This is a genomic window from Streptomyces sp. NPDC058092, from assembly GCF_042884935.1.
GTDB lineage: Bacteria > Actinomycetota > Actinomycetes > Streptomycetales > Streptomycetaceae > Streptomyces.
In genome coordinates this window covers 111894-156379 of sequence record NZ_JBHVSY010000021.1, presented here as the reverse complement: position 1 = coordinate 156379, position 44486 = coordinate 111894, and the positions used below count along the sequence as shown (strand labels likewise).

Sequence of the window (44486 nt, the reverse complement as noted above, 5' to 3'; positions counted from 1 at the left end):
CCGACGAACGCGAAACCCTCGACCACGCCCTGCGCACCCTGCTCCAGGCGATCGAGTAGGGCCGAGCGCCCCCTGCGCCGACACTGTCGCCGAACGCGCCTCGGAGAGGGGAGAGGGACTGTAAATCGTTCGGCTCTGACAAGATTTTCGTAGCCGCTTGATCGTGCCTCGGTGTGGATCAGTTGAGGAGGATGCGGTGGCGGAGGAGGCGGAAGCCGGCGCGTCCGTACATCTGTCTCTTGATCAGTTTCGTCTTGGTGTTGACGCCTTCGGTCTAGTGGAGGAGAGCCAGGGGCAGCAGGACTGAGAGAACGCGAGAACGAGGAGTACGCAGGGACGGCCGGCGGTCGCGGAATGGTACGCCTACGGCGGGGGCCCGGCCGTTTCCCGGTCGTACGGGGACGGTGCGCGGCTTCCCTTCCCGTACGGCGCCGATGGGGGAAGAACCCCGCGACAGGTGGCCCCTCAGCGTGCGGGCCCGTCCTGGCACCGGACGAGCCGCTCCCCGGCGACACCTTCCCGTGGGACGCCCCGGGCCTCCTCGTTCCCAGGGCTTCAGCTCATTCCCTTCCCGCTCCGCCCGCTCCCGCCGGACGCCATCCCCGAGCGCGGGCCCGGGAAAGGGCGAAAGCCGCCCAGAGGACGGCGAGGACGGCGGCGGATCCGAGGAGGACGAAGAGGGTGGCGCGGCTGGTGGCGCGGTCGGCGGCCGAGGTGTCGCGGACGGTCACGGGATCCAGGGCGCGCTCGGCGCCGGCGGACGCGGCGGAATCGCCGAGGACCGTGGTAACGGCGGCGTAGGGGTCCAGCTGGGGGATGTCGGCGGGGTAGGCGGTGGCGGTCAGACGGCGAGTGACGGTGTCGGGCGAGTCCTCGGGGTGGGCGGCGCGGACCACCGCTGCGGCCCCCGCGGCATAGGCGGTGGCCACCGGGGCGCCGCCGCCGAGGTAGTGGCCGTCGCCGCGCGGACCACCGGAGACCACCCCGGCGCCGGGGGCGGCCAGGTCGATGCCGGCAGTGGGCAGGGAGCGGTCCGGGCGGGCGCCGCCGGGAAGCATGTCGGCGACCGAGAGGACGCCGGGCTCGCCGGCCGGCCAGTAGGTACGGGACGGGATCTCGTCGGTGCCGCTCCGGGGCGGGTCCGGGGTGGCCGCGGCGACCACCACCGCACCCGCGCGGCGGGCCTCGGCGACCGCACGGGTCAGCGCCGTGTCCCGGCGCGGCAGGGCCACCGCGACCGCGATCACTTCGGCCCGGGCCGCGGTCGCTTCGCGCAGCGCCTCCACGACCAGGCCGGGGCTCGCCTGCCCGCGCCGGTCGGTGCCGCGCAGGGCCAGGATCCGCGCGCCGGGGGCGACCCCGGCCATACGAGGGCTGTCCCCGCCGGTCCCGGCGATCAGCCCGGCCAGGAACGTACCGTGCCCGACGCAGTCGTCACCGGCCGTACCCCGGGCGGTGACCCGGCCGCTGAGTCCGGCGGCGCCGGGGGCGACACCGGTGTCGATCAGCGCGACGGTCACGCCCGCACCGGTGCTGTGCTGGTGCAGCCGGTCCAGTTCGAGGCGCTGGCGCGACCAGTCCTGCTTCTCGGCCTTCTCGCGGGAGGCGGGCGTGCAGGCCACCTCCTCGGCCTCCGGATCGAACGCGGAGGGCATACCGGGCAGTTCCTGGCCCTTCTTCCCGTCGGCCGTTGGTATGCGCGAGAGGGGTGCCGCCTGGACCGCGACAGCCGCGGGCAGCAGCAGTGCGGCGGCGAGGCCGGCGCCGGACAGCAGGCGGACAGCCCTGCGGGCGGGCGGCCTCACCGGGGTGCCACCTTCGGTGCCGTGGCCGTGACGTCCTCGGGAAGGAGGATGCGCAGGTCGTCCAGGGTGGGCGCGGCTAGCGAGCTGAGCCGTCCCGCCTGGCGGGTGACCATCGACTCGACCACCTGGCGGGCCAGGCGGGCGTTGCCGAAGGAGCGGTCCCGGGGCAGTGAGTCGAAGTATTCCTTGAGCAGCGGGCCGGTGCCGGGCCCGCACTCGTAGCCCATGTTCATGGCCTGCGCACGCACGATGGTGACCAGTTCCTCGGAGGAGTAGTCGGCGAAGGCGATCCGGCGCGGGAAGCGGGAGGAAAGGCCCGGGTTGGAAGCGAGGAAGCGCTCCATCTCGTCGGTGTAGCCGGCGACGATGACGACCACCTCGTCGCGGTGGTCCTCCATCAGCTTCAGCAGGGTGTCCACCGCCTCCTGCCCGAAGTCGGCGCCGCCGCCGCGCGGGGTGAGGGTGTATGCCTCGTCGATGAACAGCACGCCGCCGCGGGCCCGTTCGAAAACCTCTCGGGTGAGCTGGGCGGTGTGGCCGATGTAGCGGCCGACCAGGTCAGCACGGGCCGCCTCGATCAGCTGCCCTCGCTCAAGGACCCCAAGGTGGGTCAGGACCTCCCCGTAGAGGCGGGCGACGGTGGTCTTGCCGGTGCCGGGCGGGCCGGTGAAGACCAGATGATTGCTGAGCGAGGGGACCGGCAGCCCGGCCGCGGCACGGTGGCGGGCCGTGGTGATGAGGTTGACCAGATCCGCGACTTCGCGCTTCACCTCGGCCAGGCCGATCATGTCGCCGAGGCGAGTCAGCGGGTCGTCGTCCCGGACGGCGGTATCGGCGGCCGTCGCGGCGGCGGTGGCGGTGGCGGAGATGTCGTCCGGCAGCAGCAGTCGCAGATCGCGCTCACTGACCTGCGGCTGTACGGAGAGCCGGACCGCCTGCCTGTCCACCATCTCCTCGAACACCCCGCGCGCGGCACGGCCGTTACCGAAGCCGGCGTCCCGCGGCATCGCCCCGAAGTGCGCGGCCAGCGCCGCCGCGGTGCCCTCGCCCAGCTCGTACTGGTGCTGGGCGCACATGTTCTCCATGATCGCGACCAGTTCGGGCACCGAGTAGTTCTCGAACTCGACGGTCCGCGAGAAGCGGGAGGCCAGGCCCGGGTTGGAGCTGAGGAAGGATTCCATCTCGCGGGAGTAGCCGGCCGCGACCACCACCACGTCGTCGCGGTGGTCCTCCATCAGCTTCAGCAGGGTGTCCACCGCCTCGCGGCCGAAGTCGGCGCCGCCGTTGCCGCTGTCCGAGGTGAGCGTGTACGCCTCGTCGATGAACAGCACGCCGCCGAGCGCCCGTTGGAAGGCCTCGGTGGCCTTGATCGCGGTGCCGCCGACGACCTGCGCGACCAGGTCGGCGCGTGAGACCTCCACCACGTGCCCGCTGCGCAACGATCCCAGCTCGGCCAGGATCGCCCCGTAGAGGCGGGCGACCGTGGTCTTGCCGGTACCGGGCGGACCGGCGAAGACCAGGTGTCTGCTCATCGGCGGGGCGGCCATACCGAGCTGTTCGCGGCGCTGGGCGAGCTGGGTCAGATTGACCAGGGTACGCACCTGCTGCTTGACGTTCTCCAGGCCGATCAGCGCGTTGAGGGCGCCGAGCGGGCCATCCGCACGATCCCGCGAGGGCGCGTCCGTGGCGCCGGAGCCGGCCGGGTCGGTGTTCTCGGCACTGCCGGTTCCCCAGGCGTCCCGCTTGCCGTTGGCGGTGCTGTTCAGGCCCTCCACGGCGAGCCGTTCGCCGGGCGCGGTCTGCACCAGGCCGCCACCCTCGTTCTCCCGGGCGAGGCAGTTGACGAGCGAGACCGGCGCGGTGGACTCCACCCGGAAACCGTCCTGGGTGCCACCGGTGACCTCGCAGCCGCTGAGCGAGGCGAGCGCGCCCTCACGGAGCAGGAAGCCGTGGCCCTTGGGGGCGTGCACCGCGGTGCGGTTGGCGGTCAGCTCGCCGCCCGCGGCGACCACCACGCCCTCCTCGCCGGACATCTCGACGCGGAAGTCGCGGACGGTGACGTTGCCGCCGTCCTCCACGACCAGGCCGCTCGTGGCGGTGTCGGAGACCCCGCCACCGGCCAGGTAGAGGGTGCTGCCGGAGGCCACGCGCACACCCGCGCCCCTCGGCCGGACGATCTCGCAGTCCTCGGCGCGACCCCGGGCGTCCCTGGCGGCCGTGATGCCGTCGCCGGACGGCTCCACCAGCCGGGCCCGGCGCAGCAGCGGGTTAGCGCCGCCGAGCACCGCGACCGCAGGCGAGCCGCCGATCACCTCCAGGCGGTCCAGCTCCGGCGCCGAGTCCTCCTCCAGGAGCAACCCGGTCCCGTCGCAGTCGCGGACCGTCAGGCCGGTCAGCGCCGGGGAAGCGGCCCCGGCGACCCGCAGCGCCGCGCCCTGCGCGCCGTCCACCCAGCAGTCCTCGAAGATGCCGCGCGCCCGGTCGGTGACCAGCAGGCCGTGGCTGCGCACGCGCGAGACGCGGCAGCGGCGCAGCACCGGATCGGTGCCCCCGGCCAGCGCGATCCCGTTCCCGGAGGCACCGGTGACGCGGACGTCCTCCAGCGTCGTACGGCCCGCACTGCTCAGGTGCACGCCGGTGCTCGTGTCGTGCACCACGGTGCGGACCACCGAGACGGCGCAGTTCTGTTCCAGGGCGATGGAGGGTTTGTCGGTGGAGGAGATGTCGCAGTCCTCGACGCTGCCGCGGGCCTCGCCGTTGGCGAGCAGACCATTGCCACGGGCGTCGCGCACCGTACAGTCACGGACGCGTGCCTCGCCCTGCTCGGCGAGGACCAGGCCGCTGGTGCCCAGGTGCTCGAGCGTGCAGGACTCCACGGTGGTGGGCGTGGCCGAGGTCACCACGATGCCCGCGCCTTGCGGGTTGCTCACCCGGCAGTCCCGCAGCGCGAGGGAACCCGTTCCCCCGGCCAGCATCGCGGTCCACGCGGCGCCGACGATCTCGCAGCCGTCGAACGCGGCCTGACCGCGCCGCACGTCCACGGCCGGCAGCTCGGCGTCGCCGCCGCGCAGGGTCAGCTCGGAGAGCATCATGGCGTCGGCGCGCAGCGCGACCACGCTGCCCGAACGCGGCCGGATCTCCACCGTGCCCCGCCCCTCGGCGGCGGTGAGGGTGACCCTGGTGTGGATCACCAGGTTCTCGGCGTACGTCCCGGGCCGGACGCTGATGAGCGCACCGGTACGGGCAGCGGCGAGTGCCTCACCGATCGTCCGGTAGGGGTCCCGGTCCCCGGGGCCGACCGACAATACCTGGCGCGACACGCACCAACCTCCTTGCTACGGCGGCGTCTTCAGCGAACGCCCCCTTCACCGGGGGCGCGTGTCGGCGAGCCGACGGTGCCATCATGCCTCGCCCTCAGGGCGGGCGGGTATCGAGAGCGGCGCTCTCGGTCTGGGGACGTCCGGTCAGACGCTCCACTTCTGGTTATCGGTGCCCGCGCAGCTCCACAGTTGCAGCCAGGCCCCGTTGCCCCGGTTGTTGTCCTTGATGTCGACGCACTTGCCGACGACGGTGTTGACCAGGTCGTGGCTGGCGTTCAGGACGAACTTCTGGGCGGCGTTGCCGTTGCACCAGGCGATCTGGATAGGCGTGCCGTCGTTGAAGTTCGCGTTGGCCACGTCCAGACACTTGTCCTTCATGCGGATGGTGCCGTCAGAGGCGAACTGCCACTTCTGCGCGTCGCTGTTGTTGCAGTCCCATACGTTCAGCTTCTTGCCGTCGCTGAAGTCCCTGCCCGGTACATCAATGCAGCGGCCCGAGAGATGACTACGCAGGGAGACGGGGGCACCGAGAGTCACGCCCGAACCGGCCTTCGCAGGCTGGTTCACCTCGTCGCCGGACGCCTCCTCGGCGCTCTGTTTCTTCGGCCGGTCCGCCAGGCCTGCGTCCTTCTGCGGCGCGCCCTTGCCCGAGTCCCGCGTCGGGGCGGACGCGGGGGCTTGCCGCCCCTCCCGCGTCGGGGCGGACGCGGGGGCTTGCCGCCCCGGCGCCCCGGGCTTGCCCGCGTCCTTCTTGCCGTCGCCCGGGGAACCGGTCTCGGGCGGGGCCACCGCGAACTCGCCCGGTGCCTCCTGCGCACTGCCGTCGAGCACGGTTCCAGCCGCCACCGTCGGCTGCTCGGGGTCCTTGTCGTCGTTCCCGGCGAGCACCAGGAACGGCACGGACACGAGCAGCGCCCCCGTGACCGCGCCACCGGCCAACGCCGCCCTGCCCGGCCGGCCCACCGGCCCGGTCCGCTGCTGCGGCCGGTCGATCGCGGTCACAGTCACGGTCCGCACGAGCGCGGGCAGCCGACTCTGGACCGCGGCGGTGGCACCGGGGTCGGCCTCGGACTCGGACCGGGCGCCGGATGGAGCCCCGGCCTCGGACTCGGTGGTTCTGCCCTCTCCGGGCTTCTTCTCGGCCTCTCCGGCCTCCGTACCGGCCTCTGCGCCGGTCTTCGCCTGTACCGGCTCGGACTTGGGCTCGCCTAGGGTGGCGGTCGCAGCGGTCGCGGCCGTCTCCTCGCCCTCGGAACCGGACTCCGCGCGAGCCCTCGGGAGAGCGGGGGGTTGCTGGGACGAACGTGTCACGGGGTCCTCCCTGTGGTGTGGGGCCAGGGTTCGGATGAGTTGTCGGTCCGGTCCGCGGAAGGGTCCACGGCCGGAGCGCCGGTCCGGTCCGCCGTGTCGGAGGGGATGCCGGGGCCCTCCTCCGCCGCGGTGTCCGCTGCCGGCGCCTTGTCGTCGCCCACCCCGCGCACGGGACCGAGAAGACTGTCCGCCGGGACGAGCAGGGGAGCCGCGGCCCCGGCGTTGGCCAGCAACAGGGTGCCGGGACCGCTCAGTGAACGGGCCAGCTCCCGTGCCGGCAGCGTGTCATGGTGAAGTGCCGCGGACATGAACTCGTGTGCGGGTGAGGTGAACAACAGCACCACCGGCACCCCGTCCCGCCCGATGGCCGTGAGCGGCCCGCCCCCCGGCCCGTGCACCACCGTGATGTCCGCCTCCGCGAGCGCCGCGAGCGCCTCTTCCACCGAGCCGTAGCCGGTGGCGGCTCGCTGCGCCGCCGCGTCCACCGGGTCGGTGGGCTCCGGCCAGCCCAGGACCCGTGCCGAGGGCCGGTACGCCGGGTTGGCGCGGTACTCCCCCACGCTCCCGCTCTTGTCCGACTGCCACTCCCCCAGCACCGCCCACTCCGGCGGCGTGCGCTCTTCGGTCCACTCCGGGTCCACCACTCCGATCCAGTGCCCCGGCGCCCGGCGGGCAGCTGCCCTTACGGCCTCGGGTATCCCGGAGGTGTCGGCGGCCTCGGCGGTGCCGGAGGCGGGTGATCCGGGTTCCGCGGCCGGGCCGGAGGCATCGGGAATGACAGACAGGGCGTCATGTCCGCCCTCTTGCCGTTCTCCGGGCCGCATCTCCACCTGAACTCTTGGGTTCGTACGAAATTCTTGTGTGCCGAACGGCAAGCGCACGCGCCGACACCGATCACATCGTGGAGCCAACAGAATGCCACACGAGCCCCGTCCGTGGGGGGCCGGGGAAGATCCGTATCAGGTGTCAGCGTGCCCGTTTGAGGTTCCCCCGAGATGCGGTGGCGAGCCTGCCGAGGTTCTCCGGGGTGTGTAGCCACGTCGCCGGGTCGGTCGTACGGCCCTCCAGTAGCTCCGGCATCGCGGCCTGCTGGTGGGCGTGGACGGCGGCGGCCCGCTGCCCTGGGGTGAGGGCGGCGTCCCGGTCCGGGTGGTCGACGGCGTGCGGCGCGGTCTCCGCCTGGTCGTGGTTGTGGTCGTGGTCGCCGGTGCGCGCGGCGGCCGACGCGGTCGCGGCCGGAGCTCCGTCCCGCGCGGCGGCGGGCGCAGCACGGGCGGCGCGGATCGCATTCTGCAGGGCAAAGCTGGCAACCCGGGCTCGCTCGTACCGGGTCGACGCCCGCGGCGGTTTGCCGTCGGTGCCGGCGATCCACCAGCGGGCGGGCCAGGGGAAGTCGGCGGTGTAGGTGAGCTGGTCCGGCGCCGGGGTCCGGCGGCCTTCCTGGGGCACGGTGAGCTGGCGTCCGTGGTGGGTCAGGGCGCGGTCGGCGATGTAGTCGTCCAGGCCGGGCGGGAAGGCGCGGCCGCGCAGAGTCTCCATGAGGTGCCGGCGGGCTTCGGCCAGGACGTGGCGGCGGGCGAAGGTGCGGCGCACGGTGTAGACGATGGCGGCGACGTCGACGGCGGCGAGCGCGGTGTCCACCAGCGGACCCACCCGCTCCCGGATCACCGCCCCGGCGGCCCTGCACCGCTCCAGCAACCCGTCGACCACCCGGTGCCCGAAGTTCAGCAGCCCGGAGATGCGCCACCACACCCGCTGCTCCCGAAGCGGCTTCGGAGTCTTCTTCTCCGGGCGGGTGTCCTGCGCCGCCCACCACCCGAGTCCGTGGCGGCCGCGCTCGTCGGGCAGACGCCCGTGCTTGGTGACGTACTTCTTGGTGATGCCCTCCAGGGCTGCCTCGATCTGCGCGCGTGCGGGTCTTCGGGCAGCAGTCGGGCCAGGGCAATGCGGCGCCAATCGGTGACGACCCTGTCGATGTTGTCGTCGCTGATCAGGTGCGGTGAGGGATTGGTGTCCAGCCTGCGGGCGGCCCGCCGCCGGATCATCCGCCCCTTCGCCAAGTGGTCCGTGCTCCGTGAGGCACGTCGGGCACGTCGGGAGGCCGCGCAAGGCCGATACAGCGCCAACTCGGCTTCCGCCAACCGCAACGACGTCCGACCGGGCGCAGTGACCGCTCCTGTCAGCCTCCGTTTCCGGTGCTGACTGTACCCACGGCATGGCTCAGCACGAACTCGCGCGCCAGGCGTGCGGCCTGCTCACGGGCCTCGAAGGTGATGCCGTGCCGAGTACGCGGCAGGATCACCAGACGTGCGCCAGGGATCTCCGATGCCATGAGTTCGGCGACCTGAGCGCGGACGATGGGGTCCTCCGCGCCATGCAGCACGAGAGTAGGAGCCGTGATTTCATGCAGCCGGGCAGTGCAGTCGTGGTTCTGAATCGCTGTCATGCGGCGTGCGTCGGCGTCTGCGGGACGCCCCCGCAGGGCGCGCTTGGTGTCGGCGACGAGCTGCGGGTCGTTCGCCTGCCCCTCGGGTGTGAGGAGCAGGTCCAGCACGAACTGCGCCCGCGCGTCCGGCCCCATGGCGACGATGCGGTCACCAAAGCTCTCGGTCATGGTCCAGCTCGGGGTGGCGCCTGACAGTATGAGAGACGCGACCCGCTGGGGGTAGTGGATCGCCAGGTGCATGGCGATCGCTCCGCCGTACGACACTCCCATAACATGCGCGCGCTCAAATCCCAGCGCGGCAAGGAAGTCGGCGCAGTCAGCAGCTTGCCGAACGATGTCGTACGGATCGGGCCCGTTGAGTGTGTCGCCGGTGTCACGCTGGTCGAAGCTGATAGCCCGGATTCCAGCGCCTAACAAGGGGCGAAAGGCATCAAACTTCCCCCTATGGCTCTCCCCGCCATGCAACAGAACCAGCGGCTCACCCTGGCCGGACTCAACGTAGGCAATATCGATGTCGTCGGCTTTGACGCGCTGAAACCCCTCAGAGGGCGGTATGTGAGTGCATAGGAGTTTTGTCGTCACCTGAATGTGTGGCGGTGCGGCATCCCGGCCGGTCGGCGGCCATGGGCATGTTGGGCTGGGCACCGTGAGCGAGCGCACGCCCTACAAGACCGATCTGAGCGACGAGCAATGGGCGCTGGTAGAGCCGGTGATCGTCGCGTGGAAAGCCGTCCATCCCTCGGTCAGCGGCCATCAGGGCCGGTACGAGATGCGGGAGATCGTCAACACGCTGCTCTATCAGGGGCGAACGGGTTGTCAGTGGGAGCTGCTCCCACACGACTTCCCGCCGCCCGGCGCGGTGAAGTACTACTTCTACCTCTGGCGCGACGAGGGCATCGACCAGACCGTTCACGACCTGTTGCGCTGGCAGGTGCGGGAGATGGCACGCCGGAAGGCGGACCCGAGCCTGGTGGTGCTCGATACCCAGAGCGTGCACGCGGCGGCCGGGGTGCCCGCGGAGTCGACGGGGTGCGATCCGGCAAAAAAGTACCGGGCCGCAAGCGCGGCCTGGCCGTTGACGTTCTGGGGTTGGTGATCGCGGTGGTCGTGATGGCGGCGTCGGCGCATGAGAACGCCGTCGGGATCGCGTTGCTGGACAGGGTCGCCGCCGACACCGACGCCGTGGAGAAAGCCCTGGTCGATCAGGGCTTCAAGAACGCCGTCGTCGCGCACGGGGAGAAGGTGGGCATCGAGGTGGAGGTCGTGGCGCGCAACCCCGCGCAGACTGGGTTCGTTCCGCAGGCCAAGCGGTGGGTCGTGGAGCGCGCCTATGGGATCTTGATGCTGCACCGCAGGCTGGTGCGCGATTACGAGCATCTGCCCCGTAGTTCGGAGTCGCGGGTGTACTGGGCGATGACCGCGGTGATAGTGCGCCGGTTGACCGGGGCGGCCGTGCCGGCTTGGCGCACCGCATGACCGGCGGGGAGCTGACGCTCGGCGCGGTGCTGGCACGGCTGGAGGAGCGGGAAGGCGAGATCACCGCACAGGCCGAGGCGGTGCGGGAGCAGATCACGCAGCTGACCGCCCGGCTCGACGAACTCGCCCGGGCCGCCGAGGAAGTCCGGGTCACCCGCAAGACGCTGATGGAGCTGCCCGAGCCACAACCGCCCGCGCCGCCGGCACTGAAGCTGCCGGATCATCCGGCCTACCAGCAGATCATGGCGGTGTTCACCGCGACCGACCATCCGCTGCGGGCGCGGCAGGTCTGTGAGGCGATGGACCTGCCGGTCGCGCCCAACAACATCAACAACGTCCGCCTGAAGCTCAAACGGCTGGCCGACCGGGGAATCATGGCCGAGACCGAGCCAGGCTTGTTCACCCTGCCCCGGCCGTAGTCGACCGACTTCGTCACGACCCGCCCGATCGCCCCACACGAAACGAAGAATCGGGCATCAGGTCTCATACCGCCCTCTGAGGCGTGTTCGTGCTCCGAATGTGCGCCCGGGCCCGCTGGGGGACTACTTCCACACGACGGCCACGATGGCTGCGGCCGCCGTGAACGCCCCCACGGCATAGAAGGCCCACGCTTGCTTGTTGCGCATGCCCACCAGCGCTGTCACCGCCACCAGGATGTCCAGGGCCAGTTTCACCCCCATCTTCGCGTGAACCACCGGCAGGTCGAGGGATATTCGGGTCCAGATGAGTCCCGCACCGGTGACCAGCTGGACGACCGCGCTGCTCAGCATGTAACTGCCAGTCACCGGGTCCTTCCCTCGCAGCTGGAAGAAGATGCCCCCCAGGAGCGCGGCGAACCCGAAGAGGTGGAAGACAAGGAACACATACCGAAGGATCTCCATGCCGGTGATCGTTCCATAGAGATAGAACAAATTGACGATCTTTTACACGGGCACTCGACCACGTCCGCATCACCCTCGCACCGCTATGGCTGACGATCTCGACGACGACTCCCCGGACAAATCCGAACCGGCCCTGCCCGGGCACCCCTCTATCCCCCCGGCGCTTGGCGGTCGTCGCAGACAGGAAACCGTCCCTGCGAACCCGTAACCTGCGTGAAGCCCTTGAACTCGGGCTACTGCCAAAGAACGTCGAAGGCGTCCGCTCCAAGCTCAAGCGCCTCGTCGCCCGCCGTATCCTCACCGAGACCGATCCCGGATTGTTCACTCAGGACCAGCCATAGGGCACCCCGCGCCTCCGCGACCAGCTCGCCTCACCCAACGAAACCCCCGAAACGGGCATTGAGTCACTTACCGCCCTCTAAGAGCGGTCTGTGGCTGATGCACGGCCTGCACTACAAGAACGCCGTCGACAGGAGCGGCGACAAGCTGGCCGCCGGGACACCCCGCCGCGCCACGTGGGTCGCCGTTGAAGCCGTCGCCCACGCCATCGGCGTGCTCGAACGCAATGCGGAGTGATGAAGTCGTCCAAGGCGGCCGGTCAGGAGCGATTCACGGTGGACCCCGCCCAGCCTCTGGCCGGGCGAGGTCCACGGGCAACTGGCAGCGGAACAGGGGCTTGCGCGCAGTCGAGGCGGTGTTCGCCTGGCCGATTCAGTGTTCCTGGAACAGCGACTGGGCGTGGTTCAGACCGTACCTGGCGACATCGGTACCCAGTGTGACCCCGGCCTCGTCCGCGAGTCGGGTGTGGATGCCCAGCCAGACCCGCGCGTCCATGTTCTCCAGCGTGAGCTGGTGCCACGCGGTGTAGGTGCGGACGACGCCTGGTGCGGTACCGCTGGTCAGGGTGAACGGGGCCGTGCGCGGTCCTACGAGGGCGGTGAGAACGGTTTCCGTCGCGCCTGCGTAGGTGTTGTGGCCGCTGGGGTAGTCCGGGTGCGCCGGGGTGGTGTGCAGTGGGGTCCATGACGGGTCGGCAGGGATCTCGCCGACGCCGGTTCGGATCGCGGTGACGGGGCGCCACAGCGGGTAGGTGTACTTGCTGTCGGAGGTGGCGATCTGGGTGTCCACCAGCGTGGCGTTGGTCAGGGCGACGAGTTCGGCCTGCTTGCGCAGCGGCTGGTGGGAGGTGGCGGCAAGCGCGACGCGAATCGGTTTGGTCCACAGGGCCGGCGAGGAGTCGAACCAGAAGTTGGCCGTGTCGGTCTGCCGCGCGGTGCGCATGGTGCTGTTCAGGTCGCCGAAGTCTCGAACCTCCTTCAGGTCGGTCTGGTACCGCTTGGACGTCGGAGCGGGAGGCGCGGGCAGTCGAAACTGGCTGGCGCTGTTCAGCAGGAAGGGCTGGGCGAACCGGCTGCCGTTCTGGATGGCGGGGGCGAATGCGGGCGGGGTGGGTTGCCAGACGCCTGGCGCGGCCGGCGGCACGGTGAACGGGGTGTTCACCGAGGCCGCATCGAGGCCGTCTCCCTCACGGTCGTGCAGGACCTCCAACGCCTGGCGTTCGCCGGCTGTGGCGCCCAAGGTCTCGGCCGGGCCGTCGGGGATCTGATCCAGGGTCTGCTGCAGGGCGGCATCCAGCTCCGGGGCACGGGTGGGCACCAGCTCCACCAGGGCGCGGTGCACCGCGGCGGCCAGCGCCGCATCCTGGTAGTGCCTACGGTCGACCCCAGAGGGCACGTGTCGCAGGGCCCGCGCCGCCGCGATCCAACTGACCGCCCAGGTACGACTGTTGGTCACCGGAGGGAGTGATGAGCCAGCCGTCGCGATCGTCTCGGCTGTGGTGTCGTACCAGGCGAGCGCCACGGATGTGCGACCGTGCCCAGGCGCAGGGGTGGCGGCGATGCTCGGCGCTGCGCCGGAGGCGACCAGCAGTGCCATGGAGGCCACCAGGGCCACACGGGTCTTCGGGGAGTTCATGGGAGTAGCTCCTCATGGTGGGGTGGGGGCGGGTGTCGGCACGCCCGTCCGGCAGTCATGTGCGACGGGACGTGGAGAACTGAGACCTTGCACTGGCCCCAGCGGGTTCCCGGACGAAGCCGTGGGGCCTTGGCCCGGGAACCTGCGGAGCACGGTGGCGTGTCGGACCGGACGCCCTGCCCGCGGCCAGGGATGCCACTGCGGGCAGGGGCGGTCTTCGGCGTGGCCGGGCGTGCGCCGGCAATGATGTATCCGGGGAGCCGGCGAGCCCAGGAAGTGCCCAGGCATATCTGCGGCCGAGTGACGGGTGTCAGCAGGGGACCGCGTACGGAGCAGCAGACGAAGACGGGCGAGACGGCATCGTCGTCGCTCCGTCTCATCAGCGCCGGCGCGCACTCGGCACACGCGCAGGCGTTCACGGGCCCAGCAGCGGCGCCCTCCTGGCCTGACGGGGTTCAGGCGGGGTCGGCGTTGATGTGGAAGGGGACGGTGACGATGTTGGAGGCGACGCCGATCAGACCCAGGTCCTTGGCGTCGATCTTCCCATCGCCGTTGAGATCCTTCACGACGCCGGGTGCGTCGTTGTAGATGCCGTCGTGGTTGAGGTCGTCGACGACGGCCACGGTCAGGGTGGTGTCGACATTCTGCCCCGCGATGGGGGCGCCGACGATCCAGGTGTCCCACAGTTCGGTCTTGTGCGGGGTGCGGTTGGTGACGCCGGAGAGGTTGAACAGGTTGGCCAGGTTGGTGCCGGGCCCGGAGAAGCCGGGGAGGGTGCTGTTGGTGGTGGAGTCCAGCACGACCAGTCCAGGGATCTTGTCGTCCTGGCCGGTGGAGAACGTGCCGGGGAAGGGGGCGATGTTGTTGTGCGCGGCCGGGCCGGTGAGCTGGAGCCCGTTGAAGCCGGTCTGGGCCAGGGCCTTGCCCCGGAAGGAGAGCTTCAGGTCCACGAACCAGCCCTTGCCCTCCACACCCGCGTTGTCCCCACGCTTGGGCGCGAAGACCTCTACCTTGACCGGGTGCGTTTTGGTGGAGGCGGACGTGTCCTGGCTCGATGCGTTCGCGCTGGACAGCCCGGAGGCCGCGGCGCCCAGGCCGAGGATCATGGCCGCACCCGCGCCGAGGGTCCAGCCGAGCTTCTTCTTCCTCATGACTTGTTCTCCTGAGTGTTGGGAGGCTTGCGGTCATGTGTACGACCACCTGCGGCACCCGGTTCAATCCGCAGGTCGACCAGTAATGCTCTGTTGGGTGGCGCGCGCCGAAGGCTGGTCACGGTTGTGTTCCGGCGGTTCTTTGTCCGTATGGCTCCGGACGTGCTGGGCCGTTCACGCGATGAGCTGGAGGCGTTCGCGGCCGAGGTGTTCGCTCCCCTGCGGCGCTCGGACCAGCAGGGCAAGTGCGTGAGCTACCTGCGCGGTCTGCTGCTGGGCCGAAGGCGCAAGTCGATGTAGTCAATGGCGAGCGGCTGGGCGTCGACTGCCAGTGCCTGCAACAGTTCATGGCAGGTCGGGCTCCCGCAGGGCGACCCGGGCGACGGACTCAGCGTCGATCGGGTCGGATTTGCCCCGCTCGCGGGCAAAGCGCCGGGGCAGCCATAGGCCGGTCGTCGCGCGCCGGCCTCGGCCTCGGCCTCGGCCTGGCGGATCCAGCCGGGCAGGGCCTGGATGCACGTCCGACTCGAGCGCCAGGCGCTTGATCTGGGGCTTTGGCTCGATGGTGCGATACATCCGCACCGCACGCTCACGCAACTCCGGTGGATACTTATTGGGAGCAGCCATGGTCACAGTTCGTTTCACGAGAGCCACCTGACCCGCTGTCGACTCCCTCCGCATCTAGGGGAAACCTCGACCAGTTCCGTGGTGACAACGAGGAAGCAGCCCGCCGATCGCGTTCGAATCCTGGGCCCGTCACCCTGCGCCGACCGGCCCCAACCTGCCAGATTGCCGGATCCAGCAGCACAGGGTTGGATCGTCCGGCGTCCGTCAAGGCTGCGGGGACGAGGATGCCGTCCAGCGCGCCCGTGGTCTCAACGGCGGCTCCGTGTCAGCACACCCGTGCACCCCCCTGCTACAAAGAGCGCCGACGGGCCTTCGCTCCAGCGGACGGCGAGAACCTGAGTTCGTCCGCTGCCTGCGGGTGAACTTAATCCGCCGGCTCGTCGTATACGTAGCCGCAAGGGCACACGATCAGTGCCTCAGGACACGAGAAACCGCATGTCGCAGCCATCTTCGATGACGGCGCGGCCGGTGCGGTCAGGTATGGAAGTGAGTCGGATGGATCGGATCTGGTTCCGCGCCTCCCCGGGGCGCGGACTGTCCACCACCTGCAGCCCGGGCCCGGCGATGCTCCAAGCGACCCCAGCCTGCGAGACGAGGACATCGAGCGTGACGCCGGACGAGCAGTTGATGACTGCGTTGTACACCGAGCACCACGATGTGCTGCTCTCCTTCGTGCGCAGGTATGTGCGCAGTCCTGAGCAGGCGGAGGACGTCGTGCAGGAGGCGCTTCTGCGGGCGTGGCGCAGCATCGACAAGATTGAGCCACGCCACGTCACCATCCGCTCCTATCTCTTTACGATCGCCCGCAACGTGCTCACTGACGGCTGGCGCGCTGAGCAGCGGCGTCCGGAACCGCTCTACGACAACGAGGCACTCGCGGCTGTGCCTTCTGCCGATGACGTGGAGGCGGCGCTGGAGGGGCACGTGATTACCGCAGCGTTGGAACGCTTGTCCAGCGAGCATCGTGACGTGATCCAGGCGCTGTACTTCGAGGGGCTGACCGTCGCCGAGTCCGCGTCACGGCTCACGATCCCGGAGGGGACGGTCAAGTCCCGCGCCTACTATGCCGTACGCAACCTGCGCGCAGCCTTTGAAGAAATGGGAGTTCTGCGGTGAGCACCGACCACGATGACGTGCGCATGCTGATCGGCGCGTATGTGCTCGGCGGTCTCAGCGAGACCGACCGCCGTGTCCTGGAGTCCCACCTGCCCACGTGCCAGGAATGCCGTGACGAGCTCGCGCACTCGGCCCCGCTGGCGGGACTGCTCCGCCGTGCCCCGGGCATGTCCGAGCCCCGTCCCCAGGCCAGGCGCGAGGCCGACACCGACGCGGCACCTCCGGCTTCGTCGGCCGGGCTCGACCGCCTGCTGGAGCAGGTCCGCGCCGCCGATGTCGCACGCAGGCGCCGGGCTCGTCGGCAGTGGCTGGCATTGGCTGCGGCCCTGATCGTGGTTGCCGGGCTCGGACTGGGGTCGATGCTGCCGTTCCGGCACTCGACCGGCCCGGCCACGGCCTTCACCTCAGCCGCCGGGTACTCCGTGTCCGGCCGTGCCACGCTCACGGCCAAGCCCTGGGGCACTGCGGTGAGCGTCACCCTGGCCGACCTGCCCGCAAAAGCACCAGGACCCTTCACCCTCCAGGTCTCCTCGGTAGACGGCCGCAAGGAGCAGGCGGCCACCTGGGCGATCACTCCCAACGGCAGCGCCGCCGTGACGGGGGCGAGTGCCCTGCACCTTCCCGACATCCGATCCATCTCCGTGATGGACCATGCGGGACGCCTGGTCGCCACGACCCGACCACTCTGACCTGCCTCGACCACCATCCCGCGGACCGCTCCACTGCCGGGCCCACGGAATGGTCCCGCCTGCCCTGACGCGGGGCGACACGCCACTGACCTGACGTCGTTGCCCTGCAGAGCAGTTGCCCCACCACGTGCGACGAGGGGCAACCGGGCGCGGCACCGCGCTCAAGCCACCTCACCGCAATTCCTACTCCCTATTGAAAGGGTTACACCGATGAAGATTCACACCCGCGTCGCATCTGCCGCGGCCATCATGCTCGCCGTCGCTGCCCTGGCAACCGCCTGCTCCTCCGGCGACAGCAGCACAACCACCGCAGCATCCGCACCGGCTTCGCCGGATGCCGCTGCCGCCGCCGCTGCCGGGGCGGTGAGCACGTCGTCGTCGCCGACGCTGGGCACCATCATCGTCAACGAGGCGGGCCATACCCTGTACGCGTTCGACAAGGACACCACAAGTCCTGCGATGTCGAACTGCTACGCGGACTGTGCCGCCAAGTGGCCGGCGGTCCCGGCCACCACCAACGTCAAGGGCATCGACCCCAGCCTGCTCGGCTCGGTCACGCGCAAGGACGGCACCAAGCAGCTCACCATCAAGAATCACCCGGTCTACCTCTTCGCGGGCGACCAAGCAGCCGGCGACACCAAGGGCCAGGCAATGAAGGGAATCTGGCACACCCTCACCCCCCAGGGAACCGAGATCAAGACGCCGAAGGCTTGATCGTAGATCTCGGCGCGCAACCGGTGAGAGGCCGTCCGCCGCGTGAACCCCGGCGCATGCGGGCGGCCTTGTGGTTGATCTTCTCCGGGGTCACATGCTGGATGCCACGACGCCGCAGACAGGCCCGGATCTCGCGGTTGCCGTACGCCTTGAGGCGCCGACGCCGGCGGAAGTGCGCCGCGGACGACCGTGTCCCTGGCGGGGAACACGGATCATGCTGGTCACGATGACGTCGCACAGCTCCTTGTGGACGTCGTCCCAGGTGGGAGAGGTGCCCTTATCAGGGTTGGCGCCCCGTGCAGTGGGCGGATGGGTCAGCTTTCCGGTCAGGTGCGCAGGCGGCAGCCGACGGCTGTCCACAGGGCGGTGAAGGCGTCCTGCCAGGGCCAGTGCTCGGGCAGGTGGAAAGTCAGGGTGCGGGCTCCGGCAGCCAATCGGGCGGGAATGGCCACCAGTTGGCAGCGGATGGTGTCGGTGCGGGCCTTGGCGTGGAACACGGAGGCGAGCGTGCCGAGGGCACGGGTGAGGTTGTGGGCGAGCGCGGCCAGGGTGAGCCAGGCGGCGTTCGCGGTGAACTTCCCCGACGGCAGGTGCCCGAGCGTCGAGTCTTCAAGATCAGCGAAGACCTGCTCGACGACAGCGTGAGCGCGGTGGATCTTCTCCGCCTCCACGAGCGGGAACGGGGTGTCGGTGAGGGCCGCGTGGAAGCGGTAGGTCCTGAACAACTCGCCCTGCCCGTCCGGGACGTGGGCGTTGTTCAACCTTCTGACGCGGCGGACCAGGAGCCGGGCGGTGGCCCGGTACTTCTTGGCCTTGCCGGTGAAGGCGGTGTACTCGACCTCGGCGTCGGAGATCCAGCGCTCGTCCTTGTCCCAGATCGCCTTGGGGTACTTGATCGGCGTCCAGGCGTCCTCCGCGATGGTGGCGATGAGCTCGCGGACCTTCTTACGCTGGGCGACGGCGAGGGAGAAACGGGCCTGATGGCGTCGGCAGGTGGCGACGACCTTGTGGGAAAAAGAACGCCGAGTCCGCGCGGACCACGACCATGAGCCCTTTCCAACCTGATGGTGCTGGCGGGCTGTACGAACTGGTGAAGCTCCTGGCAGACGAGATTCTCGACCAAGATCACCCGTGTCTGCCAGGAGCTTCGTCTGCTTGTCTGCCCTTCCCCAAGCTCTCAACTCCGTTCGAGCAGGGGAAACCCCATTCGATCGATCTGTCCACCGCGAGCCTGCGGCACCTCTCGCGCGAGCTGTCCGCACACCGGCACGGGATCGGCACGCGTTGGCGGCGGCTCACGCCGGGCCGGCAGGCCCTGCTGGTCCTGGGCCACCTGCTCTGCGGGGACACCTATGCCCAGCTCGCCGCCGGGTCCGGCGTCGGGATCGCGACGGCCTTTGGACCACGCCGACGTCGCCCAGACGGCAGGCCCGCCCCTCAACCCGGCCGCTGGCGTGGACCGCTCCACCGCGTACGTCTGCGGCGATGCGCTCCTCGCCCTCACGGACCGGCTCAACGGAAACGCAACGTACGCGGAGGCTGCCGGGCTGCTGCGCCAGATTCTGGAACCGACCCACGGCCTGCTGGAGCGACTGGGGGAGCTGCTCGAAGCAGCGGGCGAGAAAGCCAAGGAAGCCGAGGAGGACGACGGGTTCGACCTCTCGTACGACCTCGCCGACGCGGCTGCCGAGATCCGGAACCTCGGGGAGACCCTGCACGTGGCCGAGGACCGGATGCGAGCACTCACCGCTCCCCCGCAGCCTCACCGGCCGACAGCATCCCCGGCCCACGCGCCACGTCTGCCCGTGCCTGCTCTTCCGACTCTCCAGCGGCACACACGCTGACGCCGCAATCCCAGCCCCCTCGCCATCAGGAGCCCATGCCCACGCCACGCACCGACCTGTCCGCCTTCGCCACCGGTCTGGCCGCCCGCCTGCCCGGGCCCTGGACCAGCACGTACCAGCACCACACCTCGTACGAGGACCAGTACCGCACAACCAACCAGCTCTGGGACGCCGGGCACGTCGACTACGTCGTCAGCACGTACGTCCTCCCCCACGACGCCGTCCTCCACGGGCCCGAAGGCGAGCGGCTCTACGTCACCCACCGGCCCCTGTACCCCCACCAGTTCGTCGTCGCCCCACTCGAGCCCGAAGGCGACGATCTCAAGCCCCACCACTTCTACGGTGTCGAGGAACCCAGCGGCATCGCCATCCCCAACGACCCTGCACGGGCCGCTGCCCGCGTCACCCGCCGGGTACTGCCCCGCTACGAGCAGGCTCTGCACGAGGTGCTTCACAACGCGGCGTCCCAGCCCGAGCCCCCGCGCCGGCCTGCCCCACCGCAGGTCTCCCAGGTCCTCACCCTGACCTACTACGGCGACGGAGCCCTCGGAGTGCCGTACGAAAGCGTGCCACGGGACGTCCGCATGGCGCTGTTCGCCCACGGCTTCCAGTACCACCCCCACCAGGCGGCTTTCCTTCTGCCCGCCGCGTACGGCGAGGACGGCCGCGCACTGCGCGTCCAAGCCTTGACCCGGAATCTCGCCGCCCAGGGCCTCGGCGTGAACCTCCGTCGCCACACCGCAACACGCCTCGCTCCGCCGTCCACCACAACCGCGCAACCGGCCTCCCCCTCGACCACCAGCGCTTCCGCAGGCGCCCGTCACCAGTAGGCCAACCGCCTTTCGCGACTGCGCCCATCGCCCCCAGCACATGGAGCCCTCATCCGTCCCGCTCGCCGCACCGTTCCGCTGATCACCACCGCCCTCTGCCCCGGCTCTCACCCCGGCCGAGGCCCGCGAGGCCATCACCCACTACTCGACGACGAACAACCTCGCGCACTCCGCGAAGGACCGCGCGCTCCTCGACACCGTCGAAGGCGGCCCGCGATACGCGATGTCGCTGGCCGACCTCAACTCCTCGGCGGTGCCGATCGTCATCGCGGGATCCCGGGACACCCCTCCCAGCAGCAGCCCGTAGCCGTGGTCCGGTGCGTATTCGATGCTCATGCGCACCCAGCGGCCCGCCCGGCCACGGAGTGAAGTGGGAGGACATGGGCAACCCTGACCAGGCCACCGAGCAGTAACCCACCCGCCGCACGCGGGAACCGTCACACTCGCCCCAGCTCATTACGAGCTGAAAGGTCCGCCGGTCAGGCGACCTTCTGGCGCTGGGGCGTCTTCCGGGTCTTCACCCCGCCGACGATGAGCGCCAGCCCCACGGCGAGGATGCCGAGGTAAGCGGTGGATGGAAGGTCGACGACCTTGTGCATCCAGCCCCACTCTGTACCGAAGAAGGTCTGCGAAGCGAAGCTGACAAGCCCCTGGGCTCCTACGACGTAACCGATGCTTTCGGCGGTGTATCCGATGGTTGTTCGCACGGCTCAACCTTCTCGCAGCGGTGCCGCAGGATCGTCCTTCACAGGGCCGAAATCGCAGTAGGCCAAAGGATGCAGTTGCGTGCGGAGAGCACCGGCACAGCTGACCTGTGTCCATGAACCTTGACCGGGGAGCGTCCGGATCCTGCCTCCAGGGCGCGATGTTCGTGCCTGGAGGCACGCTCACACGTCACGGCGCCTCACGACGAGCACGGCGAGGGCGACCGCGGCCAGTGGCCAGAGGGCGTACACGATCCAGGAGCCGGGGAGCGTGGCGGTGTAGCCCAGGGATCCGGGATCCGGCTCCCAAGTTTGGACCAGACGAGTCCAGGCGGCCGACACCATCGTGTGTTTGACGTCCGCCGACCAGCGGTTGCTCTCCGAGAACATGGTGGGCAGCATCAGCAGGGTGAAGACGCTGGTGAGCATGGTCCCGGCGGCATGCCGGAGCAGAACGCCGAGGCCCAGACCGACCAAGGCACACACCGGAGCCAGCAACGCGGATGCCACCAGCGGCCGGAACACGTCGGAGTGGGTGATCGGAACACTGGCATCGTGCCCGTCCAGGATGGCCTGGGAGACCAGGAAGGATCCGATGGAGGCGGCCGTGCCGACCGCGGTCCACAGCACGGCGGTGACAACTGCCTTGGCCAGCACCACCGCACCACGGGCGGGGACGGCCACGGTGGTGGTGCGGATCAGCCCGCTGCTGTACTCGCTCACGACTGTGAGGGCGCCCATGCTGCCGGCGACGAGCATCAGCGTCATGTAACCGGTCGACGGGAAGGCGTCGTAGGCCAGGAAACTACCGGGTTCGGAGCCTGCGGCCTTGTCCGCCAGTGTGGCCACGGCGCCGGACCCGATGACGAACAGGGTGATGAAGGCGAGGGCCCACGGGGTGGAGCGCAGGGACCGCATCTTGATCCACTCGGAGGCGATCAGGTCGCGGAAGCGGGCGGGCGGCTCGGCGAGGGACGCGGCCGAAGTGGTCGCGAGGGCGGAGGCGTGTGTGGTCATCGGGGCTGTCCTGCCTGGTATTCGACGCTGTCGGCGGTGAGTTCCATGAAGGCCTCCTCCAGCGAGGCGGTTCGGGAGGTCAGCTCGTTCAACAGGATCCCGTTCTCGAAGGCGAGCGCGGCGATCCGGTCCGTTGGCAGTCCGGTCACGGCGAGCTTCTCGGCGCCCGCCGATCCCTCCGGCTCGACCGATGCGCCGGCGGCGGTCAGCACCGTCGTCAGCTCGGCTGCCTGCCGCGTGCCCACCACCACTCCGAGGCCGGTGCTGCGGGCCGCGAAGTCCCGTACCGATTCGGCGGCGATGAGCCGGCCCCTGCCGATGACGACGAGCTGGTCGGCGGTGTTCTCCATCTCCGACATGAGGTGGCTGGAGAGGAAGACCGTGCGGCCCTCGGCCGCGAGGCGCTGGAAGAGGCGGCGCATCCAGAGCACGCCCTCCGGGTCCATGCCGTTGACCGGTTCGTCGAACATCAGCACCGGCGGGTCGCCGAGCAGGGCGGTGGCCACTCCGAGGCGCTGCTTCATGCCGAGCGAGAACCCGCCGATGCGGCGGTTCGCCGCGTCGGTCAATCCCACTTCGTACAGGACCTCGTCCACACGGCGCGGGGAGATCCCGTTGCTGCGGGCCAGGGCGGACAGGTGGGCCGTGGCGGTGCGTCCGCCGTGGACCTGGCCCGCGTCGAGGAGGGCGCCGACGTGCCGCAGTCCCCGGGCGTGGCTGCGGAAGGGGACTCCGCTGACGGTGGCGGTGCCCGAGGTGGGGGCTTCCAGGCCGAGGATCATCCGCAGGGTGGTGGACTTGCCGGCTCCGTTGGGGCCGAGGAAGCCGGTGACCTGGCCCGGCCGCACGGTGAAGGACAGCTGGTCGACGGCGGTCTTGCCGTCGTAGCGCTTGGTGAGTTCGTTGACTTCGATCACATGGACAACCCTGCCGGGAGGGCCCCGTCCGGTCATGGGGCCGTGGGCGGCAATCACCTGCGGCCGCCTTCGCCCGTGGGCGTACGCCCACGGGCCGATGCCGCAGAGTCGGCGGCTGGATAGCCTCGCGGGATGAACGACATCCCGACCACCCCGTTGCCTGCGCGCGTCGCAGGGTATGACCTTTCTCTTGAGTGGGCACACCGCCTCGAGAGGGCACACCGCCGATGACGAGAACGAAGGTCATGGCCTGGGTGGGGGGTGTTCTGTACCTCCTCGCGGTGGGTCTGCTCATGGGAGGCACGCCGCGGGCTTCGGGCACGGTCCACGGCATCGGGGCACTGCTGGCGGCGAGCCTGCTCGTCGGCGTCCTGCGACGCGGGCCGGTCCTGGCCCTGACCATGGCGCTCTTCGGATCCACGGCCGTGGTGGTGGGTCCCCCAAGCTCCGCCGGCGTGGATCTGTCGGCTTCGTACCAGGGCCAGTTCTTGTCGTATCTGGCGGTGGACCTCGTCCTGGGCTACATCGTCGCCACCCGCGCGCGGCGGGCTTCGACCGTCGCTGCGGCCGCATCCCTCGTCGTCCAGCTCCTGCTCGTCGGCGGCTTCGCGCACGGCGACAGCCTGACCGTCAACCTCGTGATCACCCTCCTGGCGATGGCTGCGGCCTGCACGGCCGGTCTGCTGAGCCGCGAGCGCCGCGAGCACGCGGTGGCGCTGCGCGCGCAGGAGGTGGCCGAGGCCGTCATCGCCGAACGGCTGCGGATTGCGCGGGAGTTGCACGACATGGTCGCGCACAGCATCGGCATCATCGCCATCCAGGCCGGGGTGGGAAGCCGGGTCATCCGGACACAGCCCGCGGAGGCCCACGAGGCGCTGCGAGCCATCGAAGCCACCAGCAGAGAGACCTTGTCGGGCCTGCGGCGCACGCTGGTGGCACTCCGTCAGGCAGACCCGGACGCAGAGGTTTCGGGGCGGGCGCCTCTCACGCCTTCGCCCGGTCTGGCGGACCTCGAACGGCTGGCGGCGACGACGGCGGACGCCGGCGTACGCGTCGACGTGCGCCGCGGCGGGGAACAGCGCCCGCTGCCCGCCGACATCGACCTGTCGGCCTACCGTATCGTCCAGGAGGCGCTGACCAATGTGGTCCGCCACGCGGGCACCGGACACTGCCGGGTGACCATCGAGTACGGGGACGGGGAACTATCCGTGGAAATCGTCGACGACGGGCGCGGCGCCACCGAGGACGGCCCGGCCCACGGCTTCGGCATCGTGGGCATGCGCGAGCGGGTCGCTCTGCTGCACGGCCGCCTCAGCGCCGGGCCGCGTCCCGAGGGCGGCTTCCGGGTGGCGGCGCGGCTGCCCCTGCGCGACGCCGCCGTAGTTCCGGTGCAGGCCCGATGACCGGCAGTCCCGTACGCGTCCTGCTCGTCGACGACCAGCCGCTGGTGCGGTCCGGCCTGCGCGTGATCACGGCCGACCACCCCGACCTGGAGGTCGTCGGCGAGGCGTCCACCGGCGCCGAGGCGGTCCAACTGGTCGGGGACCTATGCCCCGACGTCGTGGTGATGGACATCCGGATGCCCGGCATGGACGGGATCGAGGCCACTCGACTGATCACCGCCGGTCCGGCGACCGCCCGCGTCCTCGTCCTGACCACCTTCGACGAGGACGACCACGTCTACGGTGCGCTCCGGGCCGGAGCGAGCGGCTTCATGGTCAAGGACATGGCGCTCGACGACATCCTCGCGGCGATCCGTGTGGTCGCCGCCGGCGACGCGCTGATCGCCCCGGGTGTCACGCGTCGTCTGATCGCGGAGTTCGCCGGGCGCCCCGAAGCCGCCCCGGCACGCTCCCCACGGCTGGTCGAGGGCATCACCGAGCGGGAACGGGAAGTCCTGACCCTGGTCGGACGCGGCCGGTCGAACACCGAGATCGCGGAGGACCTCTTCATCACGGTGGCCACCGCCAAGTCGCACGTCTCTCGCCTGCTCACCAAACTGGGCGCCCGGGACCGCGTCCAGCTCGTCATCACCGCCTACGAGACGGGGCTCGTCACGCTGCCTCGCTGATGGCGTCCCCGGCCCCCAGGGTCTGGTCTCGGAGATGCCCTGTCGCTCGTCTCGTGTACGAGCCGCCGACGGAGCAGCCGCTACCACGCCACCCAGTGCGGCTGTAAACAGGACTGGCCGGTCCCGGCCTGGCTCAGTCCTCTCCGTCGTCATCGTCGAGGTTGACGGCGTCCGGGTCGCGCAGCGGCCGCAGCCCGTCGACCGGCTGGGAGGCGGTGAAGTTGTAGCGGCCCAGGCAGTTCAGATTCTTGTGCTTGAGCGGGGACAAGCGCGCGGCGTCCTCGTCCCGGATCTCGTGGCCTTCGGCACGGAGTTGGGCGACCGCAGCATCGATATAGCGGGTCGTCCAGAGGACTACCGCGTTCAGCACGAGGCCGAGTGAGCCAAGCTGGTCCTCCGTCCCGTCCCGGTATGTCTGGTGGATGGTGCCCTTCTTGCCGTGGCAGATGTCGCGGGCGAGCTTGTGGCGGGACTCCTGGACGGTGAGCTGCTTGTGCATCTGGCGCCGGTAGGTGTCGTCGACCGGGTCGACGACGGCGAGCAGGTGCAGGGTCTTGGCGATGCGCCCGTATTCGGCGAACGCCTGCCCCAGCGGTGTGGGATGCCCCTCGCGGCCGAACATCCGCTGGGGCTGGCCGCTTAGATGATCTCCACAGTTCGGTGGGATTGACACAGGTAGTCCCTCTCGATCCAGTCGAGGACAGAAGGGTGGGCCGGACGCCAGCCCAGTCGGGCACCCCTGCTTCGTACGCGGCTGTTGGAGGCGAGCACGTACAAGGCGAGTTCGTGCCCCCAGTAGGCGACGGCGGTGTCCGCGTCCCAGGACTCGGCGGGGCCCAGGCCGAGTGCCGAGGCGAGCGAGGCGGAGATGTCGGCGAACGACGCCTCACCGTTCTCGACGAAGTAGAAGGATCCGGCCGAGGCGTCGGTGAGGGCGCGCAGGTAGAGGTCGGCCATGTCGTCTATGTGCACGGTCGACCAGATGTTGCGGCCCGCTTCCACGTACCGCACGACACCGCTGGCGCGAGCTTGCCGGGCGAGCACGGGGATCTGCACGCTGTCGTGGGCCATGCCCCGGCCGTGTCCGTAGACGAGGGAGTTGCACAGTATGACCGACCGCACGCCGCTGCCCGCCGCGTCCAGGACGAAACGGTCGAGGGCGACACGGTCGGCCTTCTCTTCGACGGGGCGCCAGCTCGACCCGGGGGCGACGATTTCCTCGGTGAACACCTCATCCGCGGCAGCACCGCGCGAGTCGGTGCTGACGATGCTGGAACCGCTGGTGTGCACCAGTGCGCGGCCGGTGCCCGCCAGTCCTTCGACGAGTGCCTCGACGGCGCCCCGGTGGTCGCTGCTGGCGGCGTTGACGACGGCGTCGGCCTCGCGGGCACGCGCGGTGAGCAGCGCGCCGTCGTCAAGCGTACCGAGGACGGGGGTGATGCCTCGCCGCTTCAGCTCACGGGCTTTGTCCTCGGTACGGACGAGCCCCTCGACCCGGTGTCCGGAGCGCAGCAGCAGATCAGCGACCGAACCTCCGATGTAGCCGGTGGCCCCGGTGACGAAGACGCGCATGTGAGGACTCCAATTCAAGGACGGGGAAGGGGGGACAGGGAGGGGACTGTGCGTCTCTTGCACGTGCACGGTCATGTGGCGGCAGACCCCGGCCACCTTCCGGACGACACGGACCGGAGAGCTTTCGACCGGGGCCCGGCCGTTGATGGCCAAGGGGCCCGTGGACCGCGCGGCTTGTGCCGACCGCTCATTGGCCCGGTCGTGACCTCGGTCAGTCGAGCGGCCAGGGCCGGGCGGTGGCGCCGAGCCGGTTCCAGGCGTTGATCACGGTGATGGTCCAGATCAGCTCGGCGAGTTCGACCTCGGTGAACTCGGCAGCCGCCCGGCCGTAGACCTCGTCGGTGACAGGGCCTTCGGTGAGACGGGTGGCCGCCTCGGCCAGCTCCAAGGCAGCCCGTTCGCGGTCGGTGAAGAACGGGGTCTCGCGCCACACGGGCAGGGCGTAGAGGCGCTGCTCGGTCTCGCCTGCCGTACGTGCGTCCCGGGTGTGCAGATCGACGCAGTAGGCGCAGCCGTTGAGTTGAGAGACGCGTGACCGCACCAGTTCCAGCAGCGCGGGCTCCAGGCTGACCTTCCGGGAGGCCGCGTCGAGCGCATTGAGTGCGCGGTTGATGTGCGGGGCAAGCTTGTCTACCTGAAGTCGTACAGACGTCACGGAATTCTCCTTCGAGTGGGGTTGTCGGCCTGCAGCGGTCGACGGTCAGTCGACGATGGTGACCTCGCCGTCGCGGAAGGCGCGGTAGGGCACTCCTTCGCGGTCGTAGCGCTCCACGACGTGCTCGATCGGCTCGCTCTCGGGGACCGGTGAGCGGTAGTGGGGAACGAAGGCGTAGTCCAGGAGGCCGAGGCCGTCCCAGAGCGTCGGCAGGCCGTAGGCGGTGACGGCGTCGGCGGGGTCGTCGACGAGTTCGAGACCGCGCAGGCTGGGCGACAGGACGCAGGCGCCCGCGCTCCAACCGGCGTAGACGAGGGCGTCGCGGCGCAGCATGCCGGTCAGGGTCTTGTCGGCACCGCTGAGGGCCATGGCCAGCCGCAGGACGAACGGGTTGCCGCCATGGACCCAGACGACGCCGAAGCCGGACAGACGCTCGGCGAGTGTGCCCGCATCATCGAAGTGGTCCCGCAGGTCCACCTCGGTTGCCTGGTAGCCACGGTCACGCAGCATCGCGACCTCGCGGCCGGTGGCCTGCTGTCTCTGCGGGGCGGGAAGGGCGTCCAGCGCGTTGCCGACGACGGCTGCAGTCCGGGCACCTTTGACGAGGTCGTCCAGCAGCTCGGGGGCGTCCCCGAGTTTCCAGGAGGAAAGGAACAAACGCATGGTCCTGCTCTCGTGACAAGGAGGGGCACAGGGGAAGATCAGGCGGAGACGGTGAGGACGATCTTTCCGGTGGTACGGCCGGTCTCGCCGATCTCATGGGCCTTGGCCGCCTGTTCGAGCGGCAGGACCGTGTCGATGCGCACCCGCAGCAGGCCGGAGCCGGCGAGGGAGGCGATCTCCTTCATCCCCGCCTGGTCGGCTTCGGTGATCATGAAGGTGGAGCGGAGTCCGAGAGCTCGGGCCTCGGCCGCCAGGTGCGCCTCGGCGGGGAAGGCGAGCGAGACGATGATGCCGCCCGGGCGCAGGGTCCGGAGGGAGCGCGGCCCGTAGTCACCACCGATGGTGTCGATCACGACGTCGATGGCGCGGGCGGCGGTGGTGAAGTCGGTGCGGGTGTAGTCGATGACCTCGTCAGCGCCCAGTCCTCGTACGAAGTCGTGGTTGGCGGCGCGAGCGGTGCCGACGACATGTGCGCCACGCGCCTTGGCGATCTGGACGGCCAGGTGTCCGACGCCACCCGCCGCGGCATGGATCAGCACGCGTTGCCCGGGACGGACGTCGGCAGTGTCGACCAGGGCCTGCCACGCGGTGAGCGCGGCCAGGGGGAGCGCGGCGGCCTCCACGTGGGAGAGCCTCGGCGGCTTGATGGTCAGGTGCCGGGCCGGGGAGACCACGTACTCGGCGTAGGTCCCGGCAGGAGCCGGCTGGCGCGGCATGCCGAACACTTCGTCGCCGGGCTGGAACAGGGCGACACCCGGTCCGGTGGCTTCGACCACGCCGGACACGTCCCAGCCCAGGCGGATCGGAGCATCGCCCGCCAGCCCGCCGGTGGCCCGGTGCCACCAGTCGGTCGGGTTCACCCCTGCGGCACGCACCCGGACGAGCACTTCGGCGGGGCCGGGCACCGGGCGCGGCGTCTCAATGATCTTCAGGACGCCCGGTCCGCCGAGGGAGTCCTGACCGATGGCACGCACAGTGAAGTTCCTTTGTGTCTGGCACGCCGTCCGTCGTGGTCCGGCTGTGCGGGTGGAAAGTGCAGAGGCTTCGGGCTCGGGAGGGCGGGCCCGGAGGGAGGGGCAGGCTTCGCCGACGGTCCCGCGGAAGGGGGCGGTTCGGTTCGGTTTGCCCTCACCGCTTCCAGCGGCAGCCGGAAGGCAGTTCACCCGGGGAAGGCCCCCGGGTGAGGGTCGGAAATGCCAGGTGATGGTGGCCTGTTCAGACTCCTACGGGTCTGATGCGCCAACAAGCTGACATAGTGCAACGGTCGTTTAGGTGGATTTAACGTCCGGAGGATCGAGTGCTGGAGCGGCTTGAGCTGGAGGCGTTCCTGACGCTGTCCGAGGAGTTGCACTTCGGCCGCACGGCCAACCGTCTGCACGTGACCACCGCCCGGATCAGCCAGACCATCAAGAGGCTGGAACGCCACATCGGTACGCCGCTGTTCGAACGCAGCAGCCGTCATGTCTGCCTCACCGAGGCCGGCCGGCTGCTGCACGACGATTTGCGCCCGGCCTACGACCAGATCGAGGCCGGGCTGGAGAAGGCGACCAACGCCGCGCGCGGTGTCGGAGGCGTGCTCCAGGTCGGGTTCCTCGGCGCCGCCGCCGGACAGCTCATGGTCCAGGCCGCCCAGCTGTTCGACCGACGTCACCCCGGCTGGCGGGCCCGGCCCAGGGAAATGCAGATCGTCGACGGCCTCCGGCGGTTGCGCGCAGGCGATGTCGACCTTCTGGTCGTGAGCCTGCCGCACCACGAACCCGACATGGTCACCGGGCCGGTCCTGTTCTCCGAACCACGGGTGCTGGGAGTGTCGTCCCGGCACCCGCTCGCCCGCCGTGACAGCGTTTCGCTGGAAGACCTGGCCGCAGTCAAGATGCTGCAGGTGGCCGGCGCGTTCCCCGACTACTGGCGCGCGGACCGCACACCCCACCTGACGCCCGCAGGCCGCCCCGTCGAACCGGGCCCGCAGTTCGAAACGCTCCAGGAAGCCCTGGCTCTGATCGACGCCGGCGAAGGCGCTTTCGTGATGGGCGCCCAGGTGTCGCGCTTCTACGCGCGCCCCGGCGTCGCCTATCTCCCGCTGAGCGATGCACCGCCCCTGGAATGGGCACCTACCTGGCTCGTCACCAACACCGCACCTCAGATACACGCCTTCAACCAGGCTGCCCAGAACGTCGCCGTCCGGGCCTCTCCCGCCGTTCGCAACTGACGCCGATCCGTGCACCGGTTCTGGAAGGGCCTACCTCTTGAGTGTGTTCGGTGGCACGCCGACGAGGCACGGCGGTCACCGGAGAACGCGGGCGCCGTGGTCGGGCACCGGAGCCGCAGCCTTCGGGCCGCGAGCCGGCCACGCGGGAGCCGGGCGTGAGCCCGCGGCCAGCACTTGAGGACGGCGAGCTGGCCCAGTCGTTGCCCGGCCGCAACACGTGACGGACGGAAGTGAAGCGATGCGCAACCAGGACACACCCCAGAGGGACGAGGGCGGTCCGTCCACGGAGGACCTGACCGGTGCCCGACAGGGCCACGGAGATGAAGCGCCGGGCTTGGCTGGCGCCCCACCGGAGTATCCTCGGCAGGCCGCGACCACCGATCGGGAGGGCCGGGAGGAAGGTGGCGGCCAGGCATCTGCCGGTGAACGCCGCGCAGTGGAACCGGCCGAGGAGAACGAACCCTTGCTCGGAGAGGAGCAGGAGGAATTCCGCGCCAGGTGGCAGAAGATCCAGGGCGAATTCGTCGACGACCCCAAGAACGCCGTCAACGCGGCCGACCAGCTGGTCGCTGAGACGATGCAGGCACTGGCCACGACCTTCTCCGAGCACAAGCGCGGCCTCGAAGGCCAGTGGCATCGCGGTGAGCAAGTGGCAACCGAAGATCTGCGCCTTGCGCTCCAGCAGTACCGCTCGTTCTTCAACCGCCTGCTCAGCACCTGACCAACCCTGCCGCCGCCAAGCCCGCAGATGACCGCTGACTGGCCCCTCCCAATGCACTGGCGGATCACTCACAGAGGACGGCAGACCATGAGCATCGCGAAGAAGATCGCGCACAAGGCCGAAGCGGTCAAAGGCAGTTCCAAAAAGGCTGCCGGCCGCGGAACAGGTAGTCGGCGTCTGCAGGCGGAAGGACGCGGCGACCAGATCAAGGGCAACATCAAACAGGCTGCGGCGAAGATCAAGGACGCCTTCAAACACTGACCATTGGACCCTCTCGACCCGCCCCGCAGGGGCTCTACGCGGGGGTGTGACGCTCCAGGGCATGCTGCTGAACTTGATTGGGCGATGTCGGGAAGAGTCGCCCGACAGGAGTCGCTCGTCTCGCGGGCCTGTGGGTGTTGCCGGGGCAGTCCTTCGGGAGAAGATCTCCCCGTGAGTCAGCCCCTGTCGCAGTTGCCGAAGCCCGAGTTCGTCTTGATCCGCGTCGAGGCTCCGCCCGAGGCGCCCGCCCAGATCGCTATCGACCTCGGTGGGACCGGCATCCCGGCCGGGTTGATCGGATACGAGTACCGGCCGCTGAGCGAGCCGGTGTTCCTCGGGGAGATCGGCAAGCGGGGGCTGGTCGCCATCGCGACGAGTGGCCTGTTCGGACGCATCGCCGTCGACGTTGCCACTCGTCACATGGTGCAGATCCCCACGATCGATTCAGCGAGGGCCCGTCACGTCAACAGCGATCTTGGCTCCTTCAACCGATGCGTGGCTGCGGTGATCGAGCGCTTCCCGTTCTATGCGGACGGCGACGAGGGCAGGTACGAGGAGGTAGCGGAAGAGCTTCGCGATCTCATCTCCGGCATCGACGAGACCGCTCTCGCGGACAACGGGTTCTGGGAGACGTTCTGCGACGACGTGGTGATCGGGGACTATGCGGACTGGGATGCGTGATCCAGCGGCGAACTCGGCCTCGGGTCAGCCGTCCATGATCAGGTCGGTGCCGGCAAGGCAGCCGTCGACAAGGTCCGGGCGATACTGGATCTGCTTGAGCTTGCGCTTGACGGCGCGGGTGATCTGGCCGAGGTCGGCTGCGGCAAGGTTGCCGATGTCGCGCTTGACCAGCGACCAGATGCCCTCCTGCGGGTTCAAGTCAGGCGAGTAGCTTGGTAGTTGGAAGACGGTGAGCCAGTCGGCGTGGTCGGCGATGAACTCGCGCATCGGCTCGACCAGGTGCATACGCAGGTTGTCCCACACGAGCACGATCGGGCCGCCGAGCTGGATGTGCGCCCTGACCAGCAGGTCCCGCAGGTCGCGCCAGCCGATCCCCTTCGGCTCGCCCTTGCGGCCCCGGTACTCCCGGACCGAGTAGAACATCCGCGACCGCTTCCCGGGCCTGTAGCAGGTCAGCCCGGCCATAGACACCCGGCCCGAGCCCCGACCGCGCACCCGGACCACCGGCGTGCAGCCCCTGCGTCCCCAGCTCCTCGCGCGCGACGGCGTCAACGACTGCCCGGCTTCGTCCTCGAAGACGATCCAGCCGCCGTACGCCGCCGCGGTCCTCTTACCAACGGCCATGTCTCCTTCTTCCAGACCTCAACCGCCGCGTCGTCGCGTTCGATCGCCCGCCGGGCCGGCTGCTGCCAAGACCAGCCGTGCCGCCTCAGCAGCCGCCAGGTGCCCTCCACCGTGTAGCTCACGTGGAACAGGCGGCCGATCAGCGTCTTGATCCGCGCCAGCGTCCACCGCTGGTCCGCCCAACCGTGAACCAGTGGCCCACGCTCCAACTCCCGTGCCAGTCTGGCGATCTGCGGGTCACTGAGCCTCGGCCGTCCCGGCGACCCCTTCGACAGGACCCCGGCCTCGCCGCGCTCCCGCCACTGGCGCCGCCACCGCTCCACGGACCGCTCGCTGACCCGCAACGCGGCAGCGATCTCCCGATTCTTCTGCCCGCCCTCGAAGCGTTCCACGGCCTGCAACCGGACCCGCTCCCTCACGGCCCTCCCGGCGTCGGTCAAGCCGCCGCCCTGTGCGTACCTCACGGTCCAGGGATACCGGACCGGACCAGCCACCGTCAGGCGAACGGCGCCGACATCACCCAATCAAGTTCAGTGGCGGGTGACTTTGGTCAGTTCGTGCCAGAAGGGGGCGGCGGTGAGGTAGAGGCCGAGGATAAAAATGATGCCGAGCGAGATGTCAACGCTGATCCGGCCTTGTTTGGCCCAGTAGACGTCCTTCAGGTCCAGGAGGAGGGCGAATTCGTCGGCGATGAGCTCCGTTCCGGCGCCATAGGCCGCCCCGACGCCGGGATGTCCGACGTATTGTGCGTCATCCCGTACGGCGACCAGTCCGACGCCGGCCAGCGTGGCGATACCACGTGGCCGTCGCGGAGCTCGACGACACGGCAGCGGCGGAACTCGGCCCCTTGCTGCGCGATACCGCTCGTGTCGTGGAGACGTTGTGCCAACCTGAGCAGACCTACGTCTGCATGTGGTCGCATGGCCCTGACGCGCGCAAGCATCTGCACATTGCGGTCCAGCCGGTGACCGCGGAGGTGCGGGCCCACTACGGCGGGCTGCGCTCCGAGCAGCTCCAGGCCCGGCTGCTGGCGGACGGTGACGAGCCAGACGTCACGGATGTCCAGCAGTTCTGCGAGCGGGCTCGCGAGCTGTTCCGAGCGATCACCGACAGCAGCAATGAAGACCGCAGCTGATCAACGGTGCCAGACCGACACCACGGCACATTCGGACGAGCATACGCGAAGAAGCACTGCAGTCTTCTCCACCGCGCCCCTCAACGTGAGGTTGGAAAAGACTCACTGTCGCACGTTCTTCCGGTCGCCATTCTCTGAGCGCTCGGAGAATATCGCGGACCCGATGGATGCGAGGGGTTCTGCTGGTGACGGCGAGACTTCAGGGGGATAAGATATCGCGCGCTGCTCGCGATGACGGTCGGGGAGGTCGGGGTGGGAGCACCGTGATTGAGCTGGAAAAGCACGCAACCCAGGGCGGTCCTGCCCGAGGTCGTGAACGCGCGTTCGCTTTTCCTGATCTGCGGCGCTTGCAACTCACCGAAAATACCCTCATATGAAAAGCGGTCCACGCAACAGCAGTGGGCCCTTTTTTCATCCGTGCCGTTCGCGACCGGCGTCCGCGCCTGGGGTCACGAAGTGGACGTGCAGCGAGAAGCGGGTGTTTCGTTTTCACGACAAGAGAAGTGTGGAGTGTGATGCCATGAACCGACTCGCCAGAGACTCGCGCCGGTTAGCCTGGAGGCTTGCGGAGCCGCCAGCGCGCATCGCGTTATCGGTTCTTTTGCTGGCAGGCGGTGCCGTGGGAGCGACGGCTGGACCGGCCACCGCTTCGACCGCCGACGGCACGCTGACAGTTGAGGTGCTGCGCGACTTCTTCGGCACCGGCGTGATCAACGCGACGATGGACGTGCCGCAGCGGGGCATGAAGGTGGAGATCTCCGACCCCGCTGGGCACGTTGTCACCGGTGTCACGGATGCCACCGGAAAGGTCGTGGTGTCGCCGTCGACCGTGCTGATCGGCGGCAAGTACCGCGTCGACGTCAGCATCCCGGCGCCGTACAGCGGCTATCTGCGGGCGGCGCCTGCGTCGACGGCGGGGAACCACTTCGACAGCTTCACGTCGTTCGTGGATGCGTCGGGGGGAAAGAACGCCTCGGTGGTGACGGGGGTGTGGGATCCGGCCGATTACGCGCTGCCGGACTCGCGGTATTTCGTACCGGTCCAGAGTGGCGCTGGCGGAACCGACACCCGGGCATTGGTAGCGTTCGGGACGAAGACCCGAGGCACGTGTCCCACCGATGTGGCGTGCCCGACCACGCTGGCCACGCAGGACCAGGTGGGCACGACGTTCGGGCTGGCCTACGACAAGTACCGGACCCGGCTGTTCCAGAGCGCGTTCGCCCGCCGGTATGCCTCCTACGGGCCGAAGGGCGCCGGCGCGATCTATACGGTGCCGGTCAGCGGCGGGGGTGCTCCGGAGCTGTTCGCGCGGGTGCCGGGCGCTGCGGTGACGCCGCACGACAGCGCCAACATGAACAAGGATTCCGGGTTCACCGACGCACCGGGCAAGGAGAGCATCGGTGGCCTGGCCCTGTCGCAGGACGGCTCCACCTTGTACGCGGTGAACCTGCTGACCCGCAGCCTAGTGAGCTTCGACGCGACAGGGGCCACCGCCTCGGTGCCCGAGGCGACGGTGCGGATCCCGGACCCGGGGTGCGCGACCCCCAACGACTGGCGGCCGTTCGGTCTCGCCACCCACAACAACACGCTGTACGTCGGCGGCGTGTGCGACGCGGAGAGCACGCAGCAGCGCGCGGACCTGAAAGCCGTCGTCTACGCCTACGACGGCAAGCGGTTCACCACGGTGCTGACCCACGCGCTCACCGACAAGCGCGGTACCGTCTTCACCGGTGCCGGCGACATCGCCCAGGCCACCCACTGGAACCCGTGGAACACCAGCCTGGCCAAGTGGGACGAGCGGAAGGCAGGCGGCGCCTTCATCGATCCGCAGCCAGAACTCGGGTCCCTGGCCTTCGGCCGCGACGGTTCGATGATCCTGGGTTTCCGCGACCGGTTCATGGACGTTCTCAGTGCGAAGGGGCTGGATCCCCGCCCGGGGAACAACACGCCGGAACTCGGCATGTCCGGTGGTGACATCACCATGGCCTGCGCCACTCCCACCGGTGGATACGCGTGGGAAGGCACCGGCAACTGCCCCAACCACGCCACACCCGCCACCGATGGCGGCGAGGACAACGGTGTCGTCGAATACTTCCCGGGCGACTTCTTCGCGGGCGGGCACCAGGAAACCGCGCTGGGTGCGGTGGCCTATATCCCGCAGCAGCAGTGGGTTGTCAGCACGGAGTTCGACCCGACCGTCAACATCGAAACCGCCGGGACCGGTTACTACGACATCACGACTGGTCAGGGCCCGGGCAACAGCCCGGCCGCCAACGCGTACCAGTTCGTCGGCCAGGAACAGAACGGGTTCGGCAAGGCCGGCGGGCTCGGTGACATCGCGTACGCGGCGGAGAACGCGCCGGTCCAGATCGGCAACGTCGTGTGGTTCGACGGCGACCACAACGGGATCCAGGACGCGGGGCAGGTTCTGCTGCCGGGGGCGACGATCAACCTGCTGGACGCGGACGGCGAACAGGTCGCCACGACCAGGACCAATGCCGCCGGCGAGTACTACTTCGGTGGTGTCGGCGCCACGTACGAGCTCACGCCGGGCGCGAAGTACACGGTGCAGTTCGACGTGTGCACCGCGGACACCAGCCAGGTGCCCGAGCAGCCCCCGGCGAGCGAGCTGAGGTTCACGCTCCCGCGGGCTGGTGCCAACCGTGCGCACGATTCCAATGTGACCCCGCCGACCACCGAACCGTTGTGCAACGGTTACGCGCCTGTCACGGCGCCGGACAAGCCGGGTGGGGTCGATCACACGATCGACGCCGGGGTGTACATCCCGAAGGAAACGCCGACCCCGACCCCGACTCCCACACCGACACCGACTCCGACGCCGCCCTCGGCCTCCACGCCGCCGTCGCCCGTGCCGCCTGCCAACCACCCGGCCCCGGCCGGTGGAGGCGGGGGTTGGCTGGCAAACACTGGTACGCCCGGGCTGGCAGAGATGATCGGCATCGTCGGCCTGCTGGTGGGTGCGGGCCTGGTCATCGCGTTCGTGACCCGGAATCGCCGCGCCCGGCAACACTGAACGAACCGCACAACGGTGATCTGCCCGTCCGCGATCCGGACGGCGCGGACGCGCAGATCACGTCTCGGCCGGTCCACGAGGGCCGGCCGGCGGCCGAGCGGTCTGGCGATCGAGAGGGTGAACCAGAAGAGTGTCAGCATCGAGTCGCGTGCGGAGCGTGAGAACCCAGCAAGCCCTACCGGGCCCTGCGGCTGCCCGGCGCCGATGGCTGCGGCCACGCTGGGCGGCAGCCGTCATCGGCACAGCCGCCGTCGCGGTGGGCGCCGCGTTCCTGCTCGTCGGCCACGATTCCGGCTCCGGCGGTCCGCGCGCACTGACCTCGGATGAGGCGAACCGACTGGCGATCACGCGGTTCCGTAACTACGAGGCGCACGGCCGGGCAGTGACCATCACTGTGCCGGGCACCGCCGGCGGGCTGGTCGTCACCGGGTCCGTCGACTACCAGGGCAAGCTCGGTTACGGCGTGGTGCACGGCACCGGGCGCGACACGTCCAGCGACGGGCTGATCGAGTGGACGGCCGCCTCGGTGTTCGTCCACCCGATGGCGAACGCACCCGCGAACGCACCCGCGTCGCCGCCCCGCTCGGGCTGGTACGGCCGTCCGCTGCAGTCGTCCGGCAGTTCGCTGGACAGTTCGTTGTTCATTGCGCTCAGTCTCGGCAGCGACCGGCCGGACAACGCCCAACTGCTGCCGCAGAACGGTGCCGCCTGGTGGGGACGAGACCAGGTGGACGGGCATCGGGTGGACGTCATGACCGGGCCGTCCTCCCCTGACCGCTCCGGTACGGCGGGCAACGTGCGCTACTGGATCGGCTCCGACGGCACCATGTACCGGGTCCGCGTCAGCGTGGCTTCGCAGCCGGAACCGGTGGTTATCGATTTCGACACCCACAAGTACGTTCCGGTCAAGCCGGCACCCGGAACCACCCCGACCCGGTAGCCGCTGTTCAGGACGTCTGCACTCGCGCGTTCGCTGCGAGCAGGGACGCCGGCGGCAGCCGGATGCCCTCCGTCTTCGGCAGGGCCCGCAACGGGCGGGACAGCGGTGGCGCCCGCGGTGGCGGCGTCGGAGGACTGCGGCTGCGGAGCAGGTGCCGCCACCGCGGTGAACGGGATGCCATCGGCTGCCGTCGGCGCCGCCCACGTGCCAGCCGGCGAGGACGACTCGGCCGGAAGCGGGCAGGCCGCAGTCGTCGCGAGCCGGGCGGGCACGGTCGGTGTGCCGGCCGGCGGCGACGCAGAGGGCGCTGACCGGCGACCCCCACGCGGCCGTTCTGCTGCGGAACATCCGCAACCGGGCGGGCCGGACCCGGCAGGAGCAGGCGTTACTGATGGAGGATGCCCAGGACGGCCGGCGGTTCGACCCGGACAACCTCAAGCGGTCCTACCTTGTCGGTGGGTTGGACGGGCCAGTCGTAAGGTCCAGAGGCCCAGAGACTCCGGGTATGGCTTTCAAGCGCTTGCCCTCGATGGTTTGCCCCACCTGGCCGCCCGGAGTCTCACGACGACTCGGCCGCTGATGAGGAGTTGCGAGCACCCGCACCAGTACCGTCCTGCGAGCCGGCTGGCCCCTGAACGTCTCACAACGGAACAAGACCTCACGGCCCCGGCCCGACTACCTCATCGAAGCGTGGAAACCCGGCGAGCCGTCGAAAATCACGCTCGTAGCCTGCCGAGGAAACCACCAGAAGCCGAGCAAACGAGGTGGGCGGACCCGCAGCACCACCGTCCAGCAACTTGCAAAGGGCGCCGAGCTGACCGAAGGCATGCACATCGGCCCGTGGAATACGACGCCGTGCCTGATCCTGTCCACAGAACTCATGGGGCAAGGCGGAATCGTGGTCAATGCCCTGCAGGTGCGAGGCGAATCCCTTCTCCCCCTCCGCACACCGGATACCCCGGGAAACGCCGATATAGAGATCCGAGACAAGGCCGGCATCCCCTACCCCAACGCCATTCACATACCCGCCAGCGACGGGAAACGGGCACGGACCGTCGACGGCTTCCAAGTAGCCGAGGCCGACCGCGGTTGGTTCGGTCAGCTCCTGGCCCGTACCGGAGCTGCCAACCTGACCGCTCTGGCCGGCGGAGGACCCCAAACCGCGCAGTACCTCACCACGCGCCAAGGACGACAGCACTACGACGTGCCCACCTTCGCCGCCACATCAAGCGTTGACGACGCAGACATCCAAGTCGGCGGCACGAAATTCGTCGGCACGGACCATGTCTTCCGTATGGGGTCCGTACGCATCGAGGCATTCTCCGGCATGACCGAGCCCCTGTACGAACTCATCAAGAAGGGCCTGTCGCCGTTCCGTGAACCGTGGTTCTGGATCACTTTCCGTGCTCAGGCCACGGAGGGTCACCACAACCGCGATCATGAACGGCCGTGGCTGATGTATTCCTCCAGGACCTGTGGTTCCACCGGGTCGAAGGCGCTGTGATCGAAGACGTCGTATCCGACGGTGAGTTCGTGGTCGTTCAGGCCCGCGCGTCAGCGGACCGGGCAATGTGCCCTGCCTGCGGAACGATGTCGGCCCGGGTGCACAGCCGGTACGTACGTCGGCTCGCCGACAGCGCGGTCGGCGGCCGTCCCTTGGTCATTGAGTTACGGGTCCGCCGGTTCCGCTGCCGCCAGGGCGCTTGCCCGCAAACGACGTTCGCCGAGCAGGTTGAGGGGCTGACCTTCCAGCATGGGAGACGCAGCGCCGGGCTGCAGTCGGTGCTTGAGCGGCTGGCGGTTATGCTGGCCGGCCGGGCCGGTGCCCGCCTGGCGCACGTACTCGCCGTCCGGGCCAGCCGGTCGACGCTCCTGCGGCTGATACGCCGTCTGCCGGACCCTGTAGCGCACACTCCGCGGGTCTTGGGCGTGGATGACTTCGCGCTGCGCAAGGGCCACAACTACGGCACCATCCTGATCGACATCGATACTCGCCGTCCCGTCGATCTGCTGCCTGACCGGACCGCGGCGACAGTCGCCCGGTGGCTCGCCGACCATCCCGGCGTCGAAGTGATCTGCCGGGACCGCTCCGCTGCCTACGCCGAGGCCGGACGGCTCGGCGCCCCGGACGCGATCCATGTCGCAGACCGCTGGCACATCTGGAAGAACCTTGCCGAGGCCGTCGAGAAGGCGGTCACCCAGCACCGCGCCCTTCTGCGTGAACCGCAGGACATCGCCCCGGTTCGCACCGCTGCGCTCTCCAGGACCACGGAACTGGCACCGGAGTTTCCGGCCGGGGCACGGCAGTCCGGCCGCCTGTCCGATCGGGTGCGCGAGCAGCACGCGGCCGTTCACGCTTTGCTGGACGAGGGACTCGGGCTGCGAGTCATCACCCGCCAGCTCGGCCTGGCTCGCAATACCGTCCGCCGACTCGCCCATGCGGCTACCGCGGACGAACTACTCGTCGGACGCTGGACCGGCCGCACCAGCATCCTCGATCCCCACAGGCCTTACCTGCACCAGCGGTGGGCCGAGGGCTGCACCGTCGCCCGCCGCCTGTTCGAGGAACTCCGCGAACGCGGCTACCCCGGCGGCGAAAGCGTCGTCAAGAAGTACGTGCAACGGCTCCGGGAAGCGTTCCCGCACGACGATCCGCCTCGCAAAGCCCCGTCCACGCGTGACGTGACCAGCTGGATCACCGCCGCCCTGACCGCCTCGACGACGACCAGGCTCAGCGGCTCAAGCAGATCCTGGCCCGCTGCCCCGAGCTCGACCGAACCGCCCGACACGTGCGCGCGTTCGCCGAGCTGATGAACAACCGCCAGGGCCGGCATCTGGGCCAGTGGATCGAGCGCGTCCAGGTCGACGATCTGCCTGCCCTGCACGGCTTCGTCAACGGCCTCGGCCAGGACCTCGACGCCGTCGTCGCCGGCCTCAGCCTCCGCTACAGCTCCGGCGCCGTCGAAGGACACAACAACAAGATCAAGATGCTCAAACGGCAGATGTTCGGCCGGGCCAACTTCGACCTGCTCCGCAAACGGGTCCTCCTCGCGGCGGGAGGCCGTTCATGATCGCGGTTGTGGTGACCCTCCGTGGCCTGAGCACGGAAAGTGATCCAGAACCTGAACCGTGACCCCCTATCGGTCGATGAAAAGTGACCCCTTCCGTGATCAAGTGATCAGTCTGGCTCCATGGGAGTCAGGTGGAAGAGGTGATCGGTGTGGAGGACTGGGCTGAGATCCGGCGGCTCCACCGTGCGGAGGGAATGTCGATCAAGGGGATCGCGCGGCATCTGGGGATCGCCCGGAACACCGTGCGGCGGGCCGTGGCCAGCGACGATCCGCCGAAGTACCGGCGGGCGCCGAAGGGCTCGATCGTGGACGCTGTGGAGCCGGCGATCCGCGAACTGCTGGCGGAGTACCCGCGGATGCCCGCCACGGTGATTGCCGAGCGGATCGGCTGGGAACGGTCGTTGTCGGTGCTGAAGCGGCGGGTGCGGGAACTGCGGCCGGTGTATCTGCCGGCGGACCCGGTCTCGCGGACGGCGTATCAGCCCGGCGAGCTGGCCCAAGTGCGATCTGTGGTTCCCGCCGGTGGACATCCCGCTGGGTTTCGGGCAGACCGGGCGCCCGCCGGTGCTGGTGATGGTGGCCGGCTATTCCCGGGTGATCACCGCGCGGATGCTGCCGTCGAGGCAGGCCGCCGACCTGGTGAGCGGCCACTGGGACCTACTGTCCGGCTGGAAAGCGGTGCCCCGGGCACTGGTCTGGGACAACGAAGCGGCCATCGGACGCCGCCGGGAGGGACGGGTCGTGCTCGGTCATGAGTTCGCCGCGCTGGCCGGGCTGCTGGCCTGCAAGGTGATCCTGTGCCGGCCCCGCGACCCGGAGGCCAAGGGGCTGGTCGAGCGGGCCAACGGGTATCTGGAGACGTCGTTCCTGCCCGGCAGGGTGTTCACCTCCCCGTCCGACTTCAACACGCAGCTGGCCGCGTGGCTCGAGGTCGCCAACCGACGGGTGCACCGCACTCTGCAGGCGCGTCCGGCCGAGCGGTGGGAGGCCGACCGGGCCGCGATGCTGCCGCTGCCGCCGACCGCGCCGCCGCGCTGGTGGCAGACCTCGGTGCGGATCGGCCGGGACCACTACATCCGCCTGGACACCTGTGACTATTCCGTCGATCCGGCCGCGATCGGGCGGATCGTGCGGATCGAGGCGGACACCGAATCGCGCTGTGACCCGGGAGCCGGGCTATCTTCCCGTCATGGAGCCGCTGACGTTCGACTACGAGAACCTGCATCTGCGTGTGGACCGGGGGGTTTTCGAACTGTTCACCATGGGCAGATCCGAGCTCCGGGTGCCGCTGCGGTGGCTCGGGGCACTGGTGCACTACAAGAAGCCCGCCCGGCCTGGCCAGTTGTTCATTGGCACCGTACGCGATCCGAACGCCGTGCTCTACGGCACCGACCAGGCCGCCTTCTGGTACAGCACCTCGCCCGCGTTCCGGGTACCGCCCGGTGACGAGCCGTTGTTCCGCGCGTACTTCACCGAGGTGGCCGCGCTCGCCGACCGGAGGGTGGTCTGAGATGGAAGCGGCGGGGCCGAAGGTCTTCCAGCACGAGCGTCTGTACATCCAGGTCGACCGGGGGATCGTCGAGGTCTTCCGGCGCAGCAACGTCATCGGGCCGTACCGCTACCCGCTGGCCTGGGTGACGGTGTACGCCGAGGCGCGTCGAGGGGGCCGGACCCGGCTGTGCTTCGGGATCGCCGAGGATCTGGGCGAACCGGTCTACGGGAGCGTGCCGAACTCCGGACCGGTGTTCTTCCGGCACGAGATCCCGGCCGCCGACGAGCCCCTCTACCGCGACTTCTTCACCGAGCTCGCCCACCTGGCCGACCGCCCGATCGCCTCGTAGAGTCGAAGCCGGGCAGTCGACGGCTATGGCCCCGACTCCGGCTGCCCGGGTTCGGTTGGGGTGCGGAGTTCGTGCGGATGGGCAGTAGATCCGGGTTGTTGAAGTACCTGGAGTCCTTGCCGTGGCCCCGGCCAGAGACGGTGCAGGTCCTGATCCATGACGAGGAGGATGACTGTTTCGGGCTGTGGGTGATCCACGACGGCAAGCTGGTGGAGATACCTCTTCCGCGCACGCGGCGGGCCTACTGGTCCGGACCGCGCGACGAAGAGTTCCCACCCGACCCCGGGATCCTGAGCAGGACGGACAGTCGCCCCATTGACTGGCCAGAGGAGATCGAGGGTGGCGACCGACCAGTCTCGGCCTCCGGCCTGGTGAGGGTGATCAGGCTCGAAGCCGGGTGACGACGGATGCTGCGGTCACGGTGCCGAGGAAGACGTACCCGCGCTTGTCGTAGCGAGTCGCCACGGCCCGTGCGTGTTTGAACTTGTTGATGGTCCGCTCGACGGTGTTGCGTTCTTGTACCGCTCTTCGTCGAAGCCTGGTGGCGTCCGCCGCGCGATCCTTTGCGGAGGCGGGTGGCCTGGCTGTCGCTTCTGGGGCGACACGGATTTCCCGTGACGCTGAACTGTCGGCCACACCGGGATCGGCGCCGGTCGTTCTCCCACAATTTCCGGGAGGTTGATTCGAGTGGCAGTCATCGCGCGACCTACCCAACCAACCGGCTGAAGCACTGGCGCGGAATCGCGACCCGATAGCAGATGTCAGTGGAAGCTCTTTCGGACAGTAGCGACCCGGGAATGATCAGTAGGTGCTGAACGGTCGGTCCGCGGCAGTCGCTCACGCGTCCGCCGCGGACCGGGGGCGGGTCAGCCGAAGACCTGTACTTCGGCGAGCGACAGGGGCCGGTCCGAGCCGACCAGTTGGACGCGGATGTAGCGTGCGTCGCGGCCGACGGGCAGGGTCAGCTTCTGGCCGACGGCGTCGGTCTGGTACGAGCTCCACACGCCGGGCTGGTTCTTGGTGGCCTCCGGATCCGTGGAGGTGAAGGGAGTGTCGGAGGCGAACACGTAGAAGTCGCGGAGCCGGTCGGAGCAGCAGTCCGTCCGGTTCGACAGTTCGATCGTGCCGACGGACTGGGGCTCGCCCATGTCGACCTGCCACCACGGGTTGGCGTCCAGTGGTTTGTCGGAGGTGTGGGTGACCGAGCCGGAGCCGAAGCTACCGCTGGTGTTTCCGTCGACGGCCTTACTGGCCTCGGTGCCGGCCTGAAGGGTGCTCGACTGGGTAGCGGGCTTGTCGAAGGCCAGGTTGATTCTCTGGTCGCCGTCTTGGTGGACGGAGAAGGTGGAGATCGCCGGGGGGAGTGCCCTGGACGCGGTGATCCGCAGCCGGAGCTTGGTGGTGGTGACCGGGTTCGGCAGCTTGAGGAGGCGGCGGTAGCCGATCGTGGTGCCGTTGCCGACTTCCTTCCAGGAGGTGCCGTCCCAGGCGTCCACGGCGAAGCCCGAGACGCGCTGTCCGACCTGGATGTTCTCCTGCAGGTTCACCACGTTGAACGTCTTCGCCCTGTGGAGGTTCAGCACGAGGTTCCCGGTGGTGGCGGTGGGCTGCCAGGCGGTGGCGTCGTCGGTGTCCAGCACGTTGCGAGGGTGGTTGCCCCTGGTGTTGGAGGTGCCCTTACCGTTCTGCGCCGACGCCCCTGCGGAGGTCTTGACCTGGACCGAGCGGATCCAGTCGCCGAACTCCTTCATCCGGGAGACCGCGTCGTCGGGGAACTGCCCGGTGTTGTCGGGTGCCACGTTCAGCAGCAGCTGGCAGTTCTTGCCCACCGAGTTGAGGTACATCTCCTTCAGCGTGTCCAGCGGGACGGGCCGGGCGTCCTGGTCCCAGAACCAGGATGGGGCCTGGAGCCGGCCGTCGCACTCGCCCGGTTGCCAGCGCAGCAGCTTCCAGCTACTGCTGCCGTTGGTCTGTTGTCCGAGTACCGCGTCGCTGCCCAGGTCGGCGGCTGTGTTGTAGCCGGGCACGCGCAGGATCGTGTCGGCTGCGGTCGCCGGATCGGCTGGGTCGCCCTTGTAGTCGGTGTTGTACGGGAGCGTGGACCATTCGCTCGTCCGGTGGGTGAGGCCGTCCTCGTTGCCGGACCAGCGGACGTCGGGACCGCCGTCCTGGAAGACGGCCGCGCC

44 protein-coding genes and 5 pseudogenes (1 of these 49 only partly in view) are annotated in these 44486 nt (G+C 69.4%); 26 read left to right on the top strand and 23 right to left on the bottom strand.

Annotation, left to right across the window (positions count from 1 at the left end):
* Positions 1 to 560: 560 nt before the first annotated feature.
* The 6 genes from ACFVV1_RS29680 to ACFVV1_RS29655 form a co-directional block, all read right to left on the bottom strand.
* Positions 561 to 1805, bottom strand: a complete 1245-nt coding sequence (locus tag ACFVV1_RS29680) for a S8 family serine peptidase (RefSeq protein WP_389995345.1) — start codon at positions 1803 to 1805, stop codon at positions 561 to 563.
* Complete coding sequence (locus tag ACFVV1_RS29675) at positions 1802 to 5125, bottom strand: right-handed parallel beta-helix repeat-containing protein (RefSeq protein ID WP_389995342.1); 3324 nt, start codon at positions 5123 to 5125, stop codon at positions 1802 to 1804. Before ACFVV1_RS29675 ends, ACFVV1_RS29680 begins: the two co-directional genes overlap by 4 nt.
* A 144-nt stretch (positions 5126 to 5269) precedes the next feature.
* A complete protein-coding gene (locus tag ACFVV1_RS29670) occupies positions 5270 to 6436 on the bottom strand; it encodes a ricin-type beta-trefoil lectin domain protein (RefSeq protein ID WP_389995339.1) in 1167 nt (388 codons plus the stop codon).
* The gene (locus ACFVV1_RS29665; protein ID WP_389995336.1) at positions 6433 to 7260 is read right to left on the bottom strand and encodes a type VII secretion system-associated protein; all 828 of its coding nucleotides are present in this window, start codon (positions 7258 to 7260) and stop codon (positions 6433 to 6435) included. Before ACFVV1_RS29665 ends, ACFVV1_RS29670 begins: the two co-directional genes overlap by 4 nt.
* Positions 7261 to 7402: 142 nt before the next feature.
* Positions 7403 to 8392: a hypothetical protein gene (locus ACFVV1_RS29660; RefSeq protein ID WP_389995333.1), complete on the bottom strand. Its 990-nt coding sequence runs from the start codon at positions 8390 to 8392 to the stop codon at positions 7403 to 7405.
* A 223-nt stretch (positions 8393 to 8615) separates the two neighbouring features.
* Positions 8616 to 9464 (bottom strand): alpha/beta fold hydrolase, encoded by an 849-nt coding sequence (locus ACFVV1_RS29655; RefSeq protein ID WP_389995331.1) that lies wholly within the window; start codon positions 9462 to 9464, stop codon positions 8616 to 8618.
* A 64-nt stretch (positions 9465 to 9528) separates the two neighbouring features.
* On the opposite strand from ACFVV1_RS29655, the pseudogene ACFVV1_RS29650 reads away from it, so the two are divergent.
* Both ACFVV1_RS29650 and ACFVV1_RS29645 read left to right on the top strand, forming a co-directional pair.
* Positions 9529 to 10358: pseudogene (locus ACFVV1_RS29650) on the top strand (IS5 family transposase).
* Positions 10355 to 10777 carry a hypothetical protein gene (locus tag ACFVV1_RS29645; RefSeq protein WP_389995328.1) on the top strand — a complete coding sequence of 141 codons (423 nt, stop codon included), beginning with the start codon at positions 10355 to 10357 and terminating at the stop codon, positions 10775 to 10777. The pseudogene ACFVV1_RS29650 and the gene ACFVV1_RS29645 overlap by 4 nt, the downstream one beginning before the upstream one ends.
* A 123-nt stretch (positions 10778 to 10900) precedes the next feature.
* Here the strand turns inward: ACFVV1_RS29645 and ACFVV1_RS29640 are convergent, their stop codons facing one another.
* The gene (locus tag ACFVV1_RS29640; RefSeq protein WP_389995325.1) at positions 10901 to 11239 is read right to left on the bottom strand and encodes a hypothetical protein; all 339 of its coding nucleotides are present in this window, start codon (positions 11237 to 11239) and stop codon (positions 10901 to 10903) included.
* 438 nt (positions 11240 to 11677) lie between these two features.
* On the opposite strand from ACFVV1_RS29640, the gene ACFVV1_RS29635 reads away from it, so the two are divergent.
* Positions 11678 to 11815: a hypothetical protein gene (locus ACFVV1_RS29635; RefSeq protein WP_389995323.1), complete on the top strand. Its 138-nt coding sequence runs from the start codon at positions 11678 to 11680 to the stop codon at positions 11813 to 11815.
* 135 nt (positions 11816 to 11950) lie between these two features.
* Here ACFVV1_RS29635 and ACFVV1_RS29630 read toward each other — a convergent pair whose 3' ends face one another.
* Together ACFVV1_RS29630 and ACFVV1_RS29625 are read right to left on the bottom strand one after the other, a co-directional pair.
* Positions 11951 to 13213: a vanadium-dependent haloperoxidase gene (locus tag ACFVV1_RS29630; protein ID WP_389995320.1), complete on the bottom strand. Its 1263-nt coding sequence runs from the start codon at positions 13211 to 13213 to the stop codon at positions 11951 to 11953.
* Positions 13214 to 13668: 455 nt separating this feature from the next.
* Positions 13669 to 14364, bottom strand: coding sequence for a hypothetical protein (locus ACFVV1_RS29625; RefSeq protein WP_389995317.1), 696 nt, complete (start codon positions 14362 to 14364; stop codon positions 13669 to 13671).
* 162 nt (positions 14365 to 14526) lie between these two features.
* Here ACFVV1_RS29625 and ACFVV1_RS29620 point away from each other — a divergent pair, with 162 nt between their 5' ends.
* The 4 genes from ACFVV1_RS29620 (at position 14527) to ACFVV1_RS29605 (ending at position 17510) form a co-directional block, all read left to right on the top strand.
* The gene (locus ACFVV1_RS29620; protein ID WP_389995314.1) at positions 14527 to 14664 is read left to right on the top strand and encodes a hypothetical protein; all 138 of its coding nucleotides are present in this window, start codon (positions 14527 to 14529) and stop codon (positions 14662 to 14664) included.
* Positions 14665 to 15597: 933 nt separating this feature from the next.
* Complete coding sequence (locus ACFVV1_RS29615; RefSeq protein ID WP_389995311.1) at positions 15598 to 16107, top strand: sigma-70 family RNA polymerase sigma factor; 510 nt, start codon at positions 15598 to 15600, stop codon at positions 16105 to 16107.
* On the top strand, positions 16104 to 16796 hold the full coding sequence (locus ACFVV1_RS29610; protein ID WP_389995308.1) for an anti-sigma factor family protein: 693 nt from the start codon (positions 16104 to 16106) through the stop codon (positions 16794 to 16796). Before ACFVV1_RS29615 ends, ACFVV1_RS29610 begins: the two co-directional genes overlap by 4 nt.
* Before the next feature lie 210 nt (positions 16797 to 17006).
* On the top strand, positions 17007 to 17510 hold the full coding sequence (locus ACFVV1_RS29605; protein ID WP_389995305.1) for a hypothetical protein: 504 nt from the start codon (positions 17007 to 17009) through the stop codon (positions 17508 to 17510).
* A gap of 326 nt (positions 17511 to 17836) precedes the next feature.
* On the opposite strand, the gene ACFVV1_RS29600 is transcribed toward ACFVV1_RS29605, so the two are convergent.
* Positions 17837 to 18691 (bottom strand): transposase, encoded by an 855-nt coding sequence (locus ACFVV1_RS29600; RefSeq protein WP_389995303.1) that lies wholly within the window; start codon positions 18689 to 18691, stop codon positions 17837 to 17839.
* Between ACFVV1_RS29600 and ACFVV1_RS29595 the strand changes: the two are divergent.
* The 3 genes and pseudogenes from ACFVV1_RS29595 to ACFVV1_RS29585 all read left to right on the top strand — a co-directional run.
* Positions 18670 to 18909 (top strand): annotated as a pseudogene (locus ACFVV1_RS29595) (hypothetical protein); the annotation flags it as partial. The gene ACFVV1_RS29600 and the pseudogene ACFVV1_RS29595 overlap by 22 nt on opposite strands.
* Entirely contained in the window at positions 18908 to 19354 is a 447-nt protein-coding gene (locus ACFVV1_RS29590; protein ID WP_389995377.1) for a hypothetical protein, read from the top strand. The pseudogene ACFVV1_RS29595 and the gene ACFVV1_RS29590, both read left to right, overlap by 2 nt.
* Before the next feature lie 35 nt (positions 19355 to 19389).
* The gene (locus tag ACFVV1_RS29585) at positions 19390 to 20184 is read left to right on the top strand and encodes a hypothetical protein (protein WP_389995368.1); all 795 of its coding nucleotides are present in this window, start codon (positions 19390 to 19392) and stop codon (positions 20182 to 20184) included.
* 141 nt (positions 20185 to 20325) lie between these two features.
* On the opposite strand, the gene ACFVV1_RS29580 is transcribed toward ACFVV1_RS29585, so the two are convergent.
* From ACFVV1_RS29580 to ACFVV1_RS29565, 4 genes are all read right to left on the bottom strand, one after another.
* Positions 20326 to 20520, bottom strand: a complete 195-nt coding sequence (locus tag ACFVV1_RS29580) for a hypothetical protein (protein WP_389995300.1) — start codon at positions 20518 to 20520, stop codon at positions 20326 to 20328.
* Between the two features lie 143 nt (positions 20521 to 20663).
* A complete protein-coding gene (locus ACFVV1_RS29575; protein ID WP_189281750.1) occupies positions 20664 to 20891 on the bottom strand; it encodes a hypothetical protein in 228 nt (75 codons plus the stop codon).
* Positions 20892 to 21071: 180 nt separating this feature from the next.
* Complete coding sequence (locus tag ACFVV1_RS29570; RefSeq protein ID WP_389995297.1) at positions 21072 to 21905, bottom strand: ABC transporter permease; 834 nt, start codon at positions 21903 to 21905, stop codon at positions 21072 to 21074.
* Entirely contained in the window at positions 21902 to 22822 is a 921-nt protein-coding gene (locus tag ACFVV1_RS29565) for an ABC transporter ATP-binding protein (RefSeq protein WP_327278644.1), read from the bottom strand. The genes ACFVV1_RS29570 and ACFVV1_RS29565 overlap by 4 nt, the downstream gene beginning before the upstream one ends.
* Before the next feature lie 227 nt (positions 22823 to 23049).
* Between ACFVV1_RS29565 and ACFVV1_RS29560 the strand changes: the two genes are divergently transcribed.
* Positions 23050 to 24225 carry a sensor histidine kinase gene (locus tag ACFVV1_RS29560; RefSeq protein WP_389995292.1) on the top strand — a complete coding sequence of 392 codons (1176 nt, stop codon included), beginning with the start codon at positions 23050 to 23052 and terminating at the stop codon, positions 24223 to 24225.
* A complete protein-coding gene (locus ACFVV1_RS29555; RefSeq protein WP_389995289.1) occupies positions 24222 to 24893 on the top strand; it encodes a response regulator in 672 nt (223 codons plus the stop codon). Before ACFVV1_RS29560 ends, ACFVV1_RS29555 begins: the two co-directional genes overlap by 4 nt.
* Positions 24894 to 25026: 133 nt before the next feature.
* Here the strand turns inward: ACFVV1_RS29555 and ACFVV1_RS29550 are convergent.
* The 5 genes and pseudogenes from ACFVV1_RS29550 to ACFVV1_RS29530 form a co-directional block, all read right to left on the bottom strand.
* Positions 25027 to 25518: pseudogene (locus ACFVV1_RS29550) on the bottom strand (Tn3 family transposase); the annotation flags it as partial.
* 14 nt (positions 25519 to 25532) lie between these two features.
* Positions 25533 to 26465, bottom strand: a complete 933-nt coding sequence (locus ACFVV1_RS29545; protein WP_389995287.1) for an NAD-dependent epimerase/dehydratase family protein — start codon at positions 26463 to 26465, stop codon at positions 25533 to 25535.
* 211 nt (positions 26466 to 26676) lie between these two features.
* A complete protein-coding gene (locus ACFVV1_RS29540; protein WP_327276872.1) occupies positions 26677 to 27120 on the bottom strand; it encodes a carboxymuconolactone decarboxylase family protein in 444 nt (147 codons plus the stop codon).
* 45 nt (positions 27121 to 27165) lie between these two features.
* Entirely contained in the window at positions 27166 to 27783 is a 618-nt protein-coding gene (locus ACFVV1_RS29535; RefSeq protein WP_189281743.1) for a Type 1 glutamine amidotransferase-like domain-containing protein, read from the bottom strand.
* Positions 27784 to 27821: 38 nt separating this feature from the next.
* Positions 27822 to 28757: an NADP-dependent oxidoreductase gene (locus ACFVV1_RS29530; RefSeq protein ID WP_389995283.1), complete on the bottom strand. Its 936-nt coding sequence runs from the start codon at positions 28755 to 28757 to the stop codon at positions 27822 to 27824.
* Positions 28758 to 29080: 323 nt separating this feature from the next.
* Between ACFVV1_RS29530 and ACFVV1_RS29525 the strand changes: the two genes are divergently transcribed.
* From ACFVV1_RS29525 to ACFVV1_RS29510, 4 genes are all read left to right on the top strand, one after another.
* Complete coding sequence (locus tag ACFVV1_RS29525; RefSeq protein WP_189281741.1) at positions 29081 to 29992, top strand: LysR family transcriptional regulator; 912 nt, start codon at positions 29081 to 29083, stop codon at positions 29990 to 29992.
* A gap of 238 nt (positions 29993 to 30230) precedes the next feature.
* A complete protein-coding gene (locus tag ACFVV1_RS29520; protein ID WP_389995279.1) occupies positions 30231 to 30713 on the top strand; it encodes a hypothetical protein in 483 nt (160 codons plus the stop codon).
* 87 nt (positions 30714 to 30800) lie between these two features.
* Positions 30801 to 30974 carry a CsbD family protein gene (locus tag ACFVV1_RS29515; protein ID WP_389995276.1) on the top strand — a complete coding sequence of 58 codons (174 nt, stop codon included), beginning with the start codon at positions 30801 to 30803 and terminating at the stop codon, positions 30972 to 30974.
* Positions 30975 to 31145: 171 nt separating this feature from the next.
* Positions 31146 to 31655 carry an SUKH-4 family immunity protein gene (locus ACFVV1_RS29510; RefSeq protein WP_389995273.1) on the top strand — a complete coding sequence of 170 codons (510 nt, stop codon included), beginning with the start codon at positions 31146 to 31148 and terminating at the stop codon, positions 31653 to 31655.
* A 24-nt stretch (positions 31656 to 31679) separates the two neighbouring features.
* On the opposite strand, the gene ACFVV1_RS29505 is transcribed toward ACFVV1_RS29510, so the two are convergent.
* The gene (locus ACFVV1_RS29505) at positions 31680 to 32279 is read right to left on the bottom strand and encodes a transposase (protein ID WP_389995271.1); all 600 of its coding nucleotides are present in this window, start codon (positions 32277 to 32279) and stop codon (positions 31680 to 31682) included.
* The gene (locus ACFVV1_RS29500) at positions 32204 to 32743 is read right to left on the bottom strand and encodes a winged helix-turn-helix domain-containing protein (protein WP_389995268.1); all 540 of its coding nucleotides are present in this window, start codon (positions 32741 to 32743) and stop codon (positions 32204 to 32206) included. Before ACFVV1_RS29500 ends, ACFVV1_RS29505 begins: the two co-directional genes overlap by 76 nt.
* A 335-nt stretch (positions 32744 to 33078) precedes the next feature.
* Here ACFVV1_RS29500 and ACFVV1_RS29495 point away from each other — a divergent pair, with 335 nt between their 5' ends.
* From ACFVV1_RS29495 to ACFVV1_RS29485, 3 genes are all read left to right on the top strand, one after another.
* Entirely contained in the window at positions 33079 to 33414 is a 336-nt protein-coding gene (locus ACFVV1_RS29495) for a hypothetical protein (RefSeq protein ID WP_389995266.1), read from the top strand.
* A gap of 619 nt (positions 33415 to 34033) precedes the next feature.
* The gene (locus tag ACFVV1_RS29490; protein WP_389995264.1) at positions 34034 to 36448 is read left to right on the top strand and encodes an SdrD B-like domain-containing protein; all 2415 of its coding nucleotides are present in this window, start codon (positions 34034 to 34036) and stop codon (positions 36446 to 36448) included.
* Between the two features lie 256 nt (positions 36449 to 36704).
* Positions 36705 to 37388 carry a hypothetical protein gene (locus ACFVV1_RS29485; RefSeq protein WP_389995365.1) on the top strand — a complete coding sequence of 228 codons (684 nt, stop codon included), beginning with the start codon at positions 36705 to 36707 and terminating at the stop codon, positions 37386 to 37388.
* A 7-nt stretch (positions 37389 to 37395) separates the two neighbouring features.
* On the opposite strand, the pseudogene ACFVV1_RS29480 reads toward ACFVV1_RS29485, so the two are convergent.
* Positions 37396 to 37663: pseudogene (locus ACFVV1_RS29480) on the bottom strand (plasmid stabilization protein); the annotation flags it as partial.
* A gap of 551 nt (positions 37664 to 38214) precedes the next feature.
* Here ACFVV1_RS29480 and ACFVV1_RS29475 point away from each other — a divergent pair.
* The 7 genes and pseudogenes from ACFVV1_RS29475 to ACFVV1_RS29445 all read left to right on the top strand — a co-directional run bounded on the left by ACFVV1_RS29475 (position 38215) and on the right by ACFVV1_RS29445 (position 42701).
* Complete coding sequence (locus ACFVV1_RS29475) at positions 38215 to 38892, top strand: hypothetical protein (protein WP_389995261.1); 678 nt, start codon at positions 38215 to 38217, stop codon at positions 38890 to 38892.
* Positions 38838 to 40199, top strand: a complete 1362-nt coding sequence (locus ACFVV1_RS29470; RefSeq protein ID WP_389995259.1) for an ISL3 family transposase — start codon at positions 38838 to 38840, stop codon at positions 40197 to 40199. Before ACFVV1_RS29475 ends, ACFVV1_RS29470 begins: the two co-directional genes overlap by 55 nt.
* Complete coding sequence (locus tag ACFVV1_RS29465) at positions 40136 to 40459, top strand: transposase (RefSeq protein ID WP_389995362.1); 324 nt, start codon at positions 40136 to 40138, stop codon at positions 40457 to 40459. Before ACFVV1_RS29470 ends, ACFVV1_RS29465 begins: the two co-directional genes overlap by 64 nt.
* A gap of 140 nt (positions 40460 to 40599) precedes the next feature.
* Positions 40600 to 41611, top strand: a pseudogene (gene istA, locus ACFVV1_RS29460) (IS21 family transposase); the annotation flags it as partial.
* Between the two features lie 37 nt (positions 41612 to 41648).
* Positions 41649 to 41969 (top strand): hypothetical protein, encoded by a 321-nt coding sequence (locus tag ACFVV1_RS29455; RefSeq protein ID WP_389995374.1) that lies wholly within the window; start codon positions 41649 to 41651, stop codon positions 41967 to 41969.
* A gap of 1 nt (position 41970) precedes the next feature.
* Positions 41971 to 42300, top strand: coding sequence for a hypothetical protein (locus ACFVV1_RS29450; protein ID WP_389995256.1), 330 nt, complete (start codon positions 41971 to 41973; stop codon positions 42298 to 42300).
* A gap of 77 nt (positions 42301 to 42377) precedes the next feature.
* The gene (locus tag ACFVV1_RS29445; RefSeq protein ID WP_389995254.1) at positions 42378 to 42701 is read left to right on the top strand and encodes a hypothetical protein; all 324 of its coding nucleotides are present in this window, start codon (positions 42378 to 42380) and stop codon (positions 42699 to 42701) included.
* Positions 42702 to 43166: 465 nt separating this feature from the next.
* Here ACFVV1_RS29445 and ACFVV1_RS29440 read toward each other — a convergent pair whose 3' ends face one another.
* Positions 43167 to 44486 carry the 3' portion of an alpha-L-fucosidase gene (locus ACFVV1_RS29440; protein ID WP_389995251.1) on the bottom strand. 792 nt of this gene lie beyond the right edge of the window, so only the last 1320 of its 2112 coding nucleotides appear in the window; its start codon lies off the right edge, out of view; the stop codon is at positions 43167 to 43169.

Bases quoted from the DNA above. Each gene is read 5' to 3' on its own strand.
- ACFVV1_RS29665 (WP_389995336.1), bottom strand. From the start codon at position 7,260: ATGCGGCCCGGAGAACGGCAAGAGGGCGGACATGACGCCCTGTCTGTC.
- ACFVV1_RS29645 (WP_389995328.1), top strand. From the start codon at position 10,355: ATGACCGGCGGGGAGCTGACGCTCGGCGCGGTGCTGGCACGGCTGGAG.
- ACFVV1_RS29640 (WP_389995325.1), bottom strand. From the start codon at position 11,239: ATGGAGATCCTTCGGTATGTGTTCCTTGTCTTCCACCTCTTCGGGTTC.
- ACFVV1_RS29635 (WP_389995323.1), top strand. From the start codon at position 11,678: ATGCACGGCCTGCACTACAAGAACGCCGTCGACAGGAGCGGCGACAAG.
- ACFVV1_RS29630 (WP_389995320.1), bottom strand. From the start codon at position 13,213: ATGAACTCCCCGAAGACCCGTGTGGCCCTGGTGGCCTCCATGGCACTG.
- ACFVV1_RS29625 (WP_389995317.1), bottom strand. From the start codon at position 14,364: ATGAGGAAGAAGAAGCTCGGCTGGACCCTCGGCGCGGGTGCGGCCATG.
- ACFVV1_RS29605 (WP_389995305.1), top strand. From the start codon at position 17,007: ATGAAGATTCACACCCGCGTCGCATCTGCCGCGGCCATCATGCTCGCC.
- ACFVV1_RS29585 (WP_389995368.1), top strand. From the start codon at position 19,390: ATGCCCACGCCACGCACCGACCTGTCCGCCTTCGCCACCGGTCTGGCC.
- ACFVV1_RS29580 (WP_389995300.1), bottom strand. From the start codon at position 20,520: ATGAGCATCGAATACGCACCGGACCACGGCTACGGGCTGCTGCTGGGA.
- ACFVV1_RS29570 (WP_389995297.1), bottom strand. From the start codon at position 21,905: ATGACCACACACGCCTCCGCCCTCGCGACCACTTCGGCCGCGTCCCTC.
- ACFVV1_RS29560 (WP_389995292.1), top strand. From the start codon at position 23,050: ATGACGAGAACGAAGGTCATGGCCTGGGTGGGGGGTGTTCTGTACCTC.
- ACFVV1_RS29555 (WP_389995289.1), top strand. From the start codon at position 24,222: ATGACCGGCAGTCCCGTACGCGTCCTGCTCGTCGACGACCAGCCGCTG.
- ACFVV1_RS29545 (WP_389995287.1), bottom strand. From the start codon at position 26,465: ATGCGCGTCTTCGTCACCGGGGCCACCGGCTACATCGGAGGTTCGGTC.
- ACFVV1_RS29535 (WP_189281743.1), bottom strand. From the start codon at position 27,783: ATGCGTTTGTTCCTTTCCTCCTGGAAACTCGGGGACGCCCCCGAGCTG.
- ACFVV1_RS29520 (WP_389995279.1), top strand. From the start codon at position 30,231: ATGCGCAACCAGGACACACCCCAGAGGGACGAGGGCGGTCCGTCCACG.
- ACFVV1_RS29515 (WP_389995276.1), top strand. From the start codon at position 30,801: ATGAGCATCGCGAAGAAGATCGCGCACAAGGCCGAAGCGGTCAAAGGC.
- ACFVV1_RS29505 (WP_389995271.1), bottom strand. From the start codon at position 32,279: ATGGCCGTTGGTAAGAGGACCGCGGCGGCGTACGGCGGCTGGATCGTC.
- ACFVV1_RS29475 (WP_389995261.1), top strand. From the start codon at position 38,215: ATGCACATCGGCCCGTGGAATACGACGCCGTGCCTGATCCTGTCCACA.
- ACFVV1_RS29455 (WP_389995374.1), top strand. From the start codon at position 41,649: ATGGAGCCGCTGACGTTCGACTACGAGAACCTGCATCTGCGTGTGGAC.
- ACFVV1_RS29450 (WP_389995256.1), top strand. From the start codon at position 41,971: ATGGAAGCGGCGGGGCCGAAGGTCTTCCAGCACGAGCGTCTGTACATC.
- ACFVV1_RS29445 (WP_389995254.1), top strand. From the start codon at position 42,378: ATGGGCAGTAGATCCGGGTTGTTGAAGTACCTGGAGTCCTTGCCGTGG.